General features: G+C 64.6%; 52 protein-coding genes and 2 pseudogenes (2 of these 54 running past the window's edge). 25 read left to right on the top strand and 29 right to left on the bottom strand.

The window, feature by feature from the left end:
• The 6 genes from IHV84_RS05910 to IHV84_RS05935 all read right to left on the bottom strand — a co-directional run.
• On the bottom strand, positions 1–429 hold the 5' portion of the coding sequence (locus tag IHV84_RS05910) for a hypothetical protein (RefSeq protein ID WP_198846199.1). It extends 102 nt beyond the left edge of the window; the window shows 429 of its 531 coding nt (coding positions 1–429); it begins with the start codon at positions 427–429; its stop codon lies off the left edge, out of view.
• A 54-nt stretch (positions 430–483) separates the two neighbouring features.
• Entirely contained in the window at positions 484–762 is a 279-nt protein-coding gene (locus IHV84_RS05915) for a septum formation initiator family protein (protein ID WP_198846200.1), read from the bottom strand.
• Between the two features lie 74 nt (positions 763–836).
• Positions 837–2,123 carry a phosphopyruvate hydratase gene (gene eno / locus IHV84_RS05920; RefSeq protein WP_044401450.1) on the bottom strand — a complete coding sequence of 429 codons (1,287 nt, stop codon included), beginning with the start codon at positions 2,121–2,123 and terminating at the stop codon, positions 837–839.
• Between the two features lie 84 nt (positions 2,124–2,207).
• Positions 2,208–2,498, bottom strand: coding sequence for a DUF1330 domain-containing protein (locus tag IHV84_RS05925; protein ID WP_044401528.1), 291 nt, complete (start codon positions 2,496–2,498; stop codon positions 2,208–2,210).
• Between the two features lie 4 nt (positions 2,499–2,502).
• Positions 2,503–3,360 carry a 3-deoxy-8-phosphooctulonate synthase gene (gene kdsA, locus IHV84_RS05930; protein WP_198846201.1) on the bottom strand — a complete coding sequence of 286 codons (858 nt, stop codon included), beginning with the start codon at positions 3,358–3,360 and terminating at the stop codon, positions 2,503–2,505.
• Positions 3,361–3,371: 11 nt separating this feature from the next.
• Entirely contained in the window at positions 3,372–5,030 is a 1,659-nt protein-coding gene (locus IHV84_RS05935) for a CTP synthase (protein WP_066785033.1), read from the bottom strand.
• A 103-nt stretch (positions 5,031–5,133) separates the two neighbouring features.
• Between IHV84_RS05935 and coaBC the strand changes: the two genes are divergently transcribed.
• The 3 genes from coaBC (at position 5,134) to IHV84_RS05950 (ending at position 7,620) form a co-directional block, all read left to right on the top strand.
• Positions 5,134–6,348 (top strand): bifunctional phosphopantothenoylcysteine decarboxylase/phosphopantothenate--cysteine ligase CoaBC, encoded by a 1,215-nt coding sequence (gene coaBC, locus IHV84_RS05940; RefSeq protein ID WP_198846202.1) that lies wholly within the window; start codon positions 5,134–5,136, stop codon positions 6,346–6,348.
• Between the two features lie 111 nt (positions 6,349–6,459).
• Positions 6,460–6,906, top strand: a complete 447-nt coding sequence (gene dut, locus IHV84_RS05945) for a dUTP diphosphatase (protein ID WP_198846203.1) — start codon at positions 6,460–6,462, stop codon at positions 6,904–6,906.
• 207 nt (positions 6,907–7,113) lie between these two features.
• Complete coding sequence (locus IHV84_RS05950) at positions 7,114–7,620, top strand: glycine zipper 2TM domain-containing protein (protein ID WP_198846204.1); 507 nt, start codon at positions 7,114–7,116, stop codon at positions 7,618–7,620.
• A 79-nt stretch (positions 7,621–7,699) separates the two neighbouring features.
• Here the strand turns inward: IHV84_RS05950 and IHV84_RS05955 are convergent, their stop codons facing one another.
• On the bottom strand, positions 7,700–8,224 hold the full coding sequence (locus tag IHV84_RS05955) for a peptidylprolyl isomerase (RefSeq protein ID WP_044401469.1): 525 nt from the start codon (positions 8,222–8,224) through the stop codon (positions 7,700–7,702).
• Positions 8,225–8,279: 55 nt separating this feature from the next.
• Between IHV84_RS05955 and IHV84_RS05960 the strand changes: the two genes are divergently transcribed.
• The 3 genes from IHV84_RS05960 to IHV84_RS05970 all read left to right on the top strand — a co-directional run bounded on the left by IHV84_RS05960 (position 8,280) and on the right by IHV84_RS05970 (position 10,442).
• A complete protein-coding gene (locus IHV84_RS05960) occupies positions 8,280–9,419 on the top strand; it encodes a cupin domain-containing protein (protein ID WP_066693772.1) in 1,140 nt (379 codons plus the stop codon).
• Complete coding sequence (locus IHV84_RS05965) at positions 9,416–9,934, top strand: hypothetical protein (RefSeq protein WP_198846205.1); 519 nt, start codon at positions 9,416–9,418, stop codon at positions 9,932–9,934. The genes IHV84_RS05960 and IHV84_RS05965 overlap by 4 nt, the downstream gene beginning before the upstream one ends.
• A 250-nt stretch (positions 9,935–10,184) precedes the next feature.
• Entirely contained in the window at positions 10,185–10,442 is a 258-nt protein-coding gene (locus tag IHV84_RS05970; protein ID WP_066785041.1) for a hypothetical protein, read from the top strand.
• A gap of 166 nt (positions 10,443–10,608) precedes the next feature.
• Here IHV84_RS05970 and IHV84_RS05975 read toward each other — a convergent pair whose 3' ends face one another.
• The 6 genes from IHV84_RS05975 to IHV84_RS06000 form a co-directional block, all read right to left on the bottom strand.
• Positions 10,609–11,397, bottom strand: coding sequence for an MBL fold metallo-hydrolase (locus IHV84_RS05975; RefSeq protein WP_198846206.1), 789 nt, complete (start codon positions 11,395–11,397; stop codon positions 10,609–10,611).
• Between the two features lie 93 nt (positions 11,398–11,490).
• Positions 11,491–12,588, bottom strand: coding sequence for an outer membrane protein assembly factor BamC (bamC, locus tag IHV84_RS05980; protein ID WP_142081675.1), 1,098 nt, complete (start codon positions 12,586–12,588; stop codon positions 11,491–11,493).
• A gap of 36 nt (positions 12,589–12,624) precedes the next feature.
• Positions 12,625–13,521 (bottom strand): 4-hydroxy-tetrahydrodipicolinate synthase, encoded by an 897-nt coding sequence (gene dapA, locus IHV84_RS05985; RefSeq protein ID WP_044401484.1) that lies wholly within the window; start codon positions 13,519–13,521, stop codon positions 12,625–12,627.
• 30 nt (positions 13,522–13,551) lie between these two features.
• A complete protein-coding gene (locus IHV84_RS05990) occupies positions 13,552–14,106 on the bottom strand; it encodes a bifunctional 2-polyprenyl-6-hydroxyphenol methylase/3-demethylubiquinol 3-O-methyltransferase UbiG (RefSeq protein WP_198846207.1) in 555 nt (184 codons plus the stop codon).
• A 71-nt stretch (positions 14,107–14,177) separates the two neighbouring features.
• The gene (locus IHV84_RS05995) at positions 14,178–14,333 is read right to left on the bottom strand and encodes a hypothetical protein (RefSeq protein ID WP_198846208.1); all 156 of its coding nucleotides are present in this window, start codon (positions 14,331–14,333) and stop codon (positions 14,178–14,180) included.
• A 20-nt stretch (positions 14,334–14,353) separates the two neighbouring features.
• Complete coding sequence (locus IHV84_RS06000) at positions 14,354–15,571, bottom strand: MFS transporter (RefSeq protein ID WP_198846209.1); 1,218 nt, start codon at positions 15,569–15,571, stop codon at positions 14,354–14,356.
• A gap of 127 nt (positions 15,572–15,698) precedes the next feature.
• On the opposite strand from IHV84_RS06000, the gene IHV84_RS06005 reads away from it, so the two are divergent.
• The 3 genes from IHV84_RS06005 to parC are packed head-to-tail and all read left to right on the top strand — an operon-like array spanning position 15,699 to position 20,928.
• Positions 15,699–17,681, top strand: coding sequence for a DNA topoisomerase IV subunit B (locus tag IHV84_RS06005; RefSeq protein WP_198846210.1), 1,983 nt, complete (start codon positions 15,699–15,701; stop codon positions 17,679–17,681).
• Positions 17,682–17,714: 33 nt separating this feature from the next.
• A complete protein-coding gene (locus tag IHV84_RS06010) occupies positions 17,715–18,560 on the top strand; it encodes a lytic transglycosylase domain-containing protein (RefSeq protein ID WP_044401496.1) in 846 nt (281 codons plus the stop codon).
• 10 nt (positions 18,561–18,570) lie between these two features.
• Complete coding sequence (gene parC / locus IHV84_RS06015; protein WP_198846211.1) at positions 18,571–20,928, top strand: DNA topoisomerase IV subunit A; 2,358 nt, start codon at positions 18,571–18,573, stop codon at positions 20,926–20,928.
• Positions 20,929–21,000: 72 nt separating this feature from the next.
• Here parC and IHV84_RS06020 read toward each other — a convergent pair whose 3' ends face one another.
• The gene (locus IHV84_RS06020) at positions 21,001–21,459 is read right to left on the bottom strand and encodes a RidA family protein (protein WP_066784266.1); all 459 of its coding nucleotides are present in this window, start codon (positions 21,457–21,459) and stop codon (positions 21,001–21,003) included.
• A gap of 285 nt (positions 21,460–21,744) precedes the next feature.
• Between IHV84_RS06020 and IHV84_RS06025 the strand changes: the two genes are divergently transcribed.
• The 5 genes from IHV84_RS06025 (at position 21,745) to IHV84_RS06045 (ending at position 27,076) form a co-directional block, all read left to right on the top strand.
• Positions 21,745–24,249: a DNA internalization-related competence protein ComEC/Rec2 gene (locus IHV84_RS06025; protein WP_233099842.1), complete on the top strand. Its 2,505-nt coding sequence runs from the start codon at positions 21,745–21,747 to the stop codon at positions 24,247–24,249.
• A gap of 112 nt (positions 24,250–24,361) precedes the next feature.
• Positions 24,362–25,819, top strand: coding sequence for a circularly permuted type 2 ATP-grasp protein (locus tag IHV84_RS06030; protein WP_198846213.1), 1,458 nt, complete (start codon positions 24,362–24,364; stop codon positions 25,817–25,819).
• Entirely contained in the window at positions 25,819–25,974 is a 156-nt protein-coding gene (locus tag IHV84_RS06035; RefSeq protein WP_198846214.1) for an alpha-E domain-containing protein, read from the top strand. Before IHV84_RS06030 ends, IHV84_RS06035 begins: the two co-directional genes overlap by 1 nt.
• On the top strand, positions 25,968–26,123 hold the full coding sequence (locus IHV84_RS06040) for an alpha-E domain-containing protein (RefSeq protein ID WP_198846215.1): 156 nt from the start codon (positions 25,968–25,970) through the stop codon (positions 26,121–26,123). Before IHV84_RS06035 ends, IHV84_RS06040 begins: the two co-directional genes overlap by 7 nt.
• On the top strand, positions 26,117–27,076 hold the full coding sequence (locus IHV84_RS06045) for an alpha-E domain-containing protein (protein ID WP_198846216.1): 960 nt from the start codon (positions 26,117–26,119) through the stop codon (positions 27,074–27,076). The genes IHV84_RS06040 and IHV84_RS06045 overlap by 7 nt, the downstream gene beginning before the upstream one ends.
• A 74-nt stretch (positions 27,077–27,150) precedes the next feature.
• Here the strand turns inward: IHV84_RS06045 and IHV84_RS20340 are convergent, their stop codons facing one another.
• Together IHV84_RS20340 and IHV84_RS06055 are read right to left on the bottom strand one after the other, a co-directional pair.
• A complete protein-coding gene (locus IHV84_RS20340) occupies positions 27,151–27,492 on the bottom strand; it encodes a VF530 family DNA-binding protein (protein ID WP_233099814.1) in 342 nt (113 codons plus the stop codon).
• Between the two features lie 34 nt (positions 27,493–27,526).
• Positions 27,527–28,447 carry a LysR family transcriptional regulator gene (locus IHV84_RS06055; protein ID WP_142081650.1) on the bottom strand — a complete coding sequence of 307 codons (921 nt, stop codon included), beginning with the start codon at positions 28,445–28,447 and terminating at the stop codon, positions 27,527–27,529.
• Positions 28,448–28,657: 210 nt separating this feature from the next.
• Here IHV84_RS06055 and IHV84_RS06060 point away from each other — a divergent pair, with 210 nt between their 5' ends.
• The 6 genes and pseudogenes from IHV84_RS06060 (at position 28,658) to IHV84_RS06085 (ending at position 37,834) form a co-directional block, all read left to right on the top strand.
• The gene (locus IHV84_RS06060; RefSeq protein ID WP_198846217.1) at positions 28,658–29,533 is read left to right on the top strand and encodes an alpha/beta hydrolase; all 876 of its coding nucleotides are present in this window, start codon (positions 28,658–28,660) and stop codon (positions 29,531–29,533) included.
• A 51-nt stretch (positions 29,534–29,584) separates the two neighbouring features.
• Positions 29,585–30,721: pseudogene (locus IHV84_RS06065) on the top strand (efflux RND transporter periplasmic adaptor subunit); the annotation flags it as partial.
• A 47-nt stretch (positions 30,722–30,768) separates the two neighbouring features.
• Positions 30,769–34,011, top strand: a complete 3,243-nt coding sequence (locus tag IHV84_RS06070; protein ID WP_198846218.1) for an efflux RND transporter permease subunit — start codon at positions 30,769–30,771, stop codon at positions 34,009–34,011.
• Positions 34,012–34,107: 96 nt separating this feature from the next.
• Positions 34,108–35,601: an efflux transporter outer membrane subunit gene (locus IHV84_RS06075; RefSeq protein ID WP_198846219.1), complete on the top strand. Its 1,494-nt coding sequence runs from the start codon at positions 34,108–34,110 to the stop codon at positions 35,599–35,601.
• Positions 35,602–35,841: 240 nt separating this feature from the next.
• Positions 35,842–37,278 carry an NAD-dependent succinate-semialdehyde dehydrogenase gene (locus IHV84_RS06080; RefSeq protein ID WP_198846220.1) on the top strand — a complete coding sequence of 479 codons (1,437 nt, stop codon included), beginning with the start codon at positions 35,842–35,844 and terminating at the stop codon, positions 37,276–37,278.
• A gap of 61 nt (positions 37,279–37,339) precedes the next feature.
• Positions 37,340–37,834, top strand: coding sequence for a hypothetical protein (locus IHV84_RS06085; RefSeq protein ID WP_198846221.1), 495 nt, complete (start codon positions 37,340–37,342; stop codon positions 37,832–37,834).
• Positions 37,835–37,859: 25 nt separating this feature from the next.
• Here IHV84_RS06085 and IHV84_RS06090 read toward each other — a convergent pair whose 3' ends face one another.
• Positions 37,860–38,297 carry a hypothetical protein gene (locus IHV84_RS06090; protein WP_044399875.1) on the bottom strand — a complete coding sequence of 146 codons (438 nt, stop codon included), beginning with the start codon at positions 38,295–38,297 and terminating at the stop codon, positions 37,860–37,862.
• A 109-nt stretch (positions 38,298–38,406) separates the two neighbouring features.
• Here IHV84_RS06090 and IHV84_RS06095 point away from each other — a divergent pair, with 109 nt between their 5' ends.
• Positions 38,407–39,303: a LysR substrate-binding domain-containing protein gene (locus tag IHV84_RS06095; protein ID WP_198846222.1), complete on the top strand. Its 897-nt coding sequence runs from the start codon at positions 38,407–38,409 to the stop codon at positions 39,301–39,303.
• A gap of 16 nt (positions 39,304–39,319) precedes the next feature.
• Here the strand turns inward: IHV84_RS06095 and IHV84_RS06100 are convergent, their stop codons facing one another.
• Complete coding sequence (locus IHV84_RS06100) at positions 39,320–39,724, bottom strand: hypothetical protein (RefSeq protein ID WP_044399881.1); 405 nt, start codon at positions 39,722–39,724, stop codon at positions 39,320–39,322.
• A 46-nt stretch (positions 39,725–39,770) separates the two neighbouring features.
• Positions 39,771–39,977: a hypothetical protein gene (locus IHV84_RS06105; RefSeq protein ID WP_198846223.1), complete on the bottom strand. Its 207-nt coding sequence runs from the start codon at positions 39,975–39,977 to the stop codon at positions 39,771–39,773.
• Between the two features lie 219 nt (positions 39,978–40,196).
• Between IHV84_RS06105 and IHV84_RS06110 the strand changes: the two genes are divergently transcribed.
• Positions 40,197–40,538, top strand: a complete 342-nt coding sequence (locus tag IHV84_RS06110; RefSeq protein WP_044399884.1) for an HPF/RaiA family ribosome-associated protein — start codon at positions 40,197–40,199, stop codon at positions 40,536–40,538.
• A gap of 108 nt (positions 40,539–40,646) precedes the next feature.
• Here IHV84_RS06110 and IHV84_RS06115 read toward each other — a convergent pair whose 3' ends face one another.
• From IHV84_RS06115 to bfr, 9 genes and pseudogenes are all read right to left on the bottom strand, one after another.
• A complete protein-coding gene (locus IHV84_RS06115; protein ID WP_198846224.1) occupies positions 40,647–41,384 on the bottom strand; it encodes a DUF4198 domain-containing protein in 738 nt (245 codons plus the stop codon).
• A gap of 293 nt (positions 41,385–41,677) precedes the next feature.
• Positions 41,678–42,238: pseudogene (locus IHV84_RS06120) on the bottom strand (TonB-dependent receptor plug domain-containing protein); the annotation flags it as partial.
• Positions 42,239–42,350: 112 nt separating this feature from the next.
• A complete protein-coding gene (locus IHV84_RS06125; RefSeq protein WP_142081636.1) occupies positions 42,351–42,596 on the bottom strand; it encodes a hypothetical protein in 246 nt (81 codons plus the stop codon).
• The gene (locus IHV84_RS06130; RefSeq protein ID WP_198846225.1) at positions 42,593–43,795 is read right to left on the bottom strand and encodes a PepSY domain-containing protein; all 1,203 of its coding nucleotides are present in this window, start codon (positions 43,793–43,795) and stop codon (positions 42,593–42,595) included. Before IHV84_RS06130 ends, IHV84_RS06125 begins: the two co-directional genes overlap by 4 nt.
• A 481-nt stretch (positions 43,796–44,276) precedes the next feature.
• A complete protein-coding gene (locus tag IHV84_RS06135) occupies positions 44,277–46,463 on the bottom strand; it encodes a TonB-dependent siderophore receptor (protein ID WP_233099823.1) in 2,187 nt (728 codons plus the stop codon).
• A gap of 119 nt (positions 46,464–46,582) precedes the next feature.
• Entirely contained in the window at positions 46,583–46,915 is a 333-nt protein-coding gene (locus IHV84_RS06140; RefSeq protein ID WP_198846226.1) for a DUF3325 domain-containing protein, read from the bottom strand.
• Between the two features lie 4 nt (positions 46,916–46,919).
• Positions 46,920–48,695 carry a PepSY-associated TM helix domain-containing protein gene (locus IHV84_RS06145; protein ID WP_198846257.1) on the bottom strand — a complete coding sequence of 592 codons (1,776 nt, stop codon included), beginning with the start codon at positions 48,693–48,695 and terminating at the stop codon, positions 46,920–46,922.
• A gap of 5 nt (positions 48,696–48,700) precedes the next feature.
• Positions 48,701–49,009 carry a DUF3649 domain-containing protein gene (locus tag IHV84_RS06150; RefSeq protein ID WP_198846227.1) on the bottom strand — a complete coding sequence of 103 codons (309 nt, stop codon included), beginning with the start codon at positions 49,007–49,009 and terminating at the stop codon, positions 48,701–48,703.
• Positions 49,010–49,328: 319 nt separating this feature from the next.
• Positions 49,329–49,805, bottom strand: coding sequence for a bacterioferritin (gene bfr, locus IHV84_RS06155; protein WP_044399895.1), 477 nt, complete (start codon positions 49,803–49,805; stop codon positions 49,329–49,331).
• Between the two features lie 253 nt (positions 49,806–50,058).
• Here bfr and ahpC point away from each other — a divergent pair, with 253 nt between their 5' ends.
• Positions 50,059–50,634, top strand: a complete 576-nt coding sequence (gene ahpC, locus IHV84_RS06160) for an alkyl hydroperoxide reductase subunit C (RefSeq protein ID WP_044399898.1) — start codon at positions 50,059–50,061, stop codon at positions 50,632–50,634.
• A gap of 182 nt (positions 50,635–50,816) precedes the next feature.
• Positions 50,817–52,385 carry an alkyl hydroperoxide reductase subunit F gene (gene ahpF, locus IHV84_RS06165; protein WP_066692098.1) on the top strand — a complete coding sequence of 523 codons (1,569 nt, stop codon included), beginning with the start codon at positions 50,817–50,819 and terminating at the stop codon, positions 52,383–52,385.
• A gap of 220 nt (positions 52,386–52,605) precedes the next feature.
• On the opposite strand, the gene IHV84_RS06170 is transcribed toward ahpF, so the two are convergent.
• Positions 52,606–53,427, bottom strand: coding sequence for a pyruvate, water dikinase regulatory protein (locus tag IHV84_RS06170; RefSeq protein WP_044399904.1), 822 nt, complete (start codon positions 53,425–53,427; stop codon positions 52,606–52,608).
• A gap of 193 nt (positions 53,428–53,620) precedes the next feature.
• Here IHV84_RS06170 and ppsA point away from each other — a divergent pair, with 193 nt between their 5' ends.
• Positions 53,621–55,690 carry the 5' portion of a phosphoenolpyruvate synthase gene (gene ppsA, locus IHV84_RS06175; protein WP_198846228.1) on the top strand. Its footprint extends 321 nt past the window's final position, so 2,070 of the gene's 2,391 nt are visible here — the first part of the coding sequence; its start codon is at positions 53,621–53,623; its stop codon lies beyond the right edge, outside the window.

Genomic DNA, 55,690 nt, shown 5'->3' on the forward strand with positions numbered 1-55,690 from the left:
GTCATCGTCCTCATCTCGCCCAGCCGCACTACCAACGGGCGCTCGTGTGAGGCTCAGTGCGGTAGATGGGGTCGGTGCTTGCAGCGCCTGGGCTGCAGCCAGCGCGGTGGACACGCGGCGGGCGGTGCTGCCATACACCACCCGATAAGGGGTGCCGCTGGCCTGAAGCTGGCGGCGCAGTTCAGCATCGCATTGTTCTCGGTTTTCCTGTTCGGCAGGGGGGCAAGGCCAGTCGAGTCCCGTCAATAAAGTGATGGGAGTGAGCGGGGGCAAGGAAGCCTCTGGTGAAGCCGGGAGCGCGCTGTCAGCACTGGGAAGGGCTTGCATCAGAGGATGCAGCTGAGCCGTGTGCACGCCCAGCTCGGCAGTCAGCGCTGCCAGAAGTTCATGCACTCCGCTGTGCGGTGCGCCCACGAGGTAAATAGCCATGGGCGTCAGAGGCTAAGGGGAGTCGTGGAGGGGGTGTGGCTGGTGCAGCGCAGTTCAACGCGGGGTGAACTGCACGTACACCTCGCCTTGCTTGACCATGCCCAGCTCGCTGCGGGCTTTTTCTTCCACCATGTCCAGACCTTCCTTCAGATCGTGGACTTCCGAGGTCAGCCGTTCATTGGCCTGGCGCACCTGCGCGTTGGCTGCTTTTTGCGCCTCGATTTTTTGCTGCATGGCAGCCACCTGCGGCAGACTGCCGCGCCCCAGCCACAACTGCGCATGCAGTGCGACCAGCAGCGCCAGCAGGACAACAGGAACCAATCGGATGCCCATGGGGTGGCCTCAGAGAAGGAGGTCAAGCACAGGGCCGCGCCGCACTTGCGCAGCGGCGCATGCCCTGCAGTACATCAACGCAGGTTGTAGAAGGCTTCGCGGCCGGGGTAGTGGGCAACGTCACCCAGGTCTTCTTCGATGCGCAGCAGCTGGTTGTACTTGGCGATGCGGTCCGAGCGCGACAGCGAGCCGGTCTTGATCTGGCCAGCATTGGTGCCCACGGCGATGTCGGCAATGGTGCTGTCTTCGGTTTCGCCCGAGCGGTGCGAGATCACGGCAGTGTAGCCAGCGCGCTTGGCCATTTCGATGGCGGCAAACGTTTCGGTCAGCGTGCCGATCTGGTTGATCTTGATGAGGATCGAGTTGGCGATGCGCTTGTCGATGCCTTCCTTCAGGATCTTGGTGTTGGTCACGAACAGGTCGTCGCCCACCAGTTGCACGTTCTTGCCCAGGCGCTCGGTCAGGATCTTCCAGCCGTCCCAGTCGCCTTCGTGCATGCCGTCTTCGATGCTGATGATGGGGTACTTGTCGCACCACGATGCCAGCATGTCCGTCCACTGCTGGGCGGTGAGCTTCAGGCCGCCTTCGCCTTCCAGCACATACATGCCGTCCTTGTAGAACTCGCTGGCAGCGCAATCCAGGCCCAGGGCGATCTGGTCGCCAGCGGTGTAGCCCGCGGCTTCGATGGCTTGCAGGATCAGCTGGATGGCTGCTTCGTGGCTTTCCACGCTGGGGGCAAAGCCGCCTTCGTCGCCCACGGCAGTGCTGATGCCCTTGTCGTGCAGGATCTTCTTCAAGGCGTGGAACACTTCCGCACCCCAGCGCAGGGCTTCGCGGAAGGTGGGGGCGCCCACGGGGATGATCATGAACTCTTGCAAGTCCAGGCTGTTGTTGGCGTGCGCGCCGCCATTGATGACGTTCATCATCGGCACGGGCAATTGCATGCTGCCCATGCCGCCCAGGTAGCGGTACAGGGGCAGGCCGGATTCTTCGGCGGCAGCGCGGGCCACGGCCATCGACACGGCCAGCATGGCGTTGGCGCCCAGGCGGCTCTTGTTCTCGGTGCCATCCAGGTCGATCAGGGTCTGATCCAGGAAGGCTTGCTCGGAAGCATCCAGGCCCAGCACGGCTTCGCTGATTTCGGTGTTGATGTGTTCCACGGCCTTGAGCACGCCCTTGCCCAGGTAACGGCTCTTGTCGCCATCGCGCAGCTCAATGGCTTCGCGGCTGCCAGTGGAGGCACCCGAGGGCACGGCTGCGCGGCCCATCACGCCTGATTCGAGCAGCACGTCGCATTCGACGGTGGGGTTGCCGCGGCTGTCCAGCACTTCGCGGCCTACGATGTCAACGATGGCACTCATGGTTTTTCCTTTTACAGAAGTTTCAAGTCAAATCGGGTGCTAGCGCTTATGCAGAAAGCGCTATTAGCTATCAAAATCAGAGCGTCAAAGGCCTTCGACGCAGACCAAGCGCATGATGGCCGCGCCTTCGCGGGCGGCGCGGGCTTTGCCGTATTCGGGCGAGTGGTAGAAGGCCTTGGCGGCCTCGAAGCTCGGGAACTTGGCAATCACCACGCGCTCTGGGGTCCAGTCCCCCTCCATCACTTCCACTGCACCGCCGCGAACGCAGATTTCAGCGTTGTGGGCCTGAAAGGCCGCAGTGGACCATTTCTTGTATTCCTCGTACTGGGCAGGGTTCGTCACGCGGACGTTGGCGATGATGTAGCCGCTGGGCATGTGGTCAGGCTCCAAAGTTGTTTTCGAGGAATCCGTTTTTCTTGGTCACGTCGTCGAGGGCCACCAAGGTTTCCAGCAGCGCCTTCATGTGCTTGAGCGGCACGGCGTTGGGGCCGTCGGACCAGGCTTCGGCGGGCTTGGGGTGGGTTTCCATGAACAACCCCGCCACGCCCACGGCCACACCGGCGCGGGCCAGCACGGGCACCATGTCGCGGGCGCCGCCGCTCACGGCACCCAGGCCGCCGGGCTTTTGCACCGAGTGGGTCACGTCAAACACCACGGGCGCGCCCGAATTGCGCATCTCGGCCAGGCTGGTCATGTCGGCCACCAGGTTGTTGTAGCCAAAGCTCACCCCGCGTTCGCAGGCCAGGAAGCGGTCTTCCGACAGTCCGGCTTCGTTCGCGGCAGCGCGGGCCTTGTCAATGACGTTCTTCATGTCCCAGGGCGCGAGGAACTGCCCCTTCTTGATGTTGACCGGCTTGCCCGACTGGGCCACGGCACGGATGAAGTCCGTCTGGCGGCACAGGAAGGCGGGTGTTTGCAGCACATCGACCACGCTGGCCACGGGGGCGACCTGCGATTCGTCGTGTACGTCGGTCAGGATGGGCAAATGCAATTGGCGGCGCACTTCGTCCAGGATCTTCAGGCCCGCGTCCAGCCCCACGCCGCGCTGGCTGGTGCCAGAGGAGCGGTTGGCCTTGTCGAACGAGCCCTTGTAGATGAGCGGAATGTCCAGTGCTGTGCAAACTTCCTTGAGCTGGCCCGCCACGTCCAGTGACATCTGCAGGCTTTCAATGGAGCATGTGCCCGCGATGAGGAAGAACCGGTGGTTCAGCCCGACGTCGAATCCGCACAGTTGCATGGCCGTCTCCTTCAGGCTTTTTTCGCCGCTTGCTGGTGTTCCACCGCCGCCTTGATGAAGGCGTTGAACAGCGGATGGCCGTCCCAGGGGGTGGACTTGAACTCGGGGTGGAATTGCACGCCGATGTACCAGGGGTGCACGGTGGTGGGCAGTTCCACGATTTCGGTGAGCTGCTCGCGCTGCGTCAGGGCCGAAATTACCAGGCCCGCCTTGCGCAACTGGTCCAGGTAGTTCACGTTGGCTTCGTAGCGGTGGCGGTGGCGTTCGGTCACCACATCGCCATAGATGCGATGGGCCAGGGTGCCTGCCTGCACGTCAGACGATTGCGCGCCCAGACGCATCGTGCCGCCCAGGTCAGAGTTCGCATCGCGCGTCTTGATGGTGCCGTCGGCATCCTTCCACTCGGTGATCAGTGCGATCACAGGGTGCTTGGCCTGAGGGTCGAATTCGGTCGAGTTGGCACCTTCCAGCCCCGCGACGTGGCGGGCGTATTCGATGGTGGCCACCTGCATGCCCAGGCAGATGCCGAGGTAGGGCACCTTGTGCTCGCGGGCGAACTGGGCTGTGCTGATCTTGCCTTCCACACCGCGGCTGCCAAAGCCGCCGGGCACCAGAATGGCGTCGTACTTGGCCAGCTTGCCAGCGGCGTTGGCGCTGTCGATGGTTTCGGAATCCAGGTGCTCGATCTTCACGCGCACATGGTTCTTCATGCCGGCGTGGCGCAGCGCTTCGTTGACGGACTTATAGCTGTCCGACAGATCGACGTACTTGCCCACCATGGCGATGGTGACTTCGCCTTGGGGATGCTCGGTTTCATGCACCAGTTCATCCCAGCGCTTGAGGCTGGTGGGAGGCGTGTTCAGGCGCAGCTTGTCGCAGATCAGGCCGTCCAGACCTTGCTCGTGCAACATGCGGGGCACCTTGTAGATGGTGTCCACATCCCACATGCTGATCACGCCCCATTCGGGCACGTTGGTGAACAGCGAGATTTTTTCGCGCTCTTCTTCCGGCACCGGCTTTTGTGCGCGGCACAGCAGCGCATCGGGCTGGATGCCGATCTTGCGCAGCTCTTGCACGGTGTGCTGGGTAGGCTTGGTCTTGAGCTCGCCGGCCGTGGCAATCCAGGGCAGGTAAGTCAGGTGCACGAAGGCCGAGTTGTTGGGGCCGAGCTTGAGGCTCAACTGGCGCACGGCTTCCAGGAAGGGCAGCGATTCAATGTCGCCCACGGTGCCGCCCACTTCGCAGATGGCCACGTCCACCGCGTCGTCGGTGCCAATGCCCGCGCCACGCTTGATGTATTCCTGGATTTCGTTGGTGACGTGCGGGATGACCTGCACGGTCTTGCCCAGGTAGTCGCCACGGCGCTCTTTTTCGAGCACGGACTGGTAGATTTTGCCCGTGGTGAAGTTGTTGGACTTCTTCATGCGCGTTTCAATGAAACGCTCGTAGTGGCCCAGGTCCAGGTCGGTTTCTGCGCCGTCATCGGTCACGAAAACTTCGCCGTGCTGGAAGGGCGACATCGTGCCGGGGTCTACGTTGATGTAGGGGTCGAGCTTGATGAGGGTGACTTTGAGTCCCCGCGATTCGAGGATCGCGGCAAGGGAGGCTGAGGCGATTCCCTTACCGAGGGAAGACACCACACCGCCGGTGACGAAGACAAATTTGGTCATGTCGTTTTATGGTGGTGGGAAATTGGGATTATAGATGGGCGCTACCTTCGCGCTCTCGCGGGCCTGCGCATTGCCCGCGCTGGGGTCTGCTAAATTCGCGCCCATGAATGAGCTTGCTGGCAAACACATTGTTCTGGGTCTGAGTGGAGGCGTGGCTTGCTACAAGGCGGCCGATTTTTGCCGCCAGCTCATCAAGGCGGGGGCCACCGTGCAGGTGGTGATGACCGAGGCGGCCGAGCGGTTCATCACGCCCGTCACCATGCAGGCGCTGTCGGGCCGCACGGTGTACGGCTCGCAGTGGGATGCCCGCGAACCCAACAACATGCCGCACATCAACCTCAGCCGCGAGGCTGATGCCATCGTGATTGCGCCGTGCAGCGCTGATTTCATTGCCCGCCTGGTGCAAGGCCGGGCCGACGAGCTGCTGAGCCTGATGTGCCTGGCCCGGCCCATCGACCGTGTACCCCTGCTGCTGGCGCCCGCCATGAACCGGGAGATGTGGGCGCACCCCGCCACCCAGCGCAACCTGGCCCAGGTGGCGCAGGACGGTGCCACGGTGCTGGGTGTGGGCAACGGCGACCAGGCCTGCGGCGAAACCGGCGATGGGCGTATGCTGGAGCCCAGCGAATTGCTGGAAGAGGTGATTGCCTTTTTTGCCCCCAAGGTGCTGGCAGGTCAAAAAGTGCTGATCACGGCCGGCCCGACGTTCGAGGCCATCGACCCCGTGCGGGGCATCACGAACCTTTCGAGCGGAAAAATGGGTTTTGCCATTGCCCGCGCTGCGCGTGAAGCGGGTGCCGACGTGACTCTGGTGGCAGGGCCTGTGCATTTGCCCACGCCCCGCGGCGTACGCAGGCTGGATGTGAAATCAGCACAAAATATGCTCGAAGCCGTTGAGGGGCAAGCGCAAGGCGCTACTCTATTTATAGCAACTGCGGCCGTTGCGGACTGGCGCGTGGCAAGCCAGTCCACCGAAAAAATCAAGAAGGATGGCTCTGGCCAGCCCCCGGCGCTGAATTTTGTGGAGAACCCCGACATCCTGGCCCGCGTGGCCCAATCGCCCCGCGCCCAGTCTGGGGCGTTGTACTGCGTGGGCTTTGCCGCTGAAAGCCACGATTTGCTGGCCCATGCCGCTGCGAAGCGTTTGCGCAAGGGTGTGCCGCTGCTGGTGGGCAACATTGGCCCCGCCACTTTTGGTCAAGACGACAATGCCCTGCTGCTGGTAGACGAGCAGGGCCACCGCGAACTGCCGCATGCCTCCAAGCGCGCACTGGCGCAACAACTGGTCGCAGAAATAGCTCGGCGGTTGCCGCGCTGAGCGTGGCGCACCTTGTTGTGCGCCAGCCATGGCGAAGATCAGGGCTTTCTGCGGTGCGCGGAAGGCTTTCGCCGTAGGCTTCCCATTTACTGTCTCAAGAGAACCTGTTTCATGAAGATCGACGTCAAGATTCTTGATCCGCGCATGGCCGAGCAACTGCCGACCTATGCCACCCCTGGCAGCGCCGGCCTGGACCTGCGCGCATGTCTGGATGCGCCCCTCACGCTGCAGCCCAACGCGTGGCAGCTGGTGCCCACGGGCATCGCGGTGTACCTCAAAGACCCTGGCTATGCCGCGTTGATCCTGCCCCGCTCGGGCCTGGGCCACAAACATGGCATCGTTTTGGGCAACCTGGTGGGTTTGATCGACAGCGACTATCAGGGGCCGTTGATGGTGAGTGCCTGGAATCGCAGCGATGTGGCGTTCACGATCGAGCCGATGGAGCGCCTGGCACAAATGGTCATCGTGCCGGTGGTGCAAGCCCAGTTCAACGTGGTGACAGACTTCGTGGCGACCGAGCGCGGCGCTGGCGGCTACGGCTCTACCGGCACGGCCTGAAGTGGCAAAGCGATAGGGCGGCTCATCGTGATCCAGCCCGCCATGTCAGACTTTTCTTACGTTTGGTAGGGCTTGTTACTGACCTGCGCTGTGGTCGGCGTGCACTGGATGCGGCGTTGAATCGTTGGTGTGATGGACAGTGCTTAGATCGTGCGGGTGCATGTTGCGTTCGCGGCACCCGATTGCCACCCCTTCAAGGAGAAACTGATGCGCCATTTCCACCGTACCGCCGTTGCAGCCGTCTCTGCTGCCGGCGTGTTGGCATTGACCGCTTGTGCGAGCAATCGTAACGACCCCTATTACGGCGGCGGCTACCAGGGCACAGCCCCTGCGTATCCTGCGCCTTCACAAAACCCATACGCCACGGAATTCGGGCGTGTGAGCAATATCGAGGTGCTTCATAACCAAAGCCGCGGTGGCGGGCAAACATCGGGTGCCGGCGCAGTGCTGGGTGCCGTGGTGGGCGGGGTGCTGGGCAACCAAGTGGGCAAGGGCTCAGGCCGCGCAGCAGCCACTGCCGTGGGTGTGATTGGCGGCGCCGTGGCCGGCAACGCGATTGAGGGCCGCAACAACCCCGGTGACGACGGCCAGGGCTATCGCATCTCGGTCCAGCTCGATCAGGGCGGCTACCGGGCCTACGACGTGAGCTCGCCCGGCGATTTGCGCATTGGCGACCGCGTGCGCCTTTACAACGGCCAGATTTCTCGCCAATAACCCAGCGCATCCAGTGCGTTGAACCCCCGTAGTGTTCATGCGGGGGGCTCATCCCACCGGGGCTGGGCTTGTGCGGGTTTCAGTGCAGCAACTGGTTGCCGGGCGCCTGGGCTTCAATGCGGAAGAAGCCGGTACCTGCCGTGCCGCGGCCTACTTCCTCTTCGGTGGCTTCGCGCACCGACTCCACCTTCAGTTGCAGGCGCAGTGCAATGCCCGCCAGTGGGTGGTTGCCGTCGAGCACGATGTGTTCAGGGTAAATTTCTGCCACGGTGTACAGGCCGGTACGGGGTGCATCGGGGTTGCAACCTTCGGGCAAAGCCGTGCCTTCAAAAGTCATTCCTTCTTCCACTTCGGCAGGGAAAAGGTGGCGGGGTTCCAAGAAGAGCAGCTGGTCGTTGAAGTCGCCAAAGGCATCCTCAGGTTCCAGGTGCAGTGACAGCTTGGCGCCTGCGCTGTGGCCTTGCAGGGCTTCTTCGATGCGGGGCAGCAAATCGTTGCCGCCCAGCAGGAATTCCACCGGCTCATCCAGCACGTCGAGTTCTTCACCAAGGGTGTCTTTGAGGGTCCAGGTCAGTGCGACCACGCATTGTTGGGTAATTTCCATAGGAGAATTGTCGCAGTTTGACCAACAGCCCCGCCAGGGGCAGGTGCCTTCATCCATGGATATCCAACAACCCTTGACCCTGCTGGGTGGTCTCACGCCAGCCCAGTTCATGCGCCGCCATTGGCACAAAAAGCCTTTGCTGGTGCGCCAGGCCATTCCCAATTTCCAGCCACCGGTGCTGCGTCCCGAGATGTTTGCGCTGGCGGCCGAGGAATCTGTGGAGTCGCGCCTGGTGCAACAAATCAAGGGTGGCTGGAAGCTCCGCCATGGCCCGTTTGCGCGCCGCTCCTTGCCCGCAATGAGCCAGCGCGAGTGGACGTTGCTGGTGCAGGGGGTTGATCTGCACAACGATGCGGTGCACCAGTTGATGCAACAGTTCCGGTTTGTGCCAGAGGCGCGGTTAGACGATTTGATGATCAGCTACGCCACTGACGGTGGCGGGGTAGGGCCGCATTTCGACAGCTACGATGTCTTTTTGTTGCAGGCCCACGGCCGCCGCCGCTGGCGCATCGGCCGCCAGAAGGACTTGACCCTCAAGGAAGGCATTCCTCTCAAGGTGCTGGCGGAGTTTGAGCCGGAGGAAGAGTTTGTGCTGGAGCCTGGCGACATGTTGTACCTGCCTCCTCGCTATGCTCATGACGGGATTGCCGAGGGCGAATGCATGACCTACTCGATAGGCTTCCGTGCGCCCGCCCGTGCCGAACTGGCTCAGGAGTTGCTGGTGCGGCTGTCGGAGGATGCGGCAGAGGATGAGCAGGTGCAGATGTACCGCGATGCCAAGCAGGAAGCGGTGGCAGAGCCGGGTGCGATTCCTGCCGAACTGCAAGCCTTTGCCAAGGAGGCGCTGGAGCGTGCCCTGTCGCAGCCCCTGGCCTTGGAACGTGCCCTCGGCGAGTACCTGACCGAGCCCAAGCCCAACGTATGGTTTGAAGCCAGTGATGGTGGCGCCATGCTGGAAGCGGTGCGCTTGGACCGCCGCACGCGCATGATGTACGACGCGCAGCACATCTTCATCAACGGCGAAAGCTACCGTGCTGGGGGCAAAGACGCCACTTTGATGCGCCGCCTGGCCAACCAGCGCTACCTCAGCTCCAAAGACATCCAGCGTGCCAGCGACGAGGCGCTGGAGTTGCTCTCGATTTGGTGCGATGACGGCTGGGCGCACGCCTGCTCCGACGACACCACTACCCCATGACTACCAGCGACTTGCCTGTGTCCAGCCCCTCTGGCTTGCCCGAGGGGCGGTTTGCTGGGCGCGAGGCTTTTCAGCAAATGGTGCGCGACGCCTTCGCCACTGCTGCATGCGAGGGCTGGGCCGAAATTCTGATCAGCGATGCCAACTTTCACGATTGGCCGCTGGGGGAGCGGGCAGTCGTGGAGTCGCTCCAGGCCTGGGCAAAAGGTGGGCGCCGCTTCACCATGCTGGCCGTCAGCTACGACGATGTCATTCGGCGGCACGCGCGTTTTGTGGGGTGGCGCGGCACTTGGGATCACATCATGACCTGCCGCAAAAGCCCCGCGGCAGACCCTCTGGAATTGCCCAGCGTGCTCTGGTCGCCCGGGTGGGTCATGCAGCGACTGGACCCGGTGCGATGTGCTGGCGTGGCGGGAGGCGAAGCCGATCGCAGAGTGCTGGTGCGCGAGGTTCTGAACGAATGGCTGCGCAGTAAAAGTTCCCCCGGTTTCCCATCCACCACGTTGGGACTTTGATGCCCGTCAAGCCTGGGGTAAGCTCGCGCCGCAGCCAGCGCTCCACAGGGTGTTGCGTCTGCGCCTATGTCAACTTGCTGTAAACCTTTTTTCAGTGTTAGTCACTATTGACTAAATGCCAATATAATTTACGGCTGCACCGCAAAATGGTGCAACTGTCAAATGCATTGCGCCAATGCGTACCAGGGCTTCAACGCGCCGGTCGCCGTGGCTTTTCAAGATTTTTGTTTGTCCAACTAGGAAATTTGAAATGAAGAACTCCGTCGTTCTGGCCGCTCTGATCGCTGCTGCTGCTCTGGCCGCTTGCGGTAAAAAAGAAGAACCCGCTCCAGCACCTGCTCCCGCAGCTGCTCCCGCTCCTGCTGCTGAAGCCGCTCCTGCAGCCCCAGCTGCTTCCGAAGCTGCTCCTGCTGCTTCTGACGCCGCCGCTCCTGCTGCTGACGCTGCCAAGGCTGCTGCTGACACCGCTGCTGCCGCTGCCACTGGCGCTGCTTCCGAAGCCAAGTAATTCGTGATGAGGTAGCCTTTCCGCAGGGAGAGGTTGCATCGCCACTCCAAAGCCCCGCTTTTGCGAAAAAGCGGGGCTTTTGTTTTTGGTGGCACCATGCCGTCGCTCAGATTGCAACGGGGCAGCCGTTGGGGTCATCGCTTGCTTTGCCAGCAGGATTTGCTTTCTATCCAGCCATTCCCACCGAGATCCAGGGCGTTCCCTTCGTCTGGCTGGCCACGCCGATGCGCTCAGGCGGCCAATCCAGCGCGCTGGCCAGGGCCTCCTGCGCCAGCGCGGGTGTGTTGTTGTGGGCGCTCAGGTGGGCGGCCACCACGTGGCCTAGCGACGGGTGTTTCAGCGCTGCCAAAAGCTCAGCGGTCGCTGTATTGACCATGTGACCATAGGGGCCTGCAATGCGGCGTTGCAGGAACAGAGGGTAGCGCGATGCCGCCAGCATGGCAGGGTCATGATTGGCCTCCACCAGCAGGGTGTGACAGCCCGCCAGTTGCGTTTTGACATGCTCGCTGGCGTGTCCCAGGTCGGTCAGAATGCCCAGGTGCACTGCACCATCGGTGCCTCTCAGTTGCAGTGGTTCGCGGGCATCGTGCGGTACGGTGAAGGGGGTGGCTTGCCAGCAGCCCAGGTCGATGGGCTCCAGGTCGTGAGCAATGCGCAGCAGCCCGTTGAAGTCCGGGGAGCCCAGGGCGGCATGTGTGCCGTGGCTCATCCAGATGGGGATGCGATGCTTCAGTGCGATAGACCGCGCGCAGCCAATGTGATCTGAGTGCTCGTGGGTGATGAAGATGGCCGCAATGTCGCTCCAGGCCAGGCCCGCCTGGTCCAGCCGGGCTGCGAGCTGCCGCACGCCCAGGCCGCAATCCACCAGCAGGCGGCGTGTGCGCAGCCCGTCGCTGCCTTCAATCAAGGTCGCGTTACCGGCGCTGCCGCTGCCCAGGTTTTTCAGTCGCAGCATGGGAGACGTTTTGGTGTGTGCATAAAAAAAGCCCCGCAGCCCTGTGGGGAGCTGGCGGGGCACGTCAGGCGCAGGGCCTGAGTGGGCAGAGGGTTACTTCAACTCGTCGGCAATCACGCGAACAATGCGCTCTGCGTTGGCGGACGACTCGGGGGCGCCAGCTTCGTTGAGCACGGACACGGTGGAGGCATTGCCCTCGCTGCGCACGGCGATGCGGTACTTCAGCGGTGGAACGGCAGCAGACGAGCCGCCAAAGAGTTTGCCAAAGAAGCCGGGCTCTTTCTTGTCGGCGTTGGGCGCCACATAGCGCACGAAGTACAAACCGTCGTTGCGATTGCGGTCTTCCACTGTGAAGCCGGTGCGGTCCAGGGCGAGGCCCACACGGCGCCAGGCGCGGTCAAAGTTCTCAGCCAGTTGCACTACGGGCGCGTTGTTCACCGTGGCAATGCGGGCTGCCGGGGTTTGCTGCGTAGGCGCGGTGGCGGCAATCGCCTTGGATTGTTCCTGGCTGACGCCCAGCTTGACCATCAGGCGGCGCAGAAATTCAGTTTCCAGCTCGGGGTCTGCCGCGCGGGGCTGCCAGACGGTCTGATCCTTCTGGGTGTTGGTATACACCTCGATCATGCCGCGGTGGCTGATGAAGATGTCGGTGCCGCCGTTAGCATTGCGCTCCAGGCGGGTGCGGAACTTGTCGCGTTCGCCAGTGGAGTACAAAGAATCGAACACCTTGCCCAAAGCAGCGCGGACGACATCCTGCGGCAGCTTGGCACGGTTTTCAGCCCAGTCGGTTTCCAGGATGCCCAGGTTGGCCTGGTCCTGGGTGAAGATGAAACCGTTCTCCAGCCAGAACTCGCGCACGGGCTCCCACAGCTTATCTGCGGGGCGGTTGACCACGAGCCAGCGCTGGTTGCCATCGCGCTCAATGCGAACGTCACCGATGGAGGTGGCAGCGGCCTGGCTGGCGGCACTAGGTTGTGCCGCTTGCTGGCCTGCCTGCAGAGCGGCTGCAGAAACGGTGCCGCCAGGCACGGCGTAGCGCGAATCTTTGGCGAGCTGGGTCAGGTCGGGGGGCACTTCCAGGGTCGAGCCCTTGGTGGCGCTTTTGTAGTCGATCTTGTCGCCTTCAAGGGTCGAGCAGGCTGACAGGGCAGCAACAAGGGCCAGCAGGCCCAGGCGGGTATTTGCGTTCACTCGGAAATCCTTGGAATGTCGGGGAGGTTTCGCGGCTCAGAGCAGGCCGCTGCTGCGCAGCGCGCCTTCGACCACGGCTTCGTTGCTCTTGGACAGTGGAGTCATGGGCAGGCGCAAGGTTCCGCCGCACAGGCCCATGCGGGCCACCGCCCACTTTACGGGAATGGGGTTGGCTTCCACGAACAGGTGCTTGTGTACGGGCATCAGCTGGAACTGGATTTCCATGGCGCGCTTCACGTCACCTGCAATGGCCGCCACGCACAGTTCGTGCATCAGCTTGGGGGCCACGTTGGCTGTGACGCTCACGTTGCCATGGCCGCCGCACAGCATGAGGGCGACGGCGGTGGGGTCGTCACCCGAGTAGATGCCGAAGCCCTTGGGGGCTTCGCGGATGAGCCACTGGGCGCGTTCGATGTTGCCGGTGGCTTCCTTGATGCCGATGATGCCGGGCACCTGGGCCAGGCGCAGCACGGTGTCGTGCTGCATATCCGCCACCGAGCGGCCGGGCACGTTGTAGAGGATGGTGGGCAGGTCACCCACGGCCTCGGCAATCGCCTTGAAATGCTGGTATTGGCCTTCTTGCGTGGGCTTGTTGTAGTAGGGCACTACCTGGAGCTGCGTGTCGGCGCCGACCTTCTTGGCGAACTTGGCCAGTTCGATGGCTTCGGCAGTGGAGTTGGCACCGCAACCAGCCATGATGGGCACGCGCTTGGCGGCTTGCTCCACGGCCACGCGAATGATTTCGCAGTGCTCTTCCACATTCACCGTGGGCGATTCGCCCGTGGTGCCAACGACGCCGATGCAATCGGTGCCTTCAGCGATGTGCCAGTCGATCAGTTTGCGCAAGGCGGGGTAGTCAACGCTACCGTCCTCATGCATGGGGGTGACAAGGGCGACGATGCTGCCGGTGAGGGGCACGGAAGAAGAGGTCATGTCCGCAGATGGAAACGGTAAAAGGGCATTCTAACTAGACAAGGGCTGCAGTCTGTGGCGCGCAGGTGCCTCGGGGTGAGGTGTTTCCCGCACGGCGGCAATGCGCTGCACAAACCGCGCCGGGTTTTCGAGGTATCCATCCTCGTAGGCCACGGTGCGCAGCGCGCCAAAAGCCTGCAGCAGCTCGCCGGGGCGCAGCAAAAAATCGGCCCGGCTGGGCCTGCCCACGGTTTCGTGGCCCTGCGCGAAGGTTTCGTAAATCAGAACGCCGCCGGGCGCCAGGCTGGCCAGCACGGCGGGCAGCAAGGGGCGCCACAGGTAGTTGGTCACCACCACGGCCCCGAACTGCCGGCTGGGCAAAGGCCAGGGCCCGTTTTCAATGTCGGCGCAGATCAGCTCGCCCAGTCCGGTGCAGGCGGCAATGGCTTCGGGGGAGCGGTCCACGCCCGTCACCTGCAGGCCCTGGGCCTGTAGCCAGCGCATGTGGCGACCTGCGCCGCAGGCCAGGTCCAGCGCCGTGGCGTGGGGTGGAATCAGATGCGTCCATCGCTGGACCCAGGACGAGGGAGCTTCCGTACCGTGCATGTGGTTGTGCTATTGAATTGATAGCTACTTGCGCTTATCTATCAAGCGCTAGAGGCCAGAAATGCTTGAAGTCAAAAACACGACCACACCTTGTCGGCCACCATCACCATGAAGTCTGGCACCGTGTACATCGCAAACACGGCCAGGCAGGCGGCGATGGCTGCAAACCAGCCCAGCCCGCGCAGCCACGGGCGGCGGGGTGGGGTGGTGGGGGAATGTGAAGCCATGGCGGCAAAAACTGCGTTGTTCACGCCGCTTGCGGCTGTGCCCGCTGGATGGGCGCTTCCTTGATGGGCAGGTTCACCAGCCCTGCCAGCACACCCAGCCCAATGGCGATGTACCAGACGATGTCATAGCTGCCAGTGGCGTCGTACAGGTAACCGCCCAGCCACACGCCCATGAAGCTGCCGAGCTGGTGGCTGAAGAACACAAACCCGCCCAGCATCGAGAGGTGCTGCACCCCAAAAATCTGGGCAATGGTGGCGTTGGTGGGGGGCACCGTAGACAGCCACAAGGTGCCCATCACGGCCGAGAAGATGTAGACCGACAGGGGCGACAGCGGCACCAGCAAAAAGACGCTGATCGCCACGGCCCGCGCCAGGTAAATGAACGAGAGGATGAAGCGCCGTGGCATGCGCTGCCCCAGGGTGCCCGCGATGTAGGTGCCAAACACGTTGAACAGCCCGATCAGTGCCAGCGCATAGCTGGCCACCTGGGGCGACAAGCCGTTGTCCCTGAGGTAACTGGGCATGTGCACGCCGATGAACACCACCTGGAAGCCGCACACAAAGTAGCCCGCCATCAGCAAATTGAAGCTGGGGTAGCTGAAGGCCTCCCGCAGGGCTTGGCCAATGGTTTGGTCACGCTTCGGTGGTGCGGCCCCCTGAAAGCCCGGTTCCCGCAGGCCAAATGCCAGCGGAATGATCAGCAGCACCGCCATCGACAGCGCCAGCAATGCCTGCTGCCAGCCCAGGCTGGCAATCAGCCACCCTTCCACCGGCACCATCAGAAACTGCCCGAACGAGCCTGCCGCTGCGGCCACGCCCATGGCCCAAGAGCGCCTCTCGGGCGCAATCTGCCGGCCCAGCACGCCGTAGATCACGGCGTAGGTGGTGCCTGCCTGCGCTGCCCCGATCAAGAGGCCGGTGGTGAGTGCAAACAAGAGCGGGGTGGGCGAAAGCGCCATGCCCGCCAGTCCCAGGCCGTACAAAACGGCACCGCCCATCAGCACGCGGAAGGCGCCAAACCGGTCGGCCGCCATGCCCGCAAAGATCCCGATCACGCCCCACGACAGATTTTGCAGCGCAATCGCAAAAGCGAACGACTGGCGGGTCCACCCCATCTCTTGGGTGATGGGCTGTAGCCACAGGCCAAAGCCGTGGCGCACGCCCATGGACAGCGTGACGATGGCAGCCCCGCAGGCCAGCACCTGGAACATGGATAGTTTCGGAGGATTCATATGCATTCACAGGAATGTAGCCAGATTGCGGGAATTGTGCTGGCACACCAGTGACCAATACAGTGCGAGAGACGGGGCGCGCGACTGGTTTTTTATCCAGCCTTTGCGGCACTGCCCCACTACAATCCGCGCCATGGCAGCCAAACCCTCCTCAGTTTCCGCAAGCGAATATTCCGAAGGCTCGATCCGCGTGCTCAAGGGCCTGGAGCCCGTCAAGCAGCGCCCGGGCATGTACACCCGCACCGACAACCCCCTGCACATCATTCAGGAAGTGCTGGACAACGCCGCCGACGAGGCACTGGCCGGCTACGGCAAAAAGATCAAGGTCACGCTGCACACAGATGGCTCGGTGAGCATCGAAGACGATGGCCGGGGCATTCCGTTTGGCATGCACCCCGAAGAGAAGGCCCCGGTGATTGAACTGGTCTTCACCCGCTTGCACGCGGGTGGCAAGTTTGACAAGGGCAAGGGCGGGGCTTACAGCTTCTCGGGCGGCTTGCACGGCGTGGGCGTGAGCGTGACCAACGCACTGGCTACGCGGCTGGAGGCTTGCAGCCACCGCGAAGGGCAGGTGGCACGCCTGGTGTTCTCGGGCGGCGATGTGGTCGAGCCGCTGGTGGTCCGCCCGCTGGAGGCCGGTGAGCGCAAGCAGGGCACCACCGTGCGCGTGTGGCCTGATGCCAAGTACTTTGAATCGAGCGCGTTGCCCATGGGTGAACTCACCCACCTGCTGCGCAGCAAGGCGGTGCTGATGCCCGGCGTGTCTGTCTCGCTCATCAACGAGAAGACGCGCGACACCCAGACCTGGCAATACAAGGGCGGCCTGCGCGACTACCTGACGCAGACGCTGACTGCCGACCCGGTCATCCCCCTGTTTGAAGGTGAAGGCTTTGCCGACAGCGGCAACGAGAGCTTTGCCGAAGGTGAAGGCGCCGCGTGGGCCGTGGCCTTCACCGAAGAAGGCGCGCCGGTGCGCGAGAGCTACGTCAACCTGATCCCCACCAGCGCAGGCGGTACGCACGACAGTGGCCTGCGCGATGGTCTGTTCAACGCCGTCAAGAGCTTCATCGAGCTGCACAGCCTGGCTCCCAAGGGCGTCAAGCTGCTGCCCGAAGACGTGTTTGCGCGCGCCAGCTATGTGCTGAGCGCCAAGGTGTTGGACCCGCAGTTCCAAGGCCAGATCAAGGAGCGGCTGAATTCGCGCGATGCGGTGCGCCTGGTCAGCGGCTTTGTGCGCCCGGCGCTGGAGCTGTGGCTGAACCAGCATGTCGAATACGGCAAGAAGCTGGCCGAGCTGGCCATCAAGGCCGCGCAAACGCGCCAGAAGGCAGGCCAGAAGGTGGAAAAACGCAAGGGTTCTGGCGTGGCCGTGCTGCCTGGCAAGCTGACGGACTGCGAAAGCCGCGACACCAGCCACAACGAGGTGTTTCTGGTGGAGGGCGACTCGGCTGGCGGCAGCGCCAAGATGGGCCGCGACAAGGAAAGCCAGGCCATCCTGCCGCTGCGCGGCAAGGTGCTCAATACCTGGGAGGTTGAGCGCGACCGGCTGTTTGCCAACAACGAAATCCACGACATTTCAGTAGCCATTGGTGTGGATCCGCATGGGCCCAATGACACCCCCGATTTGAGCGGCCTGCGCTACGGCAAGATTTGCATCTTGAGCGATGCGGACGTGGACGGCTCGCACATCCAGGTGCTGCTGCTCACGCTGTTCTTCCGTCACTTTCCCAAGCTCATCGAAGCAGGGCACATCTACGTGGCGCGCCCCCCGCTGTTCCGCGTGGACGTGCCCGCGCGCGGCAAAAAGCCTGCGGCCAAGATGTATGCGCTGGACGATGGTGAACTCAATGCCATCCTCGATAAATGCGCCAAGGAAGGCGTGCCGCGCGAGAAGTGCCAGATCAGCCGCTTCAAGGGGCTGGGCGAAATGAACGCCGAGCAGTTGTGGGAGACCACGCTCAACCCCGACACCCGCCGCCTGCTGCCCGTGCAGCTGGGCGACGTGGACTTTGCCGCCACCGAGGGGCTCATCACCAAGCTCATGGGCAAGGGCGAAGCTGCTGCGCGCCGTGAGCTGATGGAACTGCATGGCGATGCGGTCGAGATCGATATCTGACGTGCTGAGCCGCATTTGCCCCCGCTGTCTGCCATGACGTTGTTTAGCAAAATTGGCCTCTTGCGCTTATCAGCGCTGGGTTTGCTGCTCTGCTTTTTGCAGCAGCATGCCCACGCTGACCTGTGGGCGCATGTGGACGAGCGCGGGGTGACGCACTTTGCAGCCGAGCAGCTGGATGCCAGGTACCAGCTCTTCTTTCGGGGTGCCGAGTTCGATTCGACCCGCGACATGCCTGCCAACGCACCCGTCACGCCCCATGGCATGCCCAGCGCGGGCGCGCGCCTGCTGGCGTTTTTTGACATTGCGCCGGGCTACAAAAGCATCAAGCACCACCTGCGGGCCGCGTCGGAGCAGCAGGCGGTGGACTACGAGCTGCTGCAGGCGCTGATCGCCACCGAGTCGGGCTTTGATGCGCAGGCCGTTTCGCCCAAGGGCGCGGTGGGCCTGATGCAGCTCATGCCCGCCACGGCCAGCCGCTTTGGCGTGCGGGCCGATGCCAAGCGCTCTCTGGAACAAAAGCTGACCGACCCCGCCGTGAACGTGCCTGCAGGCACACGCTACCTGCGTTATTTGCTGGACCTGTTCCCTGGCCGCATGGATCTGGCCTTGGCGGCCTACAACGCGGGCGAGGGCGCGGTGCAGCGGGCGGGTAACCAGATTCCGGCCTTCAAGGAAACCCAGAACTACGTGCGCACCGTGCTGGCGCTGTACCACCAGCTCAAACCCCCGGCGCCGGTGCAGGCCCATCGTGCGGCCCCTGGGCGGGTGCGCATGCAACTGCAGGGCGGCGCCCACAACCGCGGCAACCTGCCGCCCGACACCGTGGTGGCGCAAAGCCGCGCCAGCCATGAACCTCTACCGACGATTCCGAACGAATGAGCGCTAACGAATGAGCGACCAACCCACTTTAGATTTCACCACCGCTGGCGATGACGGCGGCGACTCCCTGGGCCTGGCGGGCTACGCCCAGCGCGCCTATCTGGAATACGCGTTGTCGGTCGTCAAAGGCCGTGCGCTGCCCGATGTGTGCGACGGCCTCAAGCCCGTGCAGCGGCGCATTCTGTATTCGATGGACCGCATGGGCCTGGGCTACAGCGGCCCCACGCGCAACACGGCGGCCAAGCCCGTCAAGAGCGCTCGTGTGGTGGGCGATGTGCTGGGCCGCTTCCACCCCCACGGCGACCAGTCGGCCTACGACGCGCTGGTGCGCATGGCGCAGGATTTTGCCCAGCGCTACCCGCTCATCGACGGCCAGGGCAACTTCGGCAGCCGCGACGGCGACGGCGCTGCGGCCATGCGCTACACCGAGGCGCGCCTGTCCCGCATCACCAGCCTGCTGCTCGATGAAATCGACGAAGGCACGGTCGATTTCATGCCCAACTACGACGGCAGCACGGAAGAGCCTCGCCAACTGCCCGCCCGTCTGCCCTTCGCGCTGCTCAACGGCGCCAGCGGCATTGCCGTGGGGCTGGCCACCGAGATCCCCAGCCACAACCTGCGCGAGATTGCCGATGCGTGCGTGGCGCTCATCAAGACACCCACGCTGAGCCAGGAAGAGCTGCTGGCCATCGTGCCCGGCCCGGACTACCCCGGTGGCGGCCAGATCATCAGCAGCCCCGGCGACATTGCCGACGCCTACCGCACCGGCCGTGGCAGCCTGAAAGTTCGTGCGCGCTGGAAGATCGAAGACATGGCGCGCGGCCAGTGGCAACTGGTGGTGACCGAGCTGCCGCCCGGCGTCAGCACCCAGCGCGTGCTGGAAGAGATTGAAGAAATCACCAACCCCAAGGTCAAGGCCGGCAAGAAGGCGCTGACGCAGGAGCAGACGCAACTCAAGGCCAGCATGCTGGCGGTGCTGGACGTGGTGCGTGACGAATCGAGCAAAGACGCGCCTGTGCGCCTGGTGTTCGAGCCCAAAACCGGCAAGACTCCGCAGCAAGAACTGATCACCGCGCTGCTGGCCCACACCAGCCTGGAAACCTCGGCCCCCATCAACCTCACCATGGTGGGGCTCGACGGCAAGCCGGTGCAAAAGTCGCTGCGCCAGATGCTGGAAGAGTGGATCGCCTTCCGCCAGACCACCATCACCCGCCGCAGCCAGCACCGGCTGAACAAGGTGCTGGACCGCATCCACATCCTCGAAGGGCGGCAGACCGTGCTGCTCAACATCGACGAGGTGATTGCGATCATCCGCCACAGCGACGAGCCCAAGGCGGCGCTGATTGCACGTTTCAACCTGAGCGATCGGCAGGCTGAAGACATTCTCGAGATCCGCCTGCGCCAACTGGCACGGCTCGAAGCCATCAAGATCGAGCAAGAGCTGAAAGAGCTGCGCGAAAGCCAGGGCAAGCTCGAAGACATCTTGAACAACCCCGGCTCGCTGCGCCGCACCATGGTCAAGGAGATCGAGGCCGACGCCAAGACCTTTGCCGACGCGCGCCGCACGCTGATCCAGGCCGAGAAAAAGGCCGTGGCCGAAGTCAAGGTGGTGGACGAGCCGGTGACGGTGGTCGTCTCGCAAAAGGGCTGGGTACGCGCCCGCACCGGCCATGGGCATGAGGCGGCCAGCTTTGCCTTCAAGGCGGGCGACGGGCTGTACGGCACGTTTGAATGCCGCACGGTCGATACCTTGCTGGCCTTTGGCAGCAATGGCCGCGTGTACTCGGTGGCCGTGTCGCTGCTGCCCGGCGCACGGGGCGACGGCCAGCCGGTGACCACGCTGATCGAGCTGGAAGCCGGCACGCAGTTGCTGCACTACTTTGCAGGCCCGGCCAACGCCACGCTGCTGCTGTCCAGCTCGGGCGGCTACGGCTTTTTGGCGGCGGTGGAGAACATGGTTTCGCGCCAAAAGGGCGGCAAGGCCTTCATCTCGCTGGGCGAAGGCGAAACGGTGTGCGTGCCTTCGCACGCAGCGGGCACCACGGGCAGCAAGCCGCTGCTGCCGGCCACACATGTGGCCTGCGCGTCGGTGGGTGGGCGTATCCTCACGTTCGAGATCACCGAGCTGAAAACCATGGCCAACGGCGGCCGGGGCCTGATGCTGATCGACCTGGAAGACAAGGACCAGCTTGCAGGCGCCGCAGCCTACACGCGCAGCATTCGCCTCGATGGCATTGGCCGTGGCGGCAAGGTGCGCGATGAGACGCTGGAGATCCGCAGCTTGAACAACGCCCGCGCCGCACGCGGCCGCAAGGGCAAGGCGGCGGACCTGGGCTTCAAGCCCAACGCCGTCACCCGCGTGGAGTGATGCTGCTGCGCGCAGCACCCAAACAAAAAAAGCCAACCGGCAACGGTTGGCTTTTTTTGTGGAGCGACCGAATCAGGCCAGCTCGGCGATCAGCTCAATCTCCACGCAAGCGCCCATGGGGATCTGGGCCACGCCGAAGGCGCTGCGGGCGTGCACGCCCTTGTCGCCAAACACCTGGCCCAGCAGCTCGCTGGCGCCGTTGGTCACCAGGTGCTGCTCGGTGAAGTCGCCGGTGGAGTTCACCAGGCTCATCACCTTGACGATGCGCTTGACGCGGTTGAGGTCACCACCTGTGGCGGCGTGCAGCGTGCCCAGCAGGTCGATGGCCACGGCGCGCGCGGCCAGCTTGCCTTCTTCGGTGGTGATGTTCTTGCCGAACTGCGCGGCCCAGGGCTTGCCATCCTTGCGGGCGATGTGGCCGGATAGGAACACCAGGTTGCCCGTTTGCACATATGGCACATAGGCGGCCGCAGGCACGGACACGGGGGGCAGGGTGATGTTGAGTTCGCTCAGCTTGTCGTAAACGCTCATGGTTTTCCTTGGGTTGAAGTGCGAGGGAAAGCGCGGGCGCCCGCGCCTCCAAAAAGCGCTGGCCGGGCCCACACGGTGTTGCGGCGCCAAGTGTTACACAGCCGGTGCCGCATCGGCGGTGCCTGGGGCGCTGCAACGGCGCATTAGCATCAGCCCATGTTTGGCATAAGCCCCTCTAATAGCCACCTTCAGCCCTCCTGCCCCGATGGTGGAGAAGGCGCTCGTCCAGTGCGCTGTGTGCACGGGGGCGATGACGGTGTTCGCAGACTGTGGCCTTTGCCTGCCATGTTGTGCGGTGTATTGGCGGGCTCCGCGCTGCAGCTGTGGCAACCCGAGCTGTGGGCCATGTGGGTGTACGGCAGTGTCTTGGGCGCGATGGGCGTGGTGGGAGCCTGCGTGCTGTGCCGCCCACTGCTGCGCAGGCGCTGGCTGGATCAGAACGGTGCAGGGCGGCCCTGGTGGCGGGTTGGAGGGGTGATAGCCACGCTGCTTTGGGCGGCCATTACCGCCTTTGCCCTGTGTGGTTTGCGGGCCAGCGCATTTGCCGGGCAGGGCCTGCCTGCGGCGATGGAGGGGCAGGACGTGCGCATCACCGCCGTGGTGGCAGCCATGCCACAGCGCACCGAGGCCGGGGTGCGCCTGCGCTTGCAGGTGGAGTCTGCCGAGTGGGCGGATGCCGCGCCCGATGCGGGCCGCGCCCGAGCCCCCGAGCGCCCGGACACTGCGCCCCAGGTGCCTCCGTTGATCGATGTGTCCTGGTACGGCGGCGTGCTGCGTGACGCCCAGGGCTTGGTCGATTTGCAGCGCCAGCCGCCCGAGCTGCGTGCAGGGGAGCGCTGGCGCATGACGGTGCGCCTGAAAGCGCCCCACGGGTTGCGCAACCCCCACGGCTTTGACTACGAACTGTGGCTGTGGGAGCAGGGCGTGCAGGCCACGGGCTATGTGCGCGCTGGCCCCAAAGATCAGCCCCCCGAGCGGCTGGGTACCACCTGGCAGCACCCGGTGGAGCAATGGCGCCAGTCGGTACGCGACGCCATCTTTCAGCGCCTGGTCAGCAGCACTGCGGTAGACGAAGAGGCATCCGCCCAGCGCGTGGCCGGGGTGGTGGCCGCCCTGGTCACGGGCGACCAGCGGGCCATTGACCGGGCAGATTGGGACATCTTCCGCGCCACGGGCGTGGCGCATCTGATGAGCATTTCTGGCCTGCACATCACCTTGTTTGCCTGGCTGGCCGCTGCCCTGGTGCGGCTGCTGTGGCGGCGTTCGGCCCGGTTGTGCATGGCGGTACCGGCGCCCACGGCGGCCCTGGTGTGTGGCGTGGTGCTGGCAGGCGGCTACGCGTTGTTCAGCGGCTGGGGTGTGCCCGCGCAGCGCACGGTGACCATGCTGGCGGTGGTGGCGGCCCTGCAGCTCAGCGGCCGTCGCTGGCCCTGGCCGCAGGTGTGGTTGCTGGCCTGCGCTGCCGTGGTGCTGACTGACCCCTGGGCGCTGTGGCAGGCTGGGTTCTGGCTGAGCTTTGTGGCCGTGGGGGTGTTGTTTGCTACTGATTCTGTAGCTGCTGACGCTTATCCTAAAGGCGCTAGAGGCCATTTTTATGCATTATTGCGTGAGCAGTGGGTGGTGACGCTGGCGCTCACGCCGCTGAGCCTGCTGCTGTTTGGCCAGGTGTCGCTGGTGGGGTTTGCGGCCAACTTGCTGGCCATACCGTGGGTCACGCTGGTGGTCACGCCCCTGGCGCTGGCCGGGGTGGTGTGGGCGCCGTTGTGGTCGCTGGCGGCGTGGGCTTTGCAGCCCCTGGCGGCGGGCCTGCAGTGGCTGGCCAGTTGGCCCTGGGCGGTGGTGTTTTTGCCCGCAGCACCGTTGTGGGCTGGCGTGCTGGCCTTGCTGGGCGGCGGCTTGCTGGCCATGCGCCTGCCATGGCAGTTGCGCTTGTGGTCTGTGCCGCTGCTGGTGCCTTTGCTTTGCTGGCAGGCGCCTAGGCCTGCGCCGGGCCAGTTTGAGCTGCTGGCGCCCGACATTGGCCAGGGCAATGCCGTGCTGGTGCGCACGGCCACGCGCACCTTGCTGTACGACGCAGGCCCGCGCTTTAGCCGCGAAAGCGACGCGGGCCACCGCGTGCTGGTGCCGCTGCTGCGGGCGCTGGGCGAACGGGTAGACGTGCTCATGCTCAGCCACCGCGATGCGGACCACACCGGGGGTGCGGCCGCCGTGCTGGCCCAGCAGCCAGGGGCGGCGTTGACAGGGTCGATCGAAGCCGAGCATGCGCTGCAAGCCTTGCGCCCTGCCACGCCGTGCGTGGCGGGGCAGCGCTGGGTGTGGGACGGAGTGGCGTTTGAAGTGCTGCACCCCACGGGCGCCGAGTCTGATCACCCAACCCGCCCCAACACGGCAAGCTGCGTGCTGCGGGTAGCCAGCGCGGCAAGTGGCGTGCACGCGCAGGCCGTGGCACTGCTGGTGGGGGACATCGAAGCCGCGCAAGAGCAAGCCCTGCTGGCGCGTGCCGCTCCTGTCAAAGCCGACGTGCTGCTGGTTCCGCACCATGGCAGCAAGACCTCGTCCAGCCCCGCGTTTCTGGACGCGGTACAGCCGCGCACCGCATTGGTGCAGGCGGGCTACCGCAACCGCTTTGGCCACCCTGCACCCGAGGTGTTGCAGCGCTACGCCCAACGCCAGGTGCCCGTGGTGGAGTCGGCCCGCTGCGGTGCGGCGATCTGGTCTTCCGCCCGTCCGGATGTGGTGGAGTGTGAACGCGACAAGGGGCGCCGCTACTGGCAGCACACGGTGCCCTGAGAGCGGCGCAAAGTGCGCAGCTTCGATCCTGATCAGGGTTTGTGCTGCTTTTGCGCAGCCCAGCCCCAAGGCGGGCGCGTAACTTGCTATCCTGACTGTAGGAGGCCCGTCCATGCAGAAATTTGACGAGATGTACGCCATGCTGCCCTTTGATGGCAGTGACGTGCGCGAGCACTACAAGCGCTATGCGCACTGGCTGGCGCAGCAACCCCCTGGGGTGATGCAGGATCGCCGGGCTGAAGCCGAGATGATCTTCCGGCGCGTAGGCATCACCTTTGCCGTGTATGGCGCCAAGGACGAAAGCGGGGCAGGCAACGAGCGGCTCATTCCGTTTGACCTCATCCCTCGCATCATCCCGGCGCACGAGTGGAGCCGCATGCAGCAGGGGCTGGTGCAGCGCGTCACGGCGCTCAATCGCTTCATCCACGACGTTTATCACGGTCAAGACATCCTCCGCGCTGGCGTGGTGCCGGCCGACCTGATCCTGAACAACGCGCAGTACCGCCCAGAGATGGCGGGCGTGCAGGTGCCGCAGAACATCTACGCGCACATTGCGGGCATCGACATCGTGCGCGCGCCCGACGCGCAGGGCCAGGGCGAGTACTACGTGCTGGAAGACAACCTGCGCGTGCCCAGCGGCGTGAGTTACATGCTGGAAAACCGCAAGATGATGATGCGGCTCTTCCCCGAGCTGTTCAGTCTGCACAAGGTGGCGCCCGTGGCCCATTACCCCGACCTGTTGCTGGACACCCTGCGCGCCAGCGCGCCCGCCACGGCGGACGACCCCACGGTGGTGGTGCTCACGCCCGGCATGCACAACAGCGCGTACTTCGAGCACGCCTTCCTGGCCCAGCAGATGGGTGTGGAGCTGGTCGAAGGGCAAGACCTGGTGGTGCGCGACAAGTTCGTGTATATGCGCACCACGCGCGGCCTACAGCGGGTGGATGTGATTTACCGCCGCGTGGACGACGACTTCCTCGATCCGCAGGTCTTCCGCCCTAACTCCACGCTGGGCTGCTACGGCCTGATGGAGGCGTACCGCGCAGGCAACGTGGCCATCTGCAACGCTGTGGGCACCGGCGTGGCCGACGACAAGTCCGTCTACCCCTACGTGCCCGAGATGATTCGCTTCTACCTGGGCCAGGAACCCATCCTGAAAAACGTGCCCACCTGGATGTGCCGCAAGCAGGACGACCTGCAGTACGTGCTGGCAAACCTCAAAGACCTGGTGGTCAAGGAGGTGCACGGTGCGGGTGGCTACGGCATGCTCATTGGCCCTGCCGCCACGCAGGCCGAGATCGAAGACTTCCGCCGCGCCCTGCTGGCCAACCCGGCGGGCTACATCGCCCAGCCCACACTCAGCCTGTCGAGCTGCCCCACCTATGTGGAAAGTGGCATTGCCCCGCGCCACATCGACCTGCGCCCCTTTGTGCTGAGCGGCCGCGAAGTGCAGATGGTGGCCGGTGGCCTGACCCGCGTGGCCTTGCAAGAGGGCTCGCTGGTGGTCAATTCATCGCAAGGCGGCGGCACCAAAGACACCTGGGTGCTGGGAAATCGAGGGACTGAATGATGCTGAGCCGTACCGCTGACCATTGGTTCTGGATGTCCCGCTACACCGAGCGGGCGGTAAAGCGGGCCGCAGGCGCGCTTTCAACACAACACCGCGTGCGTGCGCAGCATGTGCGTGGTTCTCTGCCCTCTTCGATCAAGGAGGCCGCATGCTGAGCCGCACCGCCGACCATCTGTTCTGGATGTCCCGCTACACCGAGCGGGCAGTAAAGCGAGCCGTAGGCGCGCTTTCAACACAACACCGCGTACGTGCGCAGCATGTGCGTGGTTCTCTGCCCTCTTCGTTCAAGGAGGCCGCATGCTGAGCCGCACCGCCGACCATTTGTTCTGGATGTCTCGCTACACCGAGCGGGCAGAGAACACCGCCCGCATGCTGAGCGTGAGCTACGAAACCTCGCTGCTGCCCCAGGCGGCAGAGGCTGCGCGCGAAGGCTGGGAGGGGCTGCTCTCCATCAGCGAGTTGATTCCCGCCTTCACGGCCAAATACGATGAGATCACGCCCGCCAACGTGCTGGACTTCATGGTCCGTGATGGGTACAACCCTTCGTCCATCGTGTCGTGCCTGCGCGCTGCGCGCGAGAACGCACGTGCTGTGCGCGGAGCCTTGACGACCGAGGTGTGGGAAACCATCAACCAGACCTGGCTGGAACTGCACCGGCAACTTCAGGGCAACGCCTTTGAGCGCGACCCCGGCCAGTTTCTGGAATGGGTGAAATACCGCTCGCACCTCTCGCGCGGGGTGACGGCGGGCACCATGCTGCAAGACGAAGCCTTTCACTTCTTGCGCATGGGCACGTTTCTGGAGCGGGCCGACAACACGGCGCGCTTGCTGGATGTGAAGTTCCATGCTGTGCAGAACGACTTCTTTGGCCGCGCCAGTGAGCGCAACCAGGAAAACGACTTCTACCACTGGAGCGCCATCTTGCGCAGCGTCTCGGCGTTCGAGGTGTACCGCAAGGTCTACCGCGACGTGATCACGCCAGGGCGTGTGGCCGACCTGCTCATCCTGCGGCGCGACATGCCCCGGTCACTGCATGCCAGCCTGCATGAAGTGGTGGAAAACCTGAACCTGCTGGCCAACAACCACTCGGCCGAAACTCAGCGCCGCGCGGGCCGCCTGCTGGCCGATTTGCAATATGGCCGCATCGACGAAATTCTGTCGCACGGACTGCACGCCTTCCTCACGCAGTTCCTGGACAAGGTGAACGATCTGGGGGCGGGCATCAGCCGTGATTTCTTGGTCGCAGTGAGCGACTGAAAGGCGCTCGGGCGGGCCGTCTAACGGCTGCCCGGTTCACCCTGCTCGGCTGCGCCTGCGAGGCTTGAGTGTTTTCAGGCGTTGCGCCTGCGTTCGCGCAGCATGAAGAGGTACAGGCTCTCGACCTTTTCGCGTGCCCACGGGGTTTTGCGCAAAAACTTGAGGCTGGAGCTCACGCTGGGGTCGATCTGGAAGCAGCGGATGGGAATCTGCCGCCCCAGTTCGTCCCAGCCAAAGTAATCGGCAAGCCCCACCACCATCGCTTCGAGGGTGATGCCGTGCAGCGGGTTGCGCGCCTGCTTGGCAGGCGCCGCACCGGCAGGGAGGGTGGGCGTGGGCGTGGGTGCGGGCTCGGTGGTGTGCGCCCCATTGCTTTCTGTGGGGGGCGTGTGTTCGGTGGGTGGGACAGAGTTCATGGGCCCAAGGATAAGCGCCCCGGCGGCCCGCCGGTTACGCCTCGTGCCGCTGCAGGTGCGGGTCGCGCTGGAACAGTTCGGCCGTCCAGTCCACAAAGGCGCGTACCTTGGCGCTCAAATGTCGGTTGGGCGGGTACACCACGTAGATGGGGAGCAGGGGCTGCGTCCAGTCCGGCAGCAGTTGCACCAGGGTCCCGGCCTTCAGATGTTTTTGCGCTTGAAAGCTGGTGATCTGCGCCACACCCATGCCGTGCAGGGCTGCGGTGACGTAGGCGTTGGCTTCATTCACGCTCACCTGGTAGGGGCCGTTGATGTCGATGGACTCGGTACCTTTGCGGAACTCCAGCGGGTAGTGGCGCCCGGACTGGGGCGAAAAATACAGCAGGCTGGTGTGCTTTTCTTCCAGCTCCAGCGGGTGCTGCGGCGTGCCTTTGCGCGCGAGGTAATCGGGCGATGCCAAGGTGATGAATTCCAGATTGCCAATGCGCCGTGCCACCAGCGATTGGTCGCTCAGCTCGCCCCCGCGGATCACGCAGTCCACGTTGTCGCCAATCAGGTCCACGGTGCGGTCGCTCACGCCCAGGTCGAGCTGGATGTCGGGAAAGCGCGTCTGGAAGTCCGCCAGGTGCGGAATGATGAGCAGCTGCGCCACCGAGGTGCCCACGTCCACCCGCAGGCGGCCCATGGGGTTGGCGCGGGCGTTGGTCATGCTGGCTTCAATGTCATCCAGGTCAGACAGCAGCCGCACGGTGCGCTCGTAGTAGGCCGCGCCATCGGCCGTCACGGTCACGCGGCGGGTGGTGCGGTTGAGCAGCTTCACGCGCAGGCGCTCCTCCAGCGCTTGCACATGCTTGGTGACGGTGGCCTTGGGCAGCGACAACGAATCGGCGGCGCGCGTGAATGTGCCGGCTTCAACGACACGGGTGAATATGCGCATGGCCTGTATTTGGTCCATCGCCCCTCCTGGAATCCTGACAACGGGTGGATCAGCGCCCACAGAACCAGGTTCTGTGGGCGCTGAAGAATTCTCACACGCAACCAGCACCTTGATTGTTGTGAGATTGGAAACACTGCAGTGGTGTTTGCCGGGTTTATCGGCTTGCGCGCAGCCGGTACATTTCCCAACATCGCAAACCTACCCGCCTTTCCTTCACAGGCCATCGCCATGCCGCCCGACGCACCTCGTCCCACCCCGCAGCCCCACCCAGCAGCAGCCCCTGCCAAGGCGCAGCCTGCCGCTGCGCGCTGTGTAGACAGCGCCATCGATCTGGCAAGCGGTGAACCTGTGGTAGTGCGCATGTATGGCCGCAAGAAGGCGGGTCATGCGTCGCCCCTGGTGGTGCATTTTCACGGCGGTGCTTTCGTTTCGGGTGATCTGGACAACGGCCACACCGTGGCCCATTTGCTGGAAGGCGCGGGCGCTGTGGTGGTGTCGGTGGCTTATCCGCTCACGCCCTTTCCGCAGCCGGTGGACACTGGCTATGGCGTGTTGCAGTGGGTGCACCGCCATCGCACCAAGCTGGGCGGGCAAGGGGCCTTGGTGTATCTGGCAGGGGAAGAGGCCGGAGGCAATCTGGCGGCGGCCGTGGCGCTGATGGCGCGCGACCAGGCCCACCCACCACTGGCCGGGCAAATTTTGTTGTCTCCCATGCTCGACCCTTGCGTAGGGTCTGCTTCGCAGCGGCGCACCACCGGAGACGCGGTGGACTGCAAGTGGGTTCAGGGCTGGCGCAATTTCCTGCGCTGCCCGCGCGATGCCGAGCACCCTTATGCCGTGCCTGCCTCGGCCCATCGCCTGGCGGGCTTGCCCCCCACGCTGGTGTTGGTGGGCGACACCGATCCCATGCGTGACGAAGCCCTGGCCTACGCAGCGCGCCTGCACGCCGCAGGCCTGCAAGTCACGCAGCATGTGTTTGCCAAAGCCGAGAAGTGGCCCGAGCCGCTGCTGGAAACCGGCCCGCACGAATGCCCCTGTGCCGGGGCGGTGCAGGAAGAGTTCCGGCGGTTCTTCGAAGCCACCCGATGTCGGGAGTCCTCCTGACGCCGCTGATCCGCTGATTCCCTGAGTCACCACCCCACACGCCTTTCTGGCCCTTTTGCAGGCGCCGCCCCGCAGGGCGTGCCTGTGTCCGTGGCAGCCGTGCTGCAAAAAGACATAGCGCTGTGGGCCGATTTCTCGGGCCGCATGGAGGCCGTGCAGCGCGTGGAGGTGCGCCCCCGTGTTGCGGGTGCGCTGCAGGCTGTGCACTTCAAGGAAGGTGCCCTCGTCAAGCAGGGCGACCTGCTGGTGACGGTGGACCCCGCCCCCTACGCCGCCGAGGTGGACCGCGCCGAAGCCCAGGTGGCCGCCGCGCAGGCCCGGGTGTCGTACACCCGCAGTGAGCTGGACCGCTCCACCCGCCTGCTGCAAGAAAGCGCCATCGCCCAGCGCGAGCACGACGAACGCCAGAACGCCCACCGCGAGGCCGATGCCAACCTGCGCGCTGCGCAGGCCGCATTGCAAACCGCACGCCTGAACCTGTCGTACACCCAGGTGCGCGCGCCGGTGGCGGGTCGCGTGGGTCGCATCGAAGTCACCGTGGGTAACCTGGTGTCCGCCGGTGCGGGCGCGCCAGTGTTGACATCGCTGGTTTCTGTCAGCCCCATCTATGCGAGCTTTGACACCGACGAGCAGATCGTGGTGAAGGCCTTGCAAGACCTGGGCAGCGGCGCCAAGGGCCAAAGTGCGCGCCAGTTGCTTGCGCGCATTCCCGTGCAGATGGGCACAGGCACCAGTGGCGGCACGCCCTACACCGGCCACCTGCAACTGATTGACAACCAGGTGGACGCCAAGAGCGGCACCGTGCGCGTGCGTGCCGTGTTTGACAACGCCGACGGCGCACTCATCCCCGGCCAGTTTGCGCGCATTCGCATGGGCCAGGCACGCAACACCCAGGCCGTGCTCATCAACGAGCGCGCCGTGGGCACCGACCAGAGCAAGAAGTTTGTGATGGTGGTGGCCGAAGGCAACAAGGCCGAGTACCGCGAGGTGACGCTGGGCGCCCCGGTGGACGGCCTGCGCGTGGTGACCTTGGGCCTGAAAGCGGGCGAGACCATTGTGGTCAACGGCTTGCAGCGTGTGCGCCCTGGTGCCGTGCTGGCACCGCAGGCCGTGCCCATGACTGCCAAAGCAGAGCTGCCCGGCGAGCGCAAGCAAGCCCAGGGCGCCACCAAGTCGCCCGCTGTGTGAGCGCGTGTGAGCACAGTGAGTGATCTGAGCCATCAGGAATTTTTTGTATGAACCTGTCCTGCTTTTTCATTGACCGCCCCATCTTTGCCGGGGTGCTGTCGGTGCTCATCTTCCTGGGGGGGCTGATCGCATTGCGCGGTTTGCCCATCTCCGAATACCCCGAGGTCGCGCCGCCGTCTGTGGTGGTGCGCGCCCAGTACCCAGGTGCCAACCCCAAGGTGATCGCCGAGACCGTGGCCACGCCGCTGGAGGAATCCATCAACGGTGTGGAAGGCATGCTCTACATGGGCAGCCAGGCTACGACCGATGGCGTGATGACGCTGACCGTGACCTTCAAGCTGGGCACCGACCCCGACAAGGCCCAGCAGCTGGTGCAAAACCGTGTCTCGCAGGCCGAGCCACGCTTGCCTGAAGAGGTGCGCCGTTTGGGCGTCACCACCGTCAAGAGCGCGCCGGACCTGACCATGGTGGTTCACCTGGTCTCGCCCAACAACCGCTACGACATCGACTACCTGCGCAACTACGCCGTGCTCAACGTGAAGGACCGGCTCGCGCGCATCCAGGGCGTGGGCCAGGTGCAGATCTTCGGTGGTGGCGACTATTCCATGCGCGTGTGGCTCGACCCCCAAAAGGTAGCGCAGCGCGGCCTCTCGGCCAGCGATGTGGTGTCTGCCATCCGTGGGCAAAACGTGCAAGCCGCTGCCGGTGTGGTGGGCGCATCGCCCGGCCTGCCGGGCGTGGACCTGCAGCTGTCCATCAACGCCCAAGGCCGTTTGACGACCGAGGAAGAGTTTGGCGACATCATCGTCAAGACCAGCGCCGACGGCGCGGTGACACGCCTGCGCGACATCGCCCGCCTGGAGCTGGGTGCTGCCGACTATTCGCTGCGCTCGCTGCTCAACAACGACCCTGCCGTGGGCATGGGCGTGTTCCAGGCCCCGGGCTCCAACGCGCTCGACATCTCGGCCAATGTGCGCCGGGCCATGGACGAGATCCAGAAGAACATGCCCGAAGGTGTGGAGTACCGGATTGCGTACGACCCCACACAGTTCGTGCGTGCGTCCATCAAGTCCGTGATCCAGACGCTGATCGAAGCCATTGCGCTGGTGGTGATTGTGGTGATCCTGTTCCTGCAGACCTGGCGCGCTTCCATCATTCCGCTGCTGGCGGTGCCGGTGTCGGTGGTGGGCACGTTCGCGGTGCTGCACCTGCTGGGCTTCTCGATCAACGCTTTGAGCCTGTTCGGCCTGGTGCTGGCCATTGGTATCGTGGTGGACGATGCCATCGTGGTGGTGGAGAACGTCGAACGCAACATCGAAGAAGGCCTGACTCCGCGCGAGGCCACCTACCGCGCCATGCGCGAAGTCTCTGGCCCCATCATCGCGATTGCGCTGGTGCTGGTGGCGGTGTTCGTGCCGCTGGCCTTTATCAGCGGGCTCACAGGCCAGTTCTACCGCCAGTTTGCGGTCACCATTGCCATCTCCACGGTGATCTCGGCCATCAACTCGCTGACCTTGTCACCCGCGCTGAGCGCACTGCTGCTCAAGGGCCACCACGAGCCCAAGGACGCATTGACGCGTGGCATGGACAAGGTGCTGGGCCGCTTCTTTGGCGCTTTCAACCGCGTGTTCCAGCGCGGCTCTGATGCCTACAGCGGTGGTGTGACGCGCGTCATTGGCCGCAAGGCGCTGATGCTGGTGATCTACCTGGCCTTGGTGGGCGCTACCTGGGGCCTGTTCAAGGTGGTGCCCGGCGGCTTTGTGCCTGCGCAAGACAAGCAGTACCTGGTGGGCTTTGCCCAGCTGCCCGATGGCGCCACGCTGGACCGCACCGAAGACGTGATTCGCCGCATGGGCGAAATCGTCAAGACCAACCCGAACGTGGAAGACGCCATCGCCTTTCCGGGCCTGTCGATCAACGGCTTTACCAACAGCTCCAACTCGGGCATCGTGTTCGTCACGCTCAAGCCTTTTGCCGAGCGCACCCGCGCTGACCAAAGTGGCGGTGCCGTGGCCATGCAGTTGAACCAGGCGTTTGGCAGCATCCAGGAAGCGTTCATCGCCATGTTCCCGCCGCCACCCGTGGCGGGCCTGGGCACCACCGGTGGCTTCAAGCTGCAAATCGAAGACCGCGCCTCGCTGGGCTACGAAGCCATGGACGCCGCTGTGAAAGCCTTCATGGGCAAGGCCTACCAGACGCCCGAGCTGGCTGGCCTGTTCACCAGCTGGCAGGTCAACGTGCCGCAGCTGTACGCCAACATCGACCGCACCAAGGCCCGCCAATTGGGTGTGCCGGTGACGGACATCTTCGACACGCTGCAGATCTACCTGGGTAGCCTCTACGCCAACGACTTCAACCAGTTTGGCCGCACCTACAGCGTGCGTGTGCAGGCCGATGCGGCCTACCGTGCGCGGGCTGAGGACGTGGCTGCGCTCAAGGTGCGCTCCAGCACGGGTGAGATGGTGCCGCTGTCTGCGCTGATGAAGATCGAGCCCAGCTTTGGCCCCGAACGCGCCATGCGCTACAACGGCTACCTGGCCGCCGATGTGAACGGTGGCCCTGCGCCCGGCTTCTCGTCGGGCCAGGCCCAGGCCGCTATCGAGCGCATTGCGGCAGAGACGCTGCCCCAGGGCATCACGTTTGAATGGACCGAGCTGACCTACCAGGAAATCCTGGCGGGTAACTCTGCGGTGCTGGTGGTCCCGCTGGCCATCTTGCTGGTGTTCCTGGTGCTGGCTGCGCAGTACGAAAGCCTCACGCTGCCCATTGCCATCATCTTGATCGTGCCCATGGGCTTGCTGGCGGCGATGACGGGCGTGTGGCTCACCAAGGGTGACAACAACGTGTTCACGCAGATCGGGCTCATCGTGCTGGTGGGGCTATCGGCCAAGAACGCGATCCTGATCGTGGAGTTTGCGCGCAAGCTGGAGTTTGCGGGCCGCAGCCCGGTGCAGGCCGCCATTGAGGCCAGCCGCCTGCGTCTGCGCCCCATCCTGATGACCTCGCTGGCCTTCGTGATGGGCGTGCTGCCCCTGGTGCTGTCCACCGGTGCGGGCGCAGAAATGCGCAGCGCCATGGGTGTGGCCGTGTTCGCCGGGATGATTGGGGTGACGGCCTTTGGCTTGTTCCTCACGCCCGTGTTCTACGTGCTGCTGCGCAAGCTGGCAGGCAACCGCCCTCTGGTGGAGCATGGCGCGCATGTGGCACCCATTTCCCACGCCCCGCACGCTGCAGGCAGTGCCGTGCACCCCGTGCTGGCAGCGCCACGCCACCCCCATGAAGGTGCCTGAACGCCTTTGAGCCATTTGCAATGGGCCCAGGCCCTGCGCCCAAAGCCGCCCACAGTCCTGAAACACCTGGGCTGTGGGCCTGGCAGGAGATTCAACATGACAGACAACGCAAATCACCCCGGGGCCGTGCTGACCCCCGCCGCCCGCAGGCGCAGTCTGCTGGCCCCTCTGGCCGCAGCTTTGGTGCTGGCAGGCTGCATGACGCAGCCTGTGGTGCCGTCACCGCATGCCGGTGTGCCTGTGCCCGACGCCTTCAGCGTAGGCAGCCAGCAAGCTGCCGTGCCGCCCGCCCCCTGGACGGTGGCCCCGCCCGCTGAAGCCCAGCCTCGTGGCGAATGGTGGCTGGGTTTTCAAGACCCCGCACTGGCCGACCTGGTGCAGCGCGCAGGCAGTGCCAACACCAGCATCCAACAAGCCGCAGGGCGGCTGGCCGAGGCCCGCTCGCTGCTGCGCTCGGCCGACGCCGCGCGCTCGGTGCAGGTGGGCGCATCGGCCGGTGTCACCCGCCAGGCCGGTGCCGCCACCACGGGCAGTGCCACCCCCGCCACGCTGGGCACGGCCGGGCTCAATGTGTCTTATGAGCTGGACCTGTTTGGCAAGCTGTCGCAAACCAGCGATGCTGCGCGGCTGGACGCCGACGCCCGCGCTGCGCTGCTGCAAAGCACGCGCCTAATGGTGCAGGCCGATGTGGCGCAAACCTACCTGCAACTGCGCGCCGCGCAGACCGAACTGCAACTCGTCAACGAAAGCCTGGCCGCGTACCAGGACACCCTGCGCTTGACGCAGCGCCGCCAACAGGCCGGTGACGTGGCCGAGCTGGACGTGGCTCGCGTGCAGACCGAAGTGGCCGCCACCGAGTCCGAAGCCCTGGCCTTGCAGCGCCAACAAGCCCTGCTGGCCAACGCCCTGGCGGTGCTGGTGGGCGAGGTGCCCGGCAGCTTTGCCTTGCCCGCTGCTGCGGGTGACGCCGCCTTGCCCGTCATCCCGCCCGGCGTGCCCGGCACGGTGCTCGCCCGCAGGCCCGATGTGTCGGCTGCGCAGACTGCGGTGATGGCGGCACAGGCCCGCGTGGGGGTGGCGCAAACGGCGTGGTTCCCGGCCATCACGCTCACAGGCAATGCGGGCCACGCATCGCCCGAGCTGGGCGACCTCTTCAAGTGGTCGGCCCGCGCCTGGGGCGTGAGTGCCTTGCTTTCGCTGCCCCTGTGGGACGGTGGCCAGCGCGACGCGCAGGTGCAGGGCGCCAACGCCCGGCTGGAGCAAGCCCTGGCCAGCCACCGCGAGCAGGTGCTCACCGCCTTCCGCGAGGTGGAAGACCAGTTGGCCTCACTGCGCTGGCTTGCTGGCCAAGTCGAGGCGCAAGGCCGTGCCGTCACGGCTGCCCGCCGCGCCACGCAGCTGTCAGACACGCGCTACCGCCATGGCCTGGTCAGCCAGCTGGAACTGCTGGACGCCCGCCGCAGCGAACTGCGCAACCGCCGCCAGGCGCTGCAGGTGCGCACCGCCCAGTACACCGCCACGGTGGGGCTCATCCGCGCGCTGGGCGGCGACTGGGGCGATGCCGCCCCGCGCGTGGCCGCTGCACCCTGATCAGCGGGTGAAGGTGCAGGCGCTGCAAGGCGCAAGCCGTTGACGGAGCACAAAGGGCCGGGGGCAAGTACCCCCACCTTCGCCTCGGGTTGTCATACAACCGCGGCAGCCCGCTGGCGGTGCGCCTATAGTGTGGTGTTCGCTCGGGCATCGGCACTTTGTCTGGCTTGAAAGTCATCTCACCAAGGTGCACAGCCCGTGCTGGCCACCGTCTTTTGTTCCCACCACAGGAGTTTTTGCATGAGCTACCCCCACACCCGTCTTTTCATTGCAGGCACATGGCAGGACGCTGTGGACGGCAAAACCATTGCCGTGCACAACCCCGCCACCGGCAAAGAAATCGGCCGGGTGGCGCACGCCAGCAAGGCCGATCTGGACCGTGCCCTGGAAGCTGCCCAAAAGGGCTTTGAAGCCTGGCGCGACATCCCCGCCGTAGACCGCGCCAAGACCATGCGCCGCGCCGCTGCGTTGATCCGCGAACGCGCCGAATCAATAGCCGCCATCATGGTGCAAGAGCAGGGCAAGCCCCTGGCCGAAGCCAAGGTGGAAACCATGTCGGCTGCAGAAATCATCGAATGGTTTGCCGACGAATCCCAGCGCGTGTACGGCCGCATCGTGCCTTCGCGCAACCTCAAGGCCCAGCAGCTGGTCATCAAAGACCCCGTGGGCCCCGTCGCCGCCTTCACGCCCTGGAACTTCCCCATCAACCAAGTCGTGCGCAAGCTCGCCGCTGCCCTGGCCGCAGGCTGCTCCATCCTCGTCAAGGCGCCTGAAGAAACCCCCGCCAGCCCCGCTGAGCTGATCCGCGCCTTTGCCGATGCGGGCGTGCCCGCTGGCACCGTGGGCCTGGTCTATGGCGACCCTGCAGAAATCTCCAACTACCTCATCCCGCACCCGGTCATCCGCAAGGTCACCTTCACGGGTTCGACCCCCGTGGGCAAGCAACTGGCCGCCCTGGCTGGCAAGCACATGAAGCGCGTGACGATGGAGCTGGGTGGCCACGCCCCAGTCATCGTGGCCGAGGACGCCGACGTCGAGCTGGCCATTCGCGTGGCCAGCGGCGCCAAGTTCCGCAACGCGGGTCAGGTCTGCATCTCGCCCACGCGCTTTTTGGTGCACGAAAGCATTCGCCCTGAGTTCGTGGCGGCCTTCGCTCGCCACGCCCAGAACCTGAAGGTGGGCGACGGCCTGGCTGAAGGCACGCAGATGGGCCCCCTGGCCAACCCGCGCCGCATCACCGCCATGACTGACCTGCTGGCCGACGCCGTGCAGCAAGGCGCCCAACTGGCGGCAGGTGGCCAGCGCATTGGTACGGAAGGCAACTTCTTCCAGCCCACGGTGCTCAACGACGTGCCCCTGTCGGCCCGCATCTTCAACGAAGAGCCCTTCGGCCCCGTGGCCGCTGTGCGTGGTTTCGAGAAGATCGAAGACGCCATTGCCGAAGCCAACCGCCTGCCGTTTGGCCTGGCCGGATACGCCTTCACCACCTCGCTGAAATACGCCCACCTGCTGGCCCAGCGCCTGGAAGTGGGCATGCTCTGGATCAACCAGGCGGCTGCGCCTGCGGCTGAGCTGCCCTTCGGTGGCTTGAAGGATTCGGGCTATGGCTCCGAAGGTGGCTCCGAGGCGGTGGAGGCGCACTTGAACACGCGCCTGGTCTCGATCATGAACGCGTAACGAGTCTGCCTGTGCCCGCACGTTGTCGTTGTCCCCACTTCACTCCCGTGGGCGTCTTCGCATGAAGTACATCGTCCCTCTGCTGCTGGGCCCTTTGCTGGTGGCGGCGTTCGCCGTCGCCTATTGGGGGCCGGTGCGGGGCTATAGCGTGGAATGCAGAAAAGACGTGCAGATCACTTGTGCCATCGAACGCGAAACGTCTTCGGCCACCACGGCCCATCGGTTCACGCTGGGCAGCGACCCGAAAGCGGTGGTGCGTTTGAAAGACGTTCGCAAGGGGCCAGACCGGATACTGCTGTACTTGGCTTCCTCTGCGGGCGATGTCTTTGCGGCCGAGTTCGAGGGAGGCAGCGCACTGTCTGAGGCAGAGGCGGCGGCTGCGCGGCTCAATGGCGTGTTTGCTGCCACACAGCCTAGTGAGGCGCGGGTGGACGTATCGCCCCCCGCCTATCTGCGCTGGATGCTGTGGGGCGCCGTGGCCTTCTTGGCGCTGCTGGTGCTGGCGGCTCACCGCGCCATGCAAACCAAGCCTGCCGCTACGCCGCCCGGCGCCTGAATAGCCTGGCGGCGTAGCCGCGTGTTCAGCCTCCTTGCGCCATGCGGCTGCGGGCCGTTTGCGCTACTTGCTCCAACGAGCGACCGTTGCGCTTGATCAGGCTGATCAGCACATGCACGCCCACTGCCAGGGCGAGCAGGAAGATCGCCCCCAGCCCCCAGATGCCCCAGGCCAGCACGGTCACGGCGCCCGCCAGGGCGGGCACGCTTTCCAGCACACCTTGCAACATGGGGCCTGCGGACGTGACCCAGCTCTCCAGCGTTTGCAGCAGCTCGGGCGGTATCCACCCTTGAAGCCACGCAGGCAGCAGCACGGCCTGCACTGATGCAGCGCCTGCCGCACCGGTTGCCAGTGCGCCAGCGCTGGACATGGCCCACACGGTGAATGCATGCACGCCCCAGCACAGCAGCGACCAGATCGCCAGCAACGACAACGAGACAAACCAGCTGATGGCATAGAACATGGGTCGTTTCCTTTAGTGAAATACAGGCGTGCAGTATGGGGATGGCGACGAGAAATAGACACCAGCCTGGCTCGAACCTAGTATTCGGTTTTTTCGAACCGGAGGGTGCATGCTCAACTACCGTCACCTGTACTACTTCTGGATGGTTGCCAAGGAAGGCGGCTTTGCCCGCGCGGCAGACCGGTTGCAGATGGCCGTGCAAACCATCAGCGCGCAGGTGCGAGAACTGGAAAAGTCCCTGGGGCACCAGTTGCTCAAGCCCTCGGGCCGTGGCGTGGCCCTGACCGAGGCGGGCCAGGCAGCCTACGCGCGGGCAGAAGCCATCTTTCAGTTGGGTGAGTGCATCACCCAGGAAGTGCGTGAAGCGGCCAGCAGCCCGGTGGCGCGGCTGTCGGTCGGGCTGTCGGATGGCATCTCTAAACTGGCAGCCCATGCGCTGCTGGAGCCCGTGCTGGCCCACCCCCAATTGCGACTGGTGTGCCACGAGGGGGAGTTTGACGAGCTGCTGTCCGAACTGGCGCTGCACCAGCTGGACGTGGTGCTGGCAGGCCAGGCCACGCCGCGCAATCCCAACCAGCGGCTTTCCAGCGAGCGCATGGCACGCACTGCGGTGCAGTGGTACGGGCCGGCCTCGCTGGTCAAGAAATCCGCGCGTGACCGGTTTCCGCAGTCGCTCCAGGAATTGCCGGTGCTGCTGCCCACCGTGCATTCGCCGTTGCGCACGACCTTGGACGGGTGGTTTCACGACCTGGGCCTGCGGCCCCGGGTGGTGGGCGAGTTTGAGGACAGCGCCCTGCTGGCGGTGTTTGCTGCGCGTGGGCTGGGGGTGTTCCCCGTCAGCCAGCTGGGTGCGCAGGATGTGGGTCTGGTGCGCGGGCTGCGCCTGCTGGGCGACAGCCCCGACATTCACGAAGAAGTGCACGCCATCTGGTCGCGCCGGGGGCAGCACCATCCCCTGGTGCGCCAGATGGTGGCTGCTGCGCACGGGGGCGGCTCGCCGCGGTAGGCAAGTTGCCGGTGCCTCAAGCCTGGGCTGCGGCTTCTTCCATGTGCCAGCGCTTCAGCGCTGCTTCCATCACCCACGCCTCGGCCGATGCCACATGCTGGTCTGCGGTGGCGGCCGCATCGGCAAAGTACAAAACCTTTTGGCGCAGGACGGCATCGGTCACTTCGTCCAGGAGCGCGGCCAGCGTGGCATCGTCGATGTGGCCTGTGAGCAAACGCCGGTCGCGCATGCCCATCAGCAGGTCTTCGCACAGCGTGTGCAGCACCTTGCCGAATGCGCTGGGTGGTAAGCCCAGCTCGTGCTCAATGTCGCGCCCGTACAGGGCATCCATTTCCGAGCGGCTGACATGGCCGTCGGCAATCAACAGCAGCGCAACGATGCGTGCGGCGGCCTGGGGACTGTTGCGGGGGTAGCTGCGCATGGGGTGGTTTCCTCCAAGTGTGTGTGGGTGGTTTCGATGGTGATGGTTAGTCGCGGTAGGGGTGATAGCGCTGCCTCTGGTGCTGTGGGTGGTGCGGCAGGTGGCGCTCATCCCGCACACGCACGGGTACCAGGACGGGCGCCCGTGTGGTGGTGCTGCGTTGAGACCAATGCCAAAGCCTGTGCACGGCCTGGTCCCACAAGGCCCGCAGGCGCTGCAATAGCGTGGGGCGCAAGGTGCGAGGGGTTTTCATGGAGCATCTCCTGGGTGGTGAACACAGCCTTGAATGTGTGGCCTCCCACCCGTGCAACCAAGCAGGTTTTTTGTGAGCACTGCGTTGGTTTTATCGAAATGACCTGGATGTCGCTAGTGACGGCGACACAGGTTTTTTAGAGGCCATGTTCTGAGAAAACCTGCTGTGACGGCGGCATGTCCGGCACTAAGGTGAGGGCTCCAACCAAGGAGAACGCTGATGCAGATACTTTTCAAGTCTCGCCACCCCGAAGCCGCCTTGATGCGTGACACCGTGGAGCGCCGCGTGCGGTTTGCGCTGCGGCGATTGAATGCCCTGGTGCCCAGGGCCGATGTGCAGTTGGCTGATGTGAATGGCCCCCGCGGCGGGCTGGACAAGCGCTGCCAGATTGCCTTGCGCACCGATGGCGCGGGCGAGGTGGTGGTGTCTTCGGTGGCAGGCGATTGGCGCACCGCGCTGGACGAAGCCCTGGCCCGCGCGGTGCGGCATGTGCTGAAGGTGTGGCGCCGCGCCACCGTGGCGCGCAGAGGCCGCCACCGGCCGCTGGCCCTGCAAGGGTGAGCGCCGCCGCACTGGCTTACCGCCAGTGCCAGCGGCAGCATTCAAGTTGATGCTATTAAAAATATAGCTGTTGGCGCTTGTGTATCAAGCGCTAACAGCCATTTTTATTCAGTGTGCGTGGCCAGCAGGCAGCGCAGGCGACGCCATGCCTTCGGCTTGCACAAAGCTCAGCGTGATGAGGTGGCTCACCTCGCCGTACTTCTGGCCCTGGGCCTCGCCAGGGGTTTTGTCGCTGTGCTTGACCTCGGCCACGTACTGGCCCTTCCAGGGCAGGGCGAAGGTGACGGTGCCGTCGTCGCCGCTGGTGGCTTCACGCGCCCAGCCGGAGGGGGACACCAGCTCCACCTTGGCCTTGGGCAGCGGGGCGCCGTTGAACACCACCTTCAGCTGGCCGGGCTTGCCGGTGGGAACGAGGTCCAGTGCAGCAGTGGGGGCCACGGGTTTGGCCAGGCTGGCCACCCAGCGGGCGGTGGGCTTCCACAGCAGCGGGGGCAGGTTGGCCTTGGTGCGGTCGATCAGCGGGTAGGCAGCGTCGGCAAACAACGTCTCGGCGTTGGGGGCGGTGGTGTAGGTGAAAGCTTCTTTGGTCAGCTGACCTTCCACGCGCTGCGTGGCACCTTCCACCGTCTGTTCCAGCACGGGCACGCCCTTGAACTTGTCGAGCAGGCCGGGCGAGGTTTCGCGCACGTTATCGTTGTATTCACCAAAGTGCAGTTTGGCCTGGCTGCCGCTGTGCTCCAGCCACACCTGGTGGGCTTGTGCGGCCAGGCCGGTGGTGGCGAGCAGGGCGGCGGCGATCAGGCTGCGGGTCAGGCCTGTGGCGCGGGTGTTCAAACGTTGGTTCATGGCAGTCAGCTCCTTGCGGTGGGTTAAAACGGGTTTGCAGAAATCACAGGGCGAGCACGTCCAGCCCCACAGGTGTAGGGATGAAAACGCTCATGTTTTGATAGCTGCCTGCGCTTGCTAAATAAGCGCTGGTGGCTGTTTTGACTTAAAGTTTTTGGGTGCAGCCCATGCTGTGCAGCGGGCTGCACAGAGCCTGCGCCCAGTGAGCGTTCGGAGGCTTAGAAATCCACGCTGGCGCTCAGGCTTACGGTGCTCGGGGCGCTCACCGTCAGGTAGCCCGAGCCGGGGTAGCCACCGGTGTTGCCATCGGGCCCAAAGCGGCGGGCAATGTCGGCCGCCAGTTGCGTGCTGCCGCCAATGCCCCCGCCTGCGGGGCTGGCACCGTTCAAAAAGGCCGATGCGCCGCGCAACACCTCCACGCGCTCAAACAGCTCGGTGGCGATGTACTGGCGTGGCAGCAGGCTGTACAGGCCGTTGTAGGCGGTGTCGTCCGAGTCGAGCAGGAAGCCGCGAATGAAGTACGACTCCTGGAAGTTGCCAAAACCGCGCGCCACGCGCACGGTGGGGTCGTTTTGCAGCACATCGCCCACGCTGCGGGCGTGGCGGTCCAGGATCAATTCGTTGGTGTAGCTGATGGCGGAGAACGGCGTGTCCATCGCATCGCGCGTGCCCAGAATGCCCGCACGCGCGCCGCGCGCCACCTGGCCGCCGGGGTAGGCGGGCGACAGGCCTTGGGCCGATGCGTCGGCACTGGCGTTGACGGTGACGGTGGACAGGGCCTTGCCCTCGCCCGCCGCGGTGGGGGCTGCGGTGGGCTGTGCATGCAGCGCGGGTGTGGCCAGGGCCAGCACCATCGCGGCCGCAGCCAGTGCAATGGGGGTGACAGACAGCGCAGGGCGCAGCAGAGGGGCGGCGCAGGGTGACGGTTGGTAATGCATGGAGGATGCGATCAAGGAAACAAGAAACTCAGCGCGGAGATGCGCCGGACGTGCCGGATGGATTGGTGGGGGGTGGGACGGCGTGTGCAGTGGCTGCGGATCTGCGGGGCCAGCTGTACCAGCCCATCACCGCCACCGGCACACCCAGCGCTGCCCACGACCACCAATCGCCCCAGGTGTCAGACACCAGGGCCGTGAGCAGCCCGGTGGTGGTGAGCACGCCCATCACGATGGGCCAGCCCCACAGGGCCCAGAAACGGCGGTGCTTGTTCATACAGCGCCCTCGGTGGAGCGCGCTGCGCCCGATGCAGGCAATGCGCCGCCTGCAAAAACGCCAGCAGACTTGTCCGCCGCGTGGACTGAAGGGCTGGCCGCCTGCACACCCTTGCGCAGCCACAGGTACAGCCCACTGCCCAGCACCACGATGGTGGCGATGTCGAGCAGCGCCCAGAGGATCTTCATCGGCATGCCGCCGTAGTCGCCAAAGTGCAGCGGCTGCGACACCAGCAGCGCCGTCAGGTACCAGGGCAGCTGGGGCGCGGCGGTGACCTGCGCCGTGCGCGCATCCACCAGCACTGGCTTGAGCAGCTTGGAGGTGAGCGGCTCATTGCCGCGCAGGAAAAACGTGTTGTGGTGCGGGCTGGAGAACGCCGTGCCGGGGAACGCAATGAACGACAGCTTGGTGCCCGGCGCCTGGGCCTGCGCGGCCTCCAGCGCCTGCTGCAGCGGCCCGCGCTCTGCAGCGGGCACGATGGGCTGGCCCTCATACGGCTTGAGTAGCAGCGAGAGCTGGTCGTACTGCCAGTATTTGATGAGCAGGTCGGCCCACGTGTTGATCATGCCCGTGCCGCCCACCACAAACGCCCACACCAGCGTGACGATGCCCAGCAGGTTGTGCAGATCGAGCCACTTCACGCGTGTGGAGCGGTCCCGCCGCACCTCGCCAAACGCCAGCTTGCGCATGAAGGGCGCATACAGCACCACCCCGGTGACGATGGCCACCAGCAGCAGCAAGCCCATGAAGCCCAGGAACAGCTTGCCCGGCAGGCCTGCGAACAGGTCCACATGCAGGCGGAACATCACATGCATGAAGCCCTCGTCAAACCGGGGCTGCGCCAGCACCTGGGCCGTGCGCGCATCCACCGCCACCGAGCGGAAATCATCGGTGGGCGCTGGCGTGGGCGTGAGGGTGATGAACCACACGTTGTCATCGTCCTCGGCAGGCGATGCGAACTGCACCACACGGTCCGGGTGCAGCGCCTGCGCGGTGGCCAGCACCTGGTCGAGGCTGGCGCGCGGCGTGTTGGCGGGCATGGCGGGCGCTTCGACTTCGGTGCCCAGCAGGTGGCCGATTTCGTGGTGAAAGATCAGCGGCAGGCCGGTGATGCACAGCAGCAGCATGAAGACGGTGCACACCAGGCTGGACCACTTGTGGGTCCAGCTCCAGCGGCGAAGGGCGGTGGGGCTCAGCATGGTGTGGGGGCAGGGTTCAGCAGGTTGCGCAGGCGCACGTCCGCAGGGCCAGCCCGCAGTGCGGGGCGGCCAGGGCGGCGTCAGTAGCGGTGAGGAAGGAGTGGTTCAAGCCAGACAACCCGAAAACATCGAAAGACGGTGGGTGCTGGCGGCAGCCTTAGAGCGGGTCTAAAGGGGAGGCTGTGGCTTGCAGAAAACCTGAATTTTACATTGCAAATAGGAATTGTTTGTATTTGATGTGGTGGTGAAAGTGGTGGTGTTGGAAAAAAGCCCGCTGCCAGAACGCCGCGTGCGTCTCTTCTGGAGCGGGAGGGTGTGCAGGCGGGACCACCGGGTGCCTGCGCAGGGGGTGTCTTCTCCACTGCATTGGGTATTTGCTATCAAAATAGAAGCTGCTGGCGCTTATGGATAAAGCGCTGCAGGCCAATTTGGCTTGAAGTGGCGCGCGCAGGCCATGCGCACGCCGGTGGATGCACGGTGCTCAGAAGTGCGTGCGCAGCGTGACTTGCACGGCGCGGGGTGAGCCCGGCAGGATCAGGTTGTCGTTGCTGCCGTGGGCCGACACGTAGTGCTTGCGGTTGGTGAGGTTCTTCACGTTCACGTCCAGATCCCACTCGCCCAGCGCGAACTGCAGGGCAGCGTCGAACGTGGTGTAGGCGGGCAGGGTGACGAGGTTGGTGAGGGAGGTGAAGCGCTCGCCCACATGGCTCACGCCGCCGCCCAGGCGCAGGCCCTGGCCCAGGTCTTTCATCACCCACACCGAGGCGCTGTTGCGCGGAGTGAGCGAGGGCACCTTGCCCAGGGCAGGCACGGCCACCACGGGCAGCTGCGACGAGCTGGTGGTGGCCAGCGACTTGGTGGTGCGCCCGTCCAGGTAGGCGTAGCCCGCGCTCACGTCCCAGCGGCCAGGCAGGCGGCCGCTGGCGGTCAGCTCAAAGCCGTTGGTGCGCTGCGTGCCCACGTTGATCTGGCGCGAGGGGTTGGCCGGGTCGGTGTTCTTGATGTTGGTGCGCTCCAGGTTGAACAGGGCACCCGTCACGCTCAGCTTGCCGCCCAGCAGGTCCAGCTTCACGCCAATCTCCTTGTTCTGGGTGATTTCCGGTGCGGCCGCCGTGTTGTTGGCGGACAAGGCAAACGCCTCGGCCGATGGCTGGAACGACTTGCTGTACGACACGTAGTACGAAACGGTATCGCTGGGCTGCCACACCAGCCCGGCGCGGGGGCTGAATTTTTTGTCGGTGCGCGAGAGGGTGGCGAGCTTGCGGTCGTAGCGCGTTTCCTGCCCGTACACGTCATACCGCGCCCCAATCAGCGCCTTCCACTGCGGGGCCAGGGTGATCTGGTTTTGCCAATACAGCGCGGCGGTGTCTTGCGTGGTGTGGCTGGGGATGGCGTTGTCGGCGTTGTAGTTGGCCGCAGGAATCACGGGCGCAGCGGCGCTGGGGTTGAGGATGGACACCCGGTCGGCCCCGCCCGAGACGGATTCCGAGCGTTTCTTTTGCTGGCCCAGTTCCATGCCCATCAGCCACTCTTGCCGGAGCCCGCCGAGCTGGTTACGCCAGGTCACGTCGGTCTGGTTGAACACGCCCTTTTCGTCGCGCAGGATGAAGGCGCGTGATCGTCCCACGGTCATGGTGACCGGGTCGGTGGTGCCGCCGGGCAGGGTGTTGTAGCGGTCAAGTGCGTAGTCGTAAACGCGGGTCACGTTGCGCACGGACCAGTCGTCGTTGAACCGGTGGTTGAGCGTGGCGGTGAATGACTGCATGGCGCTGGTGGTGGTGTCGTCCTGCGCGGCGTTGCTGGAGCCGTAGTAGGTGCCAGCCGCCACGTTCACTGGGCGGCCGTTCAGGGCCGGGATGCCGAAGTCCGTCAGGCGCTTGTCGCGGGCGTGGGTGTATTGCAGCAGCAGGTCGGTTTGCGGCGCGAGCTTGAGGGCCAGGGATGGGGCGAAGTTGTGGCGCTTCACAAACTGCTGGTCGCGGTAGCTGTCAGAGTCTTCCACGGCGGCATTGAGGCGAAAGGCCGCCGTGTCACTGATGCCCACGTTCAGGTCGGCCGTGGCGCGGCGCCAGGCGTAGCTGCCCACGCCCACAGAGGCTTCGCCAGAGGTCTCGCCAAACTGCGGTTTCTTGGTGATGCGGTTGATGAGGCCGCCTGAAGATCCGCGCCCATACAGTACGGCGGCCGGGCCTTTGAGGACTTCGATGCGCTCGATATCGGCCAGGTCGCGGAAGTACAGCGCATCGTCGCGGACACCGTCCACAAACTGGTCAGCAATGGCTGTGAAGCCGCGAATCACCACCTGGTCACGCTGGCCGTCGCCATGGCTCATGGCCACACCGGGCACATTGCGCAGCGCGTCTTCCATCGAACGGGCGCCCTGGTCGCGCAACAACTGGGCTGGCACCACGTTCACGGCCTGCGGCACATCGCGCAGGGGTGCGCTGCCTTTGGTGGCGGTGGAGGTGGCCGTGGGCGTGTAGCTGTCGCCTTGCGGCGTGGCTTTGATGGTGACTTCGCCCAATGCCTTGGGGGCGCTGGTGTCAGCTGGCGTGCCCTGGGCCAGGGCGTTGCCACAGGCCAGCAGCAACACGGCGGCCGCCAGGGGGCTGAGGGTGTGGGCCAGGGGCGCAGGGTGTCGCACACGGGGCATGGAAGATGAATGCATGGTGGATCCTGTAACGAGAGTGAAAAAACACAGGGGCGTTGCACAGCCGCGCAGACGTCTGCCTGCGCACGGCGGCGCCGCATCAAAAGAGCGTTTGCTGGGGGGCGGAGCCCGCCGGGCTAGAGGCCGCCGACGTACGCCAGCAGCCCTGCTGCCAGCGAAGCGGCGCCCAGCGGCGGAGCGCGCTGGGGCAACCAGGTAAGGGCCGCGGTGGCGGCCACCGCGGCCACCGACAGGGCCACAGCCCATGCCGTGACGCCCAAGGAGGCGGGCACGCCGGCCGGTGTGCGCGTGGCCAGCCACAGCGATGCCAGCAAGATCACCCAGCCCGCGCTGCGCAGGTGGCGCAGGCGCGTGGGGGAAGCCTCGCGGCCCAAGGCGTCTTCGTGGTGTTTGTCCATGCCCAGGGCCATGGCGAGCCAGGCGGCAAAGCAAAACAGAAAGGCAGACATGGCTTCAGGTTCCTGCGGTGATTTCCGAGGCCGCGTTGGGCACGGCGTGCGCTGCCGGTGTGGGGGCTTGGGGCGCCGCTGCGTGGGTGCGGGCCGCGCGCTTGGCAGGGGTTGTAGGGGCGGGGCTGCGGCGATGCAGGTGCCACGCCACGGCACCCAGCACGGCGCCCGCGGCCAGGAAGGCCAGGTCCAGCGCCGCCCAGGTCCAGTCGCCCGCAGGCAGCGTGGCGCCCAGGTGGGTGGATGTGGTCAGGGCATTGAGCACGGGCAGCAGCGCCCATGCCGCAGCAGCCAGGCCCATCACTGCCGTCCAGCCCAGGCGGCGGGGGCACAGCAGGCCCCACACCAGGGCCAGGCCCCAGGTGGCGAAGAAGCAGGCCAGCTCGGTGTCTGCACGCTGGGGCAGTTCCAGCGGCAGCAGACGGTTGGCCGCCAAAAACACCGCGCAAGCCAAAGGCAGACCCGCCAGGGTGCCGATGTTCAGCCCTGCCACCAGGCGCTCGCCCAGCGGCAGTCGCTGTGGGGCCGGGGTGGCCTGGGCAGCAACCTTGCGCTGGGCCTGCGCGCTGCGCTTGACGGACCACAGCACCATGCCGGTGGCAATCATCAGGCAGCCCAGCAGCCCAAAACCGAACAATGCCCAGCGCAGGCCGGGGCTGGCGAAGCGTGCCATGTGCAGCCCGTACAGCACGCCGTAGGTGGTGACGGCGGCGCTGGTGGGGTTGAGCTCGCCCACGGGTTGTACGGTGGTGGCATCAAACAGCAGGCGGGGCGGGCGGTATTGCAGGCGGTCGCCCTCGTGGCGGGTGACTTCCACCACTGGTTTGCCTTTGGCATCGCGCCGCGCCTGGATGGAGCCGATGCGGCCGCCGTCCCAGTGCTTTTGGGCGGCAGCCAGGATGGTGGCCACAGGGATCAGCGGCAGGGGCTCGACCTTGGCGCCTGGCTCGCGCCGGGCCCGGCGCTCGGGCTGGTCGCCTTGCAGGTCGGCAAAGTAGGTGTTCGAGTCCACCTTGCCATCCGCCCCGGCATACGCTGTGGCGATGCCGCTGGGCAGGTACATCGAGTGGAAGATCATCAGCCCGCTGAAGGTGATCATCAAGTAAAACGGTAGCACCAGTACGCCTGAGACGTTGTGTGCATCCAGCCAGGCCCGCTGGCCGCCCTTGCCGGGGCGGAAGGTGAAGAAGTCCTTGAAGATGCGCCGGTGCGTGACCACCCCGGTGAGCAGGGCCATGAACATGAGCAGCGTGGCCACGCCCACCACCCAGCGGCCTTCCAGCGTCCAGCGGCCCTTTTGCGCGGTGCGCAGCTCAAAGTGAAAACGGTAGAAGAAGTCGCCGCCCATGGACTGGCGGATGTCCACTGGCTCGCCCGTTTGCGGGTTCATGCGCAGGGTTTCAAAGCGGCCATTGCCACTGCCGCGCCACAGCACATTCACAGCCGGATCGCGCTCGTCGGGCAGGTGGATGATCCACTGGGTTACGTCGGGCACCTTGCGGTGCAGCGCAGCCAGGGCTTTTTCAGCGGTGTTGGTCTCTGTGCCTGCTGCGGTGGTGGGCAAGCCGTGCAGCTCGGGGTGCGTCCACAGGTTCAGCTCGTTTCGGAAGAACGACAGCGTGCCGGTGAGGAAGATGGCAAACAGCAGCCAGCCCAGCACCAGCCCCGCCCAGGTGTGCAGCCACGACATGGCCTGGCGAAAGCCTTCGCGGTCGTTGGGGGCCTTGGTTGGGGTCTTGGCCCTTGCCGGTGCGGGCAGGGCGCTCTCAGTGGTGGGCATCGTGCTCATGCCGCAGCCCCCAGCCAGCGCGGCGCCATGGCCATGGCGCCCATCACGGCGGCGGGTGCCAGCATGCCCAGCCAGGCGCCCCAGCTGGTGCGTGCATAAAACACCCAGGCCACTGCGGCGGCGTACACCAGCCATGCCAGCATGGTGGCGGTGAGCACGGCATCCACCCGGGGCATGGCCTGGGCCAGCGCCAGCGACAACGCCCCGGCAAACGCTGCCGTCAGTGCATAGCCCCCCAACGCGGCGGCCAGGGTGCGCGACAAGACGGTGAGGCGGTACCGCCAGTCCACTCGGGCCGTTTTCATGGCTGCACCGAGAGGCTCGGAAAGTGGGTGCAAAGGGGGCGGCGGCAAGGCATGGGCAGGGGCTCCAGTCTGGGTTGATCCAAAGGCTGGCTGCACCCGGCGGGGTCCCGTTCGTGCTGGCTTGCTAGCGCGGAATTCTACAGTTATTGAGAAGCATTCTTATTTTGTTTGTAAAGTTCTGCTTGCGTTGGCGCAAGGTTGCAACAGACCGATGCGGTTGGAGAGTGAGCGGGCCGCCTGGTGCAGACGGAAAAAACGGGCCCGCAGGCCCGTTCCATGGCACGGCGGCTCGCCGGGCGCCCCGGAGGGGGGCAACGCCTCAGTCAGCATCCCCCATTTGGGACTGGAGGTAGTTCGGCAAACCCACCTTTTCGATGAGGTCGATCTGGGTTTCCAGAAAGTCGATGTGCTCTTCGGTGTCGTCCAGAATCTTTTGCAGCAGGTCGCGCGAGACATAGTCGCGCACGCTTTCGCAGTGGGCCATGCCTTCCTTGATGGTGGCTTGGGCGCCTTGTTCCGAGCGCAGGTCGCAGGCCAGGATTTCTGGCACATCCTCGCCCACTTGCAGCTTGCCCAGGTCTTGCAGGTTGGGCAGGCCGTCGAGCATGAAGATGCGGTCCATCAGCCAGTCCGCGTGCTTCATCTCGCCGATGGATTCTTCGTATTCCTTCTTGGCCAGCTTGTCGAAGCCCCAGTGCTTGAGCATGCGGTAGTGCAGGAAGTACTGGTTGATGGCGGTGAGTTCGTTCTTCAGTTGCGCTTGCAGGTGCGCGATGACTTGTGGGTCGCCTTTCATGGGGCCTCCTTGTGGGTTATCGACGTGCGATTGTGGGGGGTACCCTGGTGCCTGACAAGCCAAACCCCTGCGCGAGTATCCCCGCCGGAGCCCCATGCCAAGGGAAAGGGGTAGAGTGCCCCTTGGCGCCCGGATGGCGTGTCATAGAATAGTCATTGGCAATTGATTCAATCAAATCAATTAATTGGATGCATTGCATCAAAAAGCCTAGACTTCAGTCTGTTCTGTCAACCAACCCCTTAAGGAAACAGCAATGTCCCTGATCAATACGCAAGTCCAGCCTTTCAAGACCGAAGCTTTTGTGAACCGCAACGGCAAGGGTGAATTCATCACCGTGACGGAAGAAAGCCTGAAGGGCAAGTGGTCTGTGCTGATCTTCATGCCAGCAGCGTTCACCTTCAACTGCCCCACAGAAATCGAAGACGCCGCTGACAACTACGCTGCCTTCCAGGCCGCTGGTGCCGAGGTCTACATCGTGACCACCGACACCCACTTCTCGCACAAGGTGTGGCACGAAACTTCCGACGCGGTGGGCAAGGCCAAGTTCCCTCTGGTGGGCGACCCAACCCACCAGCTGACCAACGCTTTCGGCGTGCACATTCCTGAAGAAGGCCTGGCCCTGCGCGGCACCTTCGTGATCAACCCCGATGGCGTGATCAAGACCATGGAAGTGCACTCCAACGAAATCGCCCGCGACGTGTCGGAAACCCTGCGCAAGCTCAAGGCTGCCCAGTTCACCGCCGCCAACCCCGGCCAGGTGTGCCCCGCCAAGTGGAAGGAAGGCGCCAAGACTTTGACTCCTTCGCTGGACCTGGTCGGCAAGATCTAAGCCGCTTCATGCATCGGCTGAGCGCGCCGCAACCGGCGTGCTCCCCAAAGCCGGACAGCGCCATGGTGCTTGCGCCATGCCGTCCGGCTTTTTTTCGCCCGGATTTTGGCCATCAGGCTTGAATGAATCGCCTGAAGCCCTTAAACCTACAAGACCACAACTCGAATTTTTAGGAAGCCACCATGCTCGACGACCAACTCAAATCGCAACTCTCTGCCTACCTGGAACGCGTACAGCAGCCGTTTGAACTGGTGGCTTCTCTGGACGACAGCGAAACCGCCCGCGACATGCGCGAGCTGCTCGAAACCATCCAGTCCCTGCGCAGCGACAAGATCACCCTGCGCACCGATGGCAACGACGCCCGCAAGCCCTCGTTCAGCCTGCAGCGCGTAGGCGCCACCAACAGCCTGCGTTTTGCCGGCCTGCCCCTGGGCCACGAGTTCACCTCGCTGGTGCTGGCCCTGCTGTGGACGGGCGGCCACCCACCCAAGGTCGAGCAGGATGTGATCGACCAGGTCAAGGCACTGGACGGCGACTTCAACTTCGAGGTCTACATGAGCCTGACCTGCCACAACTGCCCGGACGTGGTGCAGGCCCTGTCGCTCATGGCCATCCTCAATCCCAAGATCAAGACCACGGTGATCGAAGGCGGCGCCTTCCAGGAAGAAGTGACCAAGCGCGAAATCATGGCCGTGCCCATGGTGTTCCTGAACGGCCAGCTGTTTGGCTCGGGCCGCATGACGCTGGAAGAAATCGTCGCCAAGCTCGACACCGGCTCTGCCGCCCGCGAAGCCGCCAAGCTCAGCGCCAAGGATGCGTATGACGTGCTCATCGTCGGCGGTGGCCCCGCTGGTGCCGCAGCGGCGGTGTACGCCGCCCGCAAAGGCATCCGCACCGGCGTCGCTGCCGAGCGCTTTGGCGGTCAGGTCAATGACACGCTGGCGATTGAAAACTACATCTCGGTGCTCGAAACCGACGGCCCCAAGTTTGCCGCCGCACTCGAAGCCCACACCCGCGCCTACGGCGTGGACATCATGAACCTGCAGCGCGCCGACAAGCTCATCCCCGCCGCGCAGCCCGGCGGCCTGATCGAAGTGCAGCTGGCCAACGGCGGCTCGCTCAAGGCCAAGACGGTGATCCTGTCCACCGGCGCCCGCTGGCGCAACGTGAACGTGCCCGGCGAAGCCGAGTACAAGAACAAGGGTGTGGCCTACTGCCCGCACTGCGACGGGCCCCTGTTCAAGGGCAAGCGCACGGCCGTGATCGGCGGCGGGAATTCGGGTGTTGAAGCAGCCATTGACCTGGCTGGCGTGGTGGCCCACGTCACCCTCATCGAGTTTGCCGACCAGCTCAAGGCCGACGCAGTGCTGGTGAACAAGCTCAAGAGCCTGCCCAACGTCACCATCCACACCAACGCCCAGACCACCGAAATCACCGGTGCCGACGGCAAGGTGAACGGCCTGAAATACAAGGACCGTGCCACCGGCGAAGAGCACCTGGTGCCGCTGGAAGGTGTGTTCGTGCAGATCGGCCTGGTGCCCAACACCGAATGGCTCAAGGGCACGGTCGAGCTCTCCAAGTTCGGCGAAATCGTGATCGATGCCAAGGGCCACACCAACGTGCCCGGCGTGTTTGCCGCCGGCGACTGCACCACGGTGCCTTACAAGCAGATCGTGATTGCCGCCGGTGCGGGTGCCACAGCCGCCCTGAGCGCGTTCGACCACCTGATCCGCACGCCTGCAGCGGTTTGAGGTAAAAATGGCCTGCAGCGCTTGCTGAATAAGCGCCAGAAGCTATAAAAATAGTAGCAAAGCCTGGGCCGCGAAAGTGGCCCAGGCTTTTTTCTTGGGTGCGGCTTCTGTGGGTTGCTCGTGTTGAGAGCAAATCACCCTGGAAGCGAATCAGCGTAAGCGCAAGGCGCTATCAAAAAAATAGTAACTTGCGCTGGCCGCTGCGATCCCGAAGGGGGCTTTAGTACATCAGCCGTTCGGGCCGCACTTCCTGCAGGATGGTGGTGGCGATCTCTTCGATGGACTTGGTGGTGGTGGACAGCCAGCGGATGCCGGAGCGGCGCATCATCGCCTCGGCCTCAGCCACCTCGGCGCGGCAGTTCAGCAGGCTGGCGTACTTGGAGTTCGGGCGCCGTTCGCTGCGAATCTCGGCCAGCCGCTCGGGGCTGATGGTCAGGCCAAAAATCTTCTTCTGGTAGGGCACCAGCGCGGGTGGCAGCTGCTTGCGCTCAAAGTCTTCGGGGATGAGCGGGTAGTTGGCCGCCTTCAGGCCGAACTGCATGGCCAGATACAGGCTGGTCGGGGTCTTGCCACTGCGGCTCACGCCCACCAGGATCACGTCAGCCCCCGCCAGGTCGCGGTTGCTTTGGCCGTCATCGTGCGCCAGGCTGAAGTTGATGGCTTCGATGCGGTCGTTGTATTCCTTGCTGCGGCTCACGTCCGAGAAGCGTCCCACGCGGTGGTGCGACTTGATGCCCAGCTCTTCTTCCAGCGGGTGCACAAAGGTGCCAAACATGTCCAGCAGCATGCCCTTGCAGCCGTCCTGAATCACCTTGAGCACTTCCATATCCACCAGCGTGGTGAAGACGATGGGCTTTTTGCCCTCCACCTCGCCGGTGTGGTTGATCTGGCGCACCACCTGGTGGGCCTTGTCCACCGTGTCGATGAAGGGCAGGCGCACATGGCGGGGCTTGAATTCAAACTGGGCCAGGATGGCGTTGCCGAACGTCTCCGCAGTGATGCCGGTGCCGTCTGACACAAAAAATACAGTTCGCGAGTGCATGGGGGCCCTTTTTAAAAGCGTCAGCCCTTTGCCAGAAGCAGGGGCCTACAATTGCCGCAATTATCCAAATTCTCACCATGCGTACCGTCGGCCTACAACCACAACGACAAAGCTGCAGCCTGCGCATGGCCGCTTGCCAGAGGCCACGACGGGCCCGGCATGCAGACCCGGTTTCAACTTCTGGAGCTTTCCCATGTCTGCACTTTTCAGCCCGACCGCCCTGGTCGTACCGTTTGAAAACCTGAGAATGACCGATGTCGAGGCCGTTGGCGGTAAAAACGCCAGCCTCGGCGAGATGATCTCCCAACTGCCGCAAGGCGTGCGTGTGCCCACGGGCTTCGCCACCACCGCCCACGCGTTCCGCGAATTCCTGGCCTACGATGGCCTGGCCGACAAGATCAGCGCCAAGCTCAAGAGCCTGGACACCGAGGACGTGCGCGCTCTCGCACAGGTCGGCGCCGAGATTCGCGCCATGGTCGAGGCACAGCCCTTCCCGGCTGACCTGCAAAAAGCCATTGCCGACGAATTTGCCAAGCTCAGCGCTGGCAACCCCAACGCATCGTTTGCCGTGCGCTCGTCTGCCACGGCCGAAGACTTGCCCGACGCATCGTTTGCTGGCCAGCAGGAAACCTTCCTGAACGTGGTGGGCATCGACGAAGTCATGCACAAGATGAAGGAAGTGTTCGCGTCGCTGTACAACGACCGCGCCATCTCCTACCGCGTGCACAAGGGTTTCGAGCACGACGTGGTGGCCCTGTCGGCCGGTGTGCAGCGCATGGTGCGCTCGGACCTGGGCGCGGCCGGTGTGATGTTCACCATCGACACCGAATCCGGCTTTGAAGACGTGGTGTTCATCACCAGCAGCTATGGCCTGGGCGAAACCGTGGTGCAAGGCGCCGTGAACCCCGACGAGTTCTACGTGCACAAGCCCATGCTCAAGGCTGGCAAGAAGGCCGTGATCCGCCGCAACCTGGGCTCCAAGCTGATCCAGATGGTGTTCTCTACACCTGAAGAAAAGGCCGCCACCCGCAAGCTGGTCAAGACCATCGACGTGCCTGCCGAGCAGCGCAACCGTTACTCGCTGACCGACGCCGACGTGGAGCAACTGGCCCACTACGCCCTGGTGATCGAGCAGCACTACGGCCGCCCCATGGACATCGAGTGGGGCAAGGACGGCACCGACGGCCAGCTCTACATCCTGCAGGCACGCCCTGAAACCGTGAAGAGCCAGGCCAAGGATCAGGCCGAACTGCGCTACAAGCTCAAGGGCCACGGCACGGTGCTGGCTGAGGGCCGCGCCATCGGCCAGAAGATTGGTACCGGCCCCGTCCGCCTCGTACACAACATTGCCGAGATGGACAAGGTCCAGCCCGGCGATGTGCTGGTGACGGACATGACCGACCCCAACTGGGAACCCGTGATGAAGCGCGCCAGCGCCATCGTCACCAACCGCGGTGGCCGCACCTGCCACGCCGCCATCATTGCGCGCGAGCTGGGCATTCCGGCCGTGGTGGGCTGTGGTGACGCGACCGAGCGCCTGAAAGACGGCACGCTGGTCACGGTGAGCTGCTCCGAGGGTGACACCGGCAAGATCTACGACGGCCTGCTCGAAACCGAAGTGACCGAAGTGCAGCGCGGCGAGATGCCGCCCATTAAGACCAAGATCATGATGAACGTGGGCAACCCCCAGCTGGCGTTTGACTTTGCCCAGCTGCCCAATGAGGGCGTGGGCCTGGCGCGCCTGGAGTTCATCATCAACAACAACATTGGTGTGCACCCCAAGGCGATTCTGGACTACCCCCAGATCGACGCCGACCTGAAGAAGGCCGTGGAATCTGTGGCCCGTGGCCATGCCTCGCCCCGCGCTTTCTATGTGGACAAGGTCGCCGAAGGCGTGGCCACCATCGCCGCCGCTTTCTGGCCCAAGCCCGTCATCGTGCGCCTGTCGGACTTCAAGTCCAACGAATACCGCAAGCTGATCGGCGGCAGCCGCTACGAGCCAGAGGAAGAAAACCCGATGCTGGGCTTCCGCGGTGCGGCCCGCTACATCAGCGAAGACTTCGGCGAAGCCTTTGCGATGGAATGCGAAGCGCTCAAGCGCGTACGCAATGACATGGGCCTGACCAATGTGCAGGTGATGGTGCCCTTTGTGCGCACGCTGGGCCAGGCCGAGCGTGTGACCAAGCTGCTGGCCACCCATGGCCTGGAGCGCGGCAAGGACGACCTCAAGGTCATCATGATGTGCGAAGTGCCCAGCAACGCC

Origin of the sequence: Acidovorax sp. IB03 (assembly GCF_016406015.1) — a bacterium.
In the GTDB taxonomy this organism is placed as follows: domain Bacteria; phylum Pseudomonadota; class Gammaproteobacteria; order Burkholderiales; family Burkholderiaceae_C; genus Acidovorax; species Acidovorax temperans.

Coding starts and splice junctions, on each gene's coding strand:
- IHV84_RS05915 (WP_198846200.1), bottom strand. CDS start 762: ATGGGCATCCGATTGGTTCCTGTTGTCCTGCTGGCGCTGCTGGTCGCA.
- eno (WP_044401450.1), bottom strand. CDS start 2,123: ATGAGTGCCATCGTTGACATCGTAGGCCGCGAAGTGCTGGACAGCCGC.
- IHV84_RS05925 (WP_044401528.1), bottom strand. CDS start 2,498: ATGCCCAGCGGCTACATCATCGCCAACGTCCGCGTGACGAACCCTGCC.
- kdsA (WP_198846201.1), bottom strand. CDS start 3,360: ATGCAACTGTGCGGATTCGACGTCGGGCTGAACCACCGGTTCTTCCTC.
- IHV84_RS05935 (WP_066785033.1), bottom strand. CDS start 5,030: ATGACCAAATTTGTCTTCGTCACCGGCGGTGTGGTGTCTTCCCTCGGT.
- coaBC (WP_198846202.1), top strand. CDS start 5,134: ATGAATGAGCTTGCTGGCAAACACATTGTTCTGGGTCTGAGTGGAGGC.
- dut (WP_198846203.1), top strand. CDS start 6,460: ATGAAGATCGACGTCAAGATTCTTGATCCGCGCATGGCCGAGCAACTG.
- IHV84_RS05950 (WP_198846204.1), top strand. CDS start 7,114: ATGCGCCATTTCCACCGTACCGCCGTTGCAGCCGTCTCTGCTGCCGGC.
- IHV84_RS05955 (WP_044401469.1), bottom strand. CDS start 8,224: ATGGAAATTACCCAACAATGCGTGGTCGCACTGACCTGGACCCTCAAA.
- IHV84_RS05960 (WP_066693772.1), top strand. CDS start 8,280: ATGGATATCCAACAACCCTTGACCCTGCTGGGTGGTCTCACGCCAGCC.
- IHV84_RS05965 (WP_198846205.1), top strand. CDS start 9,416: ATGACTACCAGCGACTTGCCTGTGTCCAGCCCCTCTGGCTTGCCCGAG.
- IHV84_RS05970 (WP_066785041.1), top strand. CDS start 10,185: ATGAAGAACTCCGTCGTTCTGGCCGCTCTGATCGCTGCTGCTGCTCTG.
- IHV84_RS05975 (WP_198846206.1), bottom strand. CDS start 11,397: ATGCTGCGACTGAAAAACCTGGGCAGCGGCAGCGCCGGTAACGCGACC.
- dapA (WP_044401484.1), bottom strand. CDS start 13,521: ATGACCTCTTCTTCCGTGCCCCTCACCGGCAGCATCGTCGCCCTTGTC.
- IHV84_RS05990 (WP_198846207.1), bottom strand. CDS start 14,106: ATGCACGGTACGGAAGCTCCCTCGTCCTGGGTCCAGCGATGGACGCAT.
- IHV84_RS05995 (WP_198846208.1), bottom strand. CDS start 14,333: ATGGCTTCACATTCCCCCACCACCCCACCCCGCCGCCCGTGGCTGCGC.
- IHV84_RS06000 (WP_198846209.1), bottom strand. CDS start 15,571: ATGCATATGAATCCTCCGAAACTATCCATGTTCCAGGTGCTGGCCTGC.
- IHV84_RS06005 (WP_198846210.1), top strand. CDS start 15,699: ATGGCAGCCAAACCCTCCTCAGTTTCCGCAAGCGAATATTCCGAAGGC.
- IHV84_RS06010 (WP_044401496.1), top strand. CDS start 17,715: ATGACGTTGTTTAGCAAAATTGGCCTCTTGCGCTTATCAGCGCTGGGT.
- parC (WP_198846211.1), top strand. CDS start 18,571: ATGAGCGACCAACCCACTTTAGATTTCACCACCGCTGGCGATGACGGC.
- IHV84_RS06020 (WP_066784266.1), bottom strand. CDS start 21,459: ATGAGCGTTTACGACAAGCTGAGCGAACTCAACATCACCCTGCCCCCC.
- IHV84_RS06025 (WP_233099842.1), top strand. CDS start 21,745: ATGTTGTGCGGTGTATTGGCGGGCTCCGCGCTGCAGCTGTGGCAACCC.
- IHV84_RS06030 (WP_198846213.1), top strand. CDS start 24,362: ATGCAGAAATTTGACGAGATGTACGCCATGCTGCCCTTTGATGGCAGT.
- IHV84_RS06035 (WP_198846214.1), top strand. CDS start 25,819: ATGCTGAGCCGTACCGCTGACCATTGGTTCTGGATGTCCCGCTACACC.
- IHV84_RS06040 (WP_198846215.1), top strand. CDS start 25,968: ATGCTGAGCCGCACCGCCGACCATCTGTTCTGGATGTCCCGCTACACC.
- IHV84_RS06045 (WP_198846216.1), top strand. CDS start 26,117: ATGCTGAGCCGCACCGCCGACCATTTGTTCTGGATGTCTCGCTACACC.
- IHV84_RS20340 (WP_233099814.1), bottom strand. CDS start 27,492: ATGAACTCTGTCCCACCCACCGAACACACGCCCCCCACAGAAAGCAAT.
- IHV84_RS06055 (WP_142081650.1), bottom strand. CDS start 28,447: ATGGACCAAATACAGGCCATGCGCATATTCACCCGTGTCGTTGAAGCC.
- IHV84_RS06060 (WP_198846217.1), top strand. CDS start 28,658: ATGCCGCCCGACGCACCTCGTCCCACCCCGCAGCCCCACCCAGCAGCA.
- IHV84_RS06070 (WP_198846218.1), top strand. CDS start 30,769: ATGAACCTGTCCTGCTTTTTCATTGACCGCCCCATCTTTGCCGGGGTG.
- IHV84_RS06075 (WP_198846219.1), top strand. CDS start 34,108: ATGACAGACAACGCAAATCACCCCGGGGCCGTGCTGACCCCCGCCGCC.
- IHV84_RS06080 (WP_198846220.1), top strand. CDS start 35,842: ATGAGCTACCCCCACACCCGTCTTTTCATTGCAGGCACATGGCAGGAC.
- IHV84_RS06085 (WP_198846221.1), top strand. CDS start 37,340: ATGAAGTACATCGTCCCTCTGCTGCTGGGCCCTTTGCTGGTGGCGGCG.
- IHV84_RS06090 (WP_044399875.1), bottom strand. CDS start 38,297: ATGTTCTATGCCATCAGCTGGTTTGTCTCGTTGTCGTTGCTGGCGATC.
- IHV84_RS06095 (WP_198846222.1), top strand. CDS start 38,407: ATGCTCAACTACCGTCACCTGTACTACTTCTGGATGGTTGCCAAGGAA.
- IHV84_RS06100 (WP_044399881.1), bottom strand. CDS start 39,724: ATGCGCAGCTACCCCCGCAACAGTCCCCAGGCCGCCGCACGCATCGTT.
- IHV84_RS06105 (WP_198846223.1), bottom strand. CDS start 39,977: ATGAAAACCCCTCGCACCTTGCGCCCCACGCTATTGCAGCGCCTGCGG.
- IHV84_RS06110 (WP_044399884.1), top strand. CDS start 40,197: ATGCAGATACTTTTCAAGTCTCGCCACCCCGAAGCCGCCTTGATGCGT.
- IHV84_RS06115 (WP_198846224.1), bottom strand. CDS start 41,384: ATGAACCAACGTTTGAACACCCGCGCCACAGGCCTGACCCGCAGCCTG.
- IHV84_RS06125 (WP_142081636.1), bottom strand. CDS start 42,596: ATGAACAAGCACCGCCGTTTCTGGGCCCTGTGGGGCTGGCCCATCGTG.
- IHV84_RS06130 (WP_198846225.1), bottom strand. CDS start 43,795: ATGCTGAGCCCCACCGCCCTTCGCCGCTGGAGCTGGACCCACAAGTGG.
- IHV84_RS06135 (WP_233099823.1), bottom strand. CDS start 46,463: ATGCATTCATCTTCCATGCCCCGTGTGCGACACCCTGCGCCCCTGGCC.
- IHV84_RS06140 (WP_198846226.1), bottom strand. CDS start 46,915: ATGTCTGCCTTTCTGTTTTGCTTTGCCGCCTGGCTCGCCATGGCCCTG.
- IHV84_RS06145 (WP_198846257.1), bottom strand. CDS start 48,695: ATGCCCACCACTGAGAGCGCCCTGCCCGCACCGGCAAGGGCCAAGACC.
- IHV84_RS06150 (WP_198846227.1), bottom strand. CDS start 49,009: ATGAAAACGGCCCGAGTGGACTGGCGGTACCGCCTCACCGTCTTGTCG.
- bfr (WP_044399895.1), bottom strand. CDS start 49,805: ATGAAAGGCGACCCACAAGTCATCGCGCACCTGCAAGCGCAACTGAAG.
- ahpC (WP_044399898.1), top strand. CDS start 50,059: ATGTCCCTGATCAATACGCAAGTCCAGCCTTTCAAGACCGAAGCTTTT.
- ahpF (WP_066692098.1), top strand. CDS start 50,817: ATGCTCGACGACCAACTCAAATCGCAACTCTCTGCCTACCTGGAACGC.
- IHV84_RS06170 (WP_044399904.1), bottom strand. CDS start 53,427: ATGCACTCGCGAACTGTATTTTTTGTGTCAGACGGCACCGGCATCACT.